This window comes from Streptomyces sp. NPDC057280, from assembly GCF_042668605.1.
Taxonomy (GTDB): Bacteria; Actinomycetota; Actinomycetes; order Streptomycetales; family Streptomycetaceae; genus Streptomyces.
The window spans coordinates 57,549-115,219 of record NZ_JBHUYR010000006.1 but is presented as its reverse complement, the minus strand read 5'-3'; the positions used below and the strand labels follow the sequence as shown (position 1 = coordinate 115,219).

General features: G+C 71.5%; 48 protein-coding genes and 2 pseudogenes (2 of these 50 cut by a window edge). 29 read left to right on the top strand and 21 right to left on the bottom strand.

The features are described 5' to 3' along the window. Positions 1–465: the 3' portion of a hypothetical protein gene (locus ACFUO4_RS30565; protein ID WP_383490926.1), read on the top strand. It extends 171 nt beyond the left edge of the window; only the last 465 of its 636 coding nucleotides appear in the window; its start codon lies off the left edge, out of view; the stop codon is at positions 463–465. Between the two features lie 128 nt (positions 466–593). Then, a complete protein-coding gene (locus tag ACFUO4_RS30560; RefSeq protein ID WP_383491564.1) occupies positions 594–2,105 on the top strand; it encodes an MFS transporter in 1,512 nt (503 codons plus the stop codon). On the opposite strand, the gene ACFUO4_RS30555 is transcribed toward ACFUO4_RS30560, so the two are convergent. The 6 genes from ACFUO4_RS30555 to adhE form a co-directional block, all read right to left on the bottom strand. Further along, a complete protein-coding gene (locus ACFUO4_RS30555) occupies positions 2,096–2,899 on the bottom strand; it encodes an SDR family NAD(P)-dependent oxidoreductase (RefSeq protein WP_383490924.1) in 804 nt (267 codons plus the stop codon). The genes ACFUO4_RS30560 and ACFUO4_RS30555 overlap by 10 nt on opposite strands. Next, positions 2,896–3,702, bottom strand: coding sequence for a GntR family transcriptional regulator (locus tag ACFUO4_RS30550; protein ID WP_383490922.1), 807 nt, complete (start codon positions 3,700–3,702; stop codon positions 2,896–2,898). The genes ACFUO4_RS30555 and ACFUO4_RS30550 overlap by 4 nt, the downstream gene beginning before the upstream one ends. Continuing rightward, a complete protein-coding gene (locus ACFUO4_RS30545) occupies positions 3,692–4,690 on the bottom strand; it encodes a phosphotransferase enzyme family protein (protein ID WP_383490920.1) in 999 nt (332 codons plus the stop codon). Before ACFUO4_RS30545 ends, ACFUO4_RS30550 begins: the two co-directional genes overlap by 11 nt. Further along, positions 4,683–6,008: an aspartate aminotransferase family protein gene (locus ACFUO4_RS30540; protein WP_383490918.1), complete on the bottom strand. Its 1,326-nt coding sequence runs from the start codon at positions 6,006–6,008 to the stop codon at positions 4,683–4,685. The genes ACFUO4_RS30545 and ACFUO4_RS30540 overlap by 8 nt, the downstream gene beginning before the upstream one ends. A 295-nt stretch (positions 6,009–6,303) precedes the next feature. Next, positions 6,304–6,900, bottom strand: a complete 597-nt coding sequence (locus tag ACFUO4_RS30535) for an MBL fold metallo-hydrolase (protein ID WP_383491562.1) — start codon at positions 6,898–6,900, stop codon at positions 6,304–6,306. Between the two features lie 326 nt (positions 6,901–7,226). Beyond that, positions 7,227–9,884 carry a bifunctional acetaldehyde-CoA/alcohol dehydrogenase gene (gene adhE, locus ACFUO4_RS30530; RefSeq protein ID WP_079310334.1) on the bottom strand — a complete coding sequence of 886 codons (2,658 nt, stop codon included), beginning with the start codon at positions 9,882–9,884 and terminating at the stop codon, positions 7,227–7,229. Between the two features lie 394 nt (positions 9,885–10,278). Between adhE and ACFUO4_RS30525 the strand changes: the two genes are divergently transcribed. The 5 genes from ACFUO4_RS30525 to ACFUO4_RS30505 all read left to right on the top strand — a co-directional run bounded on the left by ACFUO4_RS30525 (position 10,279) and on the right by ACFUO4_RS30505 (position 15,360). Further along, entirely contained in the window at positions 10,279–10,797 is a 519-nt protein-coding gene (locus tag ACFUO4_RS30525) for a hypothetical protein (RefSeq protein WP_079310333.1), read from the top strand. A gap of 67 nt (positions 10,798–10,864) precedes the next feature. Further along, positions 10,865–11,533 (top strand): vitamin K epoxide reductase family protein, encoded by a 669-nt coding sequence (locus ACFUO4_RS30520; protein WP_079310332.1) that lies wholly within the window; start codon positions 10,865–10,867, stop codon positions 11,531–11,533. Between the two features lie 208 nt (positions 11,534–11,741). Next, positions 11,742–13,430 (top strand): cytochrome c oxidase subunit I, encoded by a 1,689-nt coding sequence (ctaD, locus tag ACFUO4_RS30515; protein WP_383490916.1) that lies wholly within the window; start codon positions 11,742–11,744, stop codon positions 13,428–13,430. 3 nt (positions 13,431–13,433) lie between these two features. After that, positions 13,434–14,003 (top strand): hypothetical protein, encoded by a 570-nt coding sequence (locus tag ACFUO4_RS30510; RefSeq protein WP_383490914.1) that lies wholly within the window; start codon positions 13,434–13,436, stop codon positions 14,001–14,003. 553 nt (positions 14,004–14,556) lie between these two features. Then, positions 14,557–15,360 (top strand): Acg family FMN-binding oxidoreductase, encoded by an 804-nt coding sequence (locus ACFUO4_RS30505; RefSeq protein WP_383490912.1) that lies wholly within the window; start codon positions 14,557–14,559, stop codon positions 15,358–15,360. Between the two features lie 32 nt (positions 15,361–15,392). Here the strand turns inward: ACFUO4_RS30505 and ACFUO4_RS30500 are convergent, their stop codons facing one another. From ACFUO4_RS30500 to ACFUO4_RS30490, 3 genes and pseudogenes are all read right to left on the bottom strand, one after another. Continuing rightward, positions 15,393–16,064: a DUF4389 domain-containing protein gene (locus ACFUO4_RS30500; RefSeq protein WP_383490910.1), complete on the bottom strand. Its 672-nt coding sequence runs from the start codon at positions 16,062–16,064 to the stop codon at positions 15,393–15,395. Between the two features lie 153 nt (positions 16,065–16,217). Continuing rightward, entirely contained in the window at positions 16,218–16,670 is a 453-nt protein-coding gene (locus ACFUO4_RS30495) for a Crp/Fnr family transcriptional regulator (protein WP_079310354.1), read from the bottom strand. A gap of 177 nt (positions 16,671–16,847) precedes the next feature. Next, positions 16,848–17,962: pseudogene (locus ACFUO4_RS30490) on the bottom strand (ABC transporter ATP-binding protein). 253 nt (positions 17,963–18,215) lie between these two features. Here ACFUO4_RS30490 and ACFUO4_RS30485 point away from each other — a divergent pair. Next, positions 18,216–18,734: a DUF2231 domain-containing protein gene (locus tag ACFUO4_RS30485; RefSeq protein ID WP_079310330.1), complete on the top strand. Its 519-nt coding sequence runs from the start codon at positions 18,216–18,218 to the stop codon at positions 18,732–18,734. Between the two features lie 129 nt (positions 18,735–18,863). On the opposite strand, the gene ACFUO4_RS30480 is transcribed toward ACFUO4_RS30485, so the two are convergent. Continuing rightward, positions 18,864–19,379 (bottom strand): universal stress protein, encoded by a 516-nt coding sequence (locus ACFUO4_RS30480; RefSeq protein ID WP_383490908.1) that lies wholly within the window; start codon positions 19,377–19,379, stop codon positions 18,864–18,866. 1,080 nt (positions 19,380–20,459) lie between these two features. Between ACFUO4_RS30480 and ACFUO4_RS30475 the strand changes: the two are divergent. Next, positions 20,460–21,113 (top strand): annotated as a pseudogene (locus ACFUO4_RS30475) (cation-transporting P-type ATPase); the annotation flags it as partial. 134 nt (positions 21,114–21,247) lie between these two features. On the opposite strand, the gene ACFUO4_RS30470 reads toward ACFUO4_RS30475, so the two are convergent. Continuing rightward, a complete protein-coding gene (locus ACFUO4_RS30470) occupies positions 21,248–22,744 on the bottom strand; it encodes a sensor histidine kinase (RefSeq protein ID WP_383490906.1) in 1,497 nt (498 codons plus the stop codon). Then, a complete protein-coding gene (locus tag ACFUO4_RS30465; RefSeq protein WP_383490904.1) occupies positions 22,731–23,411 on the bottom strand; it encodes a response regulator transcription factor in 681 nt (226 codons plus the stop codon). Before ACFUO4_RS30465 ends, ACFUO4_RS30470 begins: the two co-directional genes overlap by 14 nt. Positions 23,412–23,538: 127 nt before the next feature. On the opposite strand from ACFUO4_RS30465, the gene ACFUO4_RS30460 reads away from it, so the two are divergent. The 3 genes from ACFUO4_RS30460 (at position 23,539) to ACFUO4_RS30450 (ending at position 25,839) form a co-directional block, all read left to right on the top strand. After that, positions 23,539–25,023 carry a hypothetical protein gene (locus ACFUO4_RS30460; protein WP_383490902.1) on the top strand — a complete coding sequence of 495 codons (1,485 nt, stop codon included), beginning with the start codon at positions 23,539–23,541 and terminating at the stop codon, positions 25,021–25,023. Between the two features lie 212 nt (positions 25,024–25,235). After that, positions 25,236–25,391 (top strand): hypothetical protein, encoded by a 156-nt coding sequence (locus ACFUO4_RS30455; RefSeq protein ID WP_383490900.1) that lies wholly within the window; start codon positions 25,236–25,238, stop codon positions 25,389–25,391. Continuing rightward, the gene (locus tag ACFUO4_RS30450) at positions 25,384–25,839 is read left to right on the top strand and encodes a hypothetical protein (RefSeq protein WP_383490898.1); all 456 of its coding nucleotides are present in this window, start codon (positions 25,384–25,386) and stop codon (positions 25,837–25,839) included. The genes ACFUO4_RS30455 and ACFUO4_RS30450 overlap by 8 nt, the downstream gene beginning before the upstream one ends. Positions 25,840–25,893: 54 nt before the next feature. On the opposite strand, the gene ACFUO4_RS30445 is transcribed toward ACFUO4_RS30450, so the two are convergent. The 4 genes from ACFUO4_RS30445 to ACFUO4_RS30430 all read right to left on the bottom strand — a co-directional run bounded on the left by ACFUO4_RS30445 (position 25,894) and on the right by ACFUO4_RS30430 (position 29,484). Next, entirely contained in the window at positions 25,894–26,772 is an 879-nt protein-coding gene (locus ACFUO4_RS30445; RefSeq protein ID WP_383490896.1) for a LysR family transcriptional regulator, read from the bottom strand. A 168-nt stretch (positions 26,773–26,940) separates the two neighbouring features. Next, complete coding sequence (locus ACFUO4_RS30440; protein ID WP_383490894.1) at positions 26,941–27,801, bottom strand: NAD-dependent epimerase/dehydratase family protein; 861 nt, start codon at positions 27,799–27,801, stop codon at positions 26,941–26,943. 472 nt (positions 27,802–28,273) lie between these two features. Next, positions 28,274–29,089, bottom strand: a complete 816-nt coding sequence (locus tag ACFUO4_RS30435; protein WP_383490892.1) for a hypothetical protein — start codon at positions 29,087–29,089, stop codon at positions 28,274–28,276. Between the two features lie 5 nt (positions 29,090–29,094). Further along, the gene (locus tag ACFUO4_RS30430) at positions 29,095–29,484 is read right to left on the bottom strand and encodes a hypothetical protein (protein WP_383490890.1); all 390 of its coding nucleotides are present in this window, start codon (positions 29,482–29,484) and stop codon (positions 29,095–29,097) included. 67 nt (positions 29,485–29,551) lie between these two features. On the opposite strand from ACFUO4_RS30430, the gene ACFUO4_RS30425 reads away from it, so the two are divergent. The 4 genes from ACFUO4_RS30425 to ACFUO4_RS30410 all read left to right on the top strand — a co-directional run bounded on the left by ACFUO4_RS30425 (position 29,552) and on the right by ACFUO4_RS30410 (position 39,835). Further along, entirely contained in the window at positions 29,552–34,003 is a 4,452-nt protein-coding gene (locus ACFUO4_RS30425; protein ID WP_383490888.1) for a CHAT domain-containing protein, read from the top strand. 131 nt (positions 34,004–34,134) lie between these two features. Further along, a complete protein-coding gene (locus ACFUO4_RS30420) occupies positions 34,135–34,797 on the top strand; it encodes a DUF7019 family protein (protein ID WP_383490886.1) in 663 nt (220 codons plus the stop codon). A gap of 5 nt (positions 34,798–34,802) precedes the next feature. Next, complete coding sequence (locus ACFUO4_RS30415) at positions 34,803–39,122, top strand: protein kinase (protein WP_383490884.1); 4,320 nt, start codon at positions 34,803–34,805, stop codon at positions 39,120–39,122. Continuing rightward, the gene (locus ACFUO4_RS30410) at positions 39,119–39,835 is read left to right on the top strand and encodes a hypothetical protein (RefSeq protein ID WP_383490882.1); all 717 of its coding nucleotides are present in this window, start codon (positions 39,119–39,121) and stop codon (positions 39,833–39,835) included. Before ACFUO4_RS30415 ends, ACFUO4_RS30410 begins: the two co-directional genes overlap by 4 nt. Before the next feature lie 73 nt (positions 39,836–39,908). Here ACFUO4_RS30410 and ACFUO4_RS30405 read toward each other — a convergent pair whose 3' ends face one another. After that, positions 39,909–42,149, bottom strand: coding sequence for a hypothetical protein (locus ACFUO4_RS30405; protein ID WP_383490880.1), 2,241 nt, complete (start codon positions 42,147–42,149; stop codon positions 39,909–39,911). Positions 42,150–42,350: 201 nt separating this feature from the next. Beyond that, entirely contained in the window at positions 42,351–43,082 is a 732-nt protein-coding gene (locus ACFUO4_RS30400; protein WP_383490878.1) for a hypothetical protein, read from the bottom strand. A gap of 673 nt (positions 43,083–43,755) precedes the next feature. Here ACFUO4_RS30400 and ACFUO4_RS30395 point away from each other — a divergent pair. Beyond that, positions 43,756–45,000, top strand: coding sequence for a serine/threonine-protein kinase (locus tag ACFUO4_RS30395; protein WP_383490876.1), 1,245 nt, complete (start codon positions 43,756–43,758; stop codon positions 44,998–45,000). Between the two features lie 87 nt (positions 45,001–45,087). Here ACFUO4_RS30395 and ACFUO4_RS30390 read toward each other — a convergent pair whose 3' ends face one another. Continuing rightward, entirely contained in the window at positions 45,088–45,549 is a 462-nt protein-coding gene (locus ACFUO4_RS30390) for a hypothetical protein (RefSeq protein WP_383490874.1), read from the bottom strand. A 221-nt stretch (positions 45,550–45,770) separates the two neighbouring features. Then, positions 45,771–46,145 carry a VOC family protein gene (locus tag ACFUO4_RS30385; protein WP_079307919.1) on the bottom strand — a complete coding sequence of 125 codons (375 nt, stop codon included), beginning with the start codon at positions 46,143–46,145 and terminating at the stop codon, positions 45,771–45,773. A 424-nt stretch (positions 46,146–46,569) separates the two neighbouring features. Between ACFUO4_RS30385 and ACFUO4_RS30380 the strand changes: the two genes are divergently transcribed. Next, positions 46,570–47,328, top strand: coding sequence for a class I SAM-dependent methyltransferase (locus tag ACFUO4_RS30380; protein WP_383490872.1), 759 nt, complete (start codon positions 46,570–46,572; stop codon positions 47,326–47,328). 39 nt (positions 47,329–47,367) lie between these two features. Here ACFUO4_RS30380 and ACFUO4_RS30375 read toward each other — a convergent pair whose 3' ends face one another. Further along, complete coding sequence (locus ACFUO4_RS30375; protein ID WP_079307915.1) at positions 47,368–47,805, bottom strand: Lrp/AsnC family transcriptional regulator; 438 nt, start codon at positions 47,803–47,805, stop codon at positions 47,368–47,370. Between the two features lie 179 nt (positions 47,806–47,984). On the opposite strand from ACFUO4_RS30375, the gene ACFUO4_RS30370 reads away from it, so the two are divergent. The 11 genes from ACFUO4_RS30370 to ACFUO4_RS30320 form a co-directional block, all read left to right on the top strand. After that, positions 47,985–49,259 (top strand): ArgE/DapE family deacylase, encoded by a 1,275-nt coding sequence (locus ACFUO4_RS30370; RefSeq protein WP_383490869.1) that lies wholly within the window; start codon positions 47,985–47,987, stop codon positions 49,257–49,259. Between the two features lie 62 nt (positions 49,260–49,321). After that, positions 49,322–49,852, top strand: coding sequence for a hypothetical protein (locus tag ACFUO4_RS30365; protein WP_383490867.1), 531 nt, complete (start codon positions 49,322–49,324; stop codon positions 49,850–49,852). Positions 49,853–50,118: 266 nt separating this feature from the next. Next, entirely contained in the window at positions 50,119–50,424 is a 306-nt protein-coding gene (locus ACFUO4_RS30360) for an MSMEG_0570 family nitrogen starvation response protein (RefSeq protein ID WP_383490865.1), read from the top strand. A 5-nt stretch (positions 50,425–50,429) separates the two neighbouring features. Continuing rightward, positions 50,430–51,737, top strand: coding sequence for an MSMEG_0569 family flavin-dependent oxidoreductase (locus ACFUO4_RS30355; RefSeq protein ID WP_383490863.1), 1,308 nt, complete (start codon positions 50,430–50,432; stop codon positions 51,735–51,737). A gap of 74 nt (positions 51,738–51,811) precedes the next feature. Then, complete coding sequence (locus ACFUO4_RS30350; protein ID WP_383490861.1) at positions 51,812–52,627, top strand: amidohydrolase family protein; 816 nt, start codon at positions 51,812–51,814, stop codon at positions 52,625–52,627. Between the two features lie 47 nt (positions 52,628–52,674). Then, a complete protein-coding gene (locus ACFUO4_RS30345) occupies positions 52,675–53,205 on the top strand; it encodes an MSMEG_0572/Sll0783 family nitrogen starvation response protein (protein WP_079307909.1) in 531 nt (176 codons plus the stop codon). Positions 53,206–53,215: 10 nt separating this feature from the next. Next, on the top strand, positions 53,216–54,307 hold the full coding sequence (locus ACFUO4_RS30340; RefSeq protein WP_383490859.1) for an MSMEG_0568 family radical SAM protein: 1,092 nt from the start codon (positions 53,216–53,218) through the stop codon (positions 54,305–54,307). Continuing rightward, on the top strand, positions 54,304–55,746 hold the full coding sequence (locus tag ACFUO4_RS30335; RefSeq protein WP_383490857.1) for an MSMEG_0567/sll0787 family protein: 1,443 nt from the start codon (positions 54,304–54,306) through the stop codon (positions 55,744–55,746). The genes ACFUO4_RS30340 and ACFUO4_RS30335 overlap by 4 nt, the downstream gene beginning before the upstream one ends. Further along, positions 55,743–56,594 (top strand): carbon-nitrogen hydrolase family protein, encoded by an 852-nt coding sequence (locus ACFUO4_RS30330; protein ID WP_383490855.1) that lies wholly within the window; start codon positions 55,743–55,745, stop codon positions 56,592–56,594. The genes ACFUO4_RS30335 and ACFUO4_RS30330 overlap by 4 nt, the downstream gene beginning before the upstream one ends. After that, positions 56,591–57,427 carry a carbon-nitrogen hydrolase family protein gene (locus tag ACFUO4_RS30325; RefSeq protein WP_383490853.1) on the top strand — a complete coding sequence of 279 codons (837 nt, stop codon included), beginning with the start codon at positions 56,591–56,593 and terminating at the stop codon, positions 57,425–57,427. The genes ACFUO4_RS30330 and ACFUO4_RS30325 overlap by 4 nt, the downstream gene beginning before the upstream one ends. Further along, a protein-coding gene (locus ACFUO4_RS30320; RefSeq protein ID WP_383490851.1) for an MSMEG_0565 family glycosyltransferase crosses the window boundary here: on the top strand, positions 57,424–57,671 show its beginning. Its footprint extends 865 nt past the window's final position; 248 of the gene's 1,113 nt are visible here — the first part of the coding sequence; it begins with the start codon at positions 57,424–57,426; its stop codon lies beyond the right edge, outside the window. Before ACFUO4_RS30325 ends, ACFUO4_RS30320 begins: the two co-directional genes overlap by 4 nt.

Here is a 57,671-nt window from a genome sequence, read left to right as displayed (position 1 = left end):
GCCCCCTTGAGCCGGACGTCGGACGCGCTCACGCGGCATGAGTACATCGCGACGATTCGTCCGAGCCTCGACTATTCCCCTTACGTGTCCAGTTGGCGCCACACCCGCTACGTCGACCAGGCCCGTTGCTGGCTCCAGGGCATGTCGACGGAACAGCTCTCGTCGCGCCTCTCCAGGTTCCTGCTGGCGCCTGGCCTCGACGGCGGAGACCGCATGGCGACGAAGGAGGAGTTCAAACTCGAATTCGATCGCATCCTGCTGTCCGGCAGCCAACACGAGCGGCGCAGTCTCGGCGTCCTCATCAACCCCCTCTTCGGGTTCACGCCCACCACGCGACCCGTCTATCTGCGGATTCTTGCGATTCAGGCGAAGTGCTACGGCCGACTGACCGGCCGCGATCTCAGCGGGCTCTTCGGTGACGACGTGCGTGCCGCAGCCGAGCGATTCCTCCAGTCCGCTCCGTGATGACGTGACGTCCCCGCACCGCCGGGTTCCCGCTCTGGGCCGAGCGGCGGTCGGGCGGGTGTGCGGGGGAGTGTGAGGGGGAACCCGTTCCCTGATCGTCGAGCGGTGGAAGGGGTCCTGTGGCAGCGGTGTCGGAGTCGGATGCGGACGGGCCGCGCGCAGGCGGTGGCGAGGCCGGAGACGCCCCGGATCCGAACCGGTGGCGTGCGCTGTGGGTGACCCTCGTCGCCGGTTTCATGAGCCTGCTCGACGTGACGATCGTGGCGGTGGCACTGCCCACCATCCAGCGTGGTCTGGGCGCCACACCGGCCCAGGTGCAGTGGGTGGTCTCCGGTTACGCGCTGTCGTTCGCCCTGGCCCTGGTCACCGCGGGACGGCTCGGCGACGCGCTCGATCGACGCCGTATCTTCCTGCTGGCCCTGACCGCGTTCACCCTCTTCAGCGCCGCGTGCGGCGCGGCCCCCGACATCGCCCTGCTGGTGGCGGCCCGACTGGCCCAGGGGCTGGCCGCCGGTTTCATGGCCCCGCAGAACTCCGCTCTGATCCAGCAGATGTTCCGCGGTGCCGAACGGGGCCGTGCCTTCGGCTTCTTCGGCGCCACCGTGGGCATCTCCTCCGCCGCCGGGCCCCTGACGGGCGGGGCCATCCTCGCTCTCGCCGGCTCGGCCGACGGCTGGCGGTGGATCTTCTTCGTCAACGTCCCGATCGGCGTCCTCGCCGTCGTGCTCGGTCTGCGCCTGCTGCCACGCGTCGAACGCTCCGGACGAGGATCGGTGGACGTCCCCGGCATCGTGCTGCTCGGTCTGGGAGTCCTGGCGGTCATGTACCCCCTGGTGCAGGCGGACGCCGGCGGCCTCGGACGCCTGTGGTGGCTCTTTCCCGTGGGCGCGGCACTCCTCGCGCTCTTCATCCGCCGCCAGTTCCGCCTCGTCGCACGCGGCGCCCAGCCCCTCCTGGACCCGCGCCTGTTCTCCACCGTGCGCGGTTACGCCGTCGGCGCGGGGGTCGGCACGCTCTACTTCATCGGCTTCAGCGGGGTGTGGCTCGTCTTCGCCCTCTTCTTCCAGCGGGGACTGGACTTCACCCCGCTGCAGTCCGGGCTGGCGGTCACTCCCTTCGCTCTGGGGTCGGCCGCCGCGGCGGTGACGGCCGGCCGTCTCGTGGACCGCTTCGGGCGCCTGCTCACCGTGTGCGGGCTGAGCGCGGTCATCCTCGGTCTGGGCAGCACCGCGCTGCTGCTGTGGCTGGTGTCGGACGACGCGGCGCGCTGGGCGGCCGCGCCGGCCCTCTTCGCTGCCGGCATCGGCGGAGGCTTCGTGGTCTCCCCGAACATCACCATGACCCTGCGCGAGGTCCCCGTCCGCATGGCCGGGGCGGCGGGCGGCGCCCTCCAGACCGGCCAGCGCCTCGGCGCGGCCGTGGGCACGGCGGCGCTGCCGGGCATCTACTACCTGGTCCTGGGCGACACCGACCACTACCGCACGGCCCTGCTGGCCGCCCTCGGGGTGGCTCTCGTCGGCATGACCGCCTCACTGGCGCTGGCCGTGACCGACTGGCTGCGTGACCGCGGCGCCGAGGCCGCGCACCGCCGCTGCCCGGACGAGGTCGCCAACAGCCCGGTCCACTCCCGTCAGCACTGAGCGGGACCCACGACCGGCAGTACCGCCTCCGGCGACTCGGGCAGGGTCTGGCCGCCGTCCACCGTGACGACCTGCCCCGTGATGAACGAAGCCCGTTCGCCGGCGAGGAACTCGACCGCGTCGGCGATCTCCTGGGGCCGTGCCAGGCGGCCGAGCGGGATCGTCGCCGTCATCTGCGCGAGGTACTCCTCGCCCATGCCGTCCAGCCCCTCGGTCGCCACGTTCCCGGGGGCCACCGCGTTGACGGTGATCCCGAAGGGGGCGAGTTCCAGGGCCGCCGTGCGCATGAAGCCCAGCTGGGCGGCCTTGCTCGCGCCGTAGTGGCTCCAGCCCGGGAACCCGGTGACCGGCCCGGTGATCGACGAGGTGAGTACGACCCGTCCCGCCGCCGACTGCCGCAGCAGCGGCAGACACGCGGCGACCGCCAGCATCTGGCTCTCCACGTTCACCGCGAACACCTCACGGACATCGGCGTACGTCATCTCCGCCAGCGGCTTGTTCGGGAAGATCCCCGCGTTGAGGCACAGCACGTCGAGGCCGCCCAGCAGCGCGGAGGCGGCCTCGGCGAGCCGCTCGGCCGAGTCCGGCGCGGCGGAGTCGAGGGCGAGGCCCTCGACGCGCTGGCCCTCCCGCGCCGCCTCGGCCCGGAACTTCTCCAGGACGACCCGGGGGACGTTGCGGCCGGTCAGCAGGACGTCGTGTCCGGCACGGACGAAGGTGGAGGTGACGGCGGCGCCGATGCCGCGGGTGCCGCCGACGACGGCGACCTTCCTGGTCTGGGGCTGGGAGTTCATGTCGCTTCCTTGATCGGGCGGTTCGTCGAGGAGACGCGGAGTTCGGTGCGGTCGGCCCGGAAGAGGTCGTAGGAGAACTCCAGGGGCTCGCCGTGCTGGTCGTGGGAGGTGCGGGTGATCGCCAGCAGGGGCTGGCCGACGGACACGTCGAGGTGGTGGGTGTGGTGGCTCTCGGCGAGGCGGACGCGGATCCGCTCGGACACCTCGCACGCCGTGACGCCGTAGACGTCGCGGAACACCTGGGAGAGGGAGCCGGTCAGGTCGTGGTCCAGGAGGCGGGGGAAGCGTTCGGCCGACACGAACAGCCGCTCCCATGACAGCGGCACCCCGTCGGCGAGCCGCACCCGTTCGATCGCCACCGTGACGGCGCCCTCCCGCAGTCCGAGCCCGGCGCAGACCTCCGGTTCGCCCCGTCGCAGCCCGGTGGACACCACCCGGGTCGCTTCGGCGAAGTCCTGGTGCCGCAGCAGCGCGGGGACGTTCACGTCGACGCCGGGCTGCCGCGCCACCACCCGGTCGCGGCCGTGGGCGAGCCGACTCCAGCTGTACACAGGCCAGTTGGGGTTGGGACGCAGCGCGAACGTGCCGCCGGCCTTGCCGCGCAGTCTGCACACCTCGCCCTCCGCCTCGAGCCAGGCCAGCGCCCGCCGGACGGACTCCCGGCTGGCGCCGAAGATCTCCGTCAGCCGGCGCTCGGGAGGCAGCCGGCCCCCCATGCGCACCTCACCGTTCCCGATCATCGCCAGCACCCCGGCCGCGACCCGGCCCGCGGCCGGGCCGAGCGGGCTCCGCTCAGTGGTCATGGTGTACGGCGGTGAGGTAGCCGTCGGCCAGGTAGTGGCGGGCGAGTTCGACGGACTGTGCCGCGAACGCCGGCCGGAGCGAGGCGGCGAAGGGCGTGTCGCCGCGCTTGTGCACCCAGGCGACGAGCATCAGCCGGCGCAGCATCACCAGCGCGGGAATGGCCCGGACGTCCTCCTCCCGCAGCGGTCGGCGTGCCTGGTAGCCGCGCAGCCATGCGGTCACCCAGTGCGCGGCCCGCGGATCGTGCTCGACGAACGACAGGGAGCACGCCAGGTCGTACAGGAACCAGCCGTAGCCGCAGTCGTCGAAGTCGATGAGCCGTACGGCGTCGGGGGCGACGAGGAGATTGGCGGCGCGCAGGTCGCCGTGGATGAGACCGAACACGGCCGGACCCCCGCCGTAGGCGTCGAGTTCGCGGGTCAGTTTCTCCTCGGCCCGGGCGAGGACCTCGACACCGCCCGGCGGCACATTGGGGTTGTCCCGCCAGCGGCCCCACAGCGAGGCGGCGCCGATCAGGTGGGCGAGGTCCCAGTCGGGGCGGGTGAAGTCGTCGGGTCGCCGCCATCGTGACGCGTGCTCGTGCAGGGCCGCGGTCTCCCGCCCGACGACCTCCATGACGTTCGTGAAGTCGGTGGTGTCGGGCTCGGCGCCGGGTGCGAACTCGAAGAGCGCCGCGTGCTGGAGCGCCCCGCCCGCACCGCGGAAGCTCGCCGCCGCTTCGCCCGCCGGGGTCGGCACCACCGCGGGGGTGGCGACCGCGCCGTCCGCACGCAGCCGCTCGGTCCACATCAGCTCGCTGCGGATCTGCGGCAGCGTGCGGAAGCCGGGCCGGTGCAGGCGCAGGACGAGCGGGTCGGGGGTGTCGCTGAAGGTGCAGAGGTAGGTGGCGTTCTCGGAGAGGCTCAGCAGCCGGGCGCCGGACAGGGCGGTGGCACGGTCGTACGCGGTGAGCGCCGCGGTGATCTGTCCGTCCCAGGTGTCAGACATGGGAAGCGGCCACCTTCCGTACGGCGTCCCGCAGGCGGGTGAGGATCTCGGCCGTCTCCTGCTCGGTCAGCAGCAGTCCGGGCTTGAACTGGAGGACGGCCGGGTCGAGCGTGGAGAAGATCGCCCACACGCCGTGCCGGTAGAGCTCGGTCATGACCGGCTGGGCACCGACGGCGCCGAACTCCAGACCGATGACCAGGCCCTTCTGGCGGATCCCGGTGAGCGCGTGGGGGAGTTCGGCGCGCAGTTCCGCGAGGCCGTCGGTGACCTGGTCGATGCGCCGGCGGACGTTGGCGCGGGTCTCGGCCCGCTGGGTGATCTCCAGGACCTTCGCGGCCACGGCACAGCCCAGTTCGGCGCCGCCGAAGGTCGCCATGTGGGCGAAGCCGTCGCGCTCCAGCCAGCCGCTCGCCGCCGGGCCGAGGAGGGCGGCGCTGACCGGGTAGAGGCCGCCGCCGAGGCCCTTGCCGGTCACCAGGACGTCGGGGGTGACGTCTTCGCCGTACACGCCCCACAGCTCGCCGGTCCGGCCGAGGCCGGTCTGGACCTCGTCCGCGATGTACAGGGTGCCGGTGTTCTCGCAGGCCTGTTTGACGGCGGCCAGGTAGCCGGGCTCGGGCATCGGGAAGCCGTAGGTCGCCGGGATCGTCTCCATGACGACGGCGGCGGTGTCCTCGCGGGCGAGGGCTGCTGTCATCGCGTCGAGGTCGTTGAACGGGACCTGGACGAACTCGGCGGGGTTGTCGGAGCGGAAGAGCTGCGAGAACCGTGAGTCGCCCGTGGCGACGGCCAGGCCGGTGTGTCCGTGGTAGGCCTTCACGACCGACACGATCTTCCGCCGGCCGGTGGCGTAGCGGGCGCTCTTCAACGCGACGTCCACCGCTTCCCCGCCGCTGGACCCGAAGACGACCTTGTCCGCGCCCGGCGTCGCCTCGACGAGCCGGCGGGCCAGGGCGGCGCGGCCCGGGGTGGGGAAGTGGTGGTTGCCGATGTCGAGATGCCGGAGGGCGTGGGCGAGGGTGTCCACCAACTCGGGGTTGCGATGGCCGAGGTTGTAGGTACCGCCGTTCAGATGGACGTCGATGACCTCGTGCCCGTCGACGTCGGTGAGGCGGTACCCGGACCGGTCCCCGACGACGAGCGGGACGCCCTGGTCCCGCCAGAACGTGGTCTTGTCCGGATTCCAGTACCGCCGCGCGTCGGCGAGCACCTCCGCCTTCGACGCGTACCCGTACATCGACAACTGCTCGACGTCCAACGCGACCTCCTCGCTGCTGCCGCGAGGAGTCCCCGCCGGCGGTTCCGTGAACGCCTTCACGTTCCGCCAGGATGTTTGCGTCTCTGTGTGGTCGCCGGTGCGGGCGCGTAACGCTTGAGGTCCGGTTGTGGTCCGGTCGCGGATGCCGTTTACCGGTGCCGAGGCGCAGGTTGATCAGGGAGTGCGGCCCCGCCCGGCGGTTTTCAGAGCGTTCGTCACGTCGTCGAGGGGCGTGGCTGTTCGGGCGGGACCGAGGTCTCGGCCATGGCCATCCACTGGTCCAGGTCTGCTTGTGTGAACTCTGTCCAGGCCGGAATCCCGGGCAGTTGGCGGAGAAGGTCGAATGCCTCTGCGATCAGTGGTCCGCGGAGCACGGGTGCGTGGCAGCCGGCGACGACCTCGGCGTCCAGTCGCTGGAAGTCGTCCACGACTGCCCGGAACTTCTGGTCGTCCAGCAACGCCACCCAGGGCGAGACGAGCTGTCCGCCGAAGAACTGGCCGTCGCGGAACTAATCCGCGGACAGGTCGGCGGCTTCGGGCAGGGGAGTGGGCACTTCGTGGCGAAGGTGTCCACCGACCACATGACCTTGGTCTTCGTGTCGAAGAGGGCGCGGGTGGTCGGGTTGTCGTACAGAGGTGGGCGCTGGGCCACCAGAGTGCGGTCACCGACATCCACCGTGTCGCCGTCGGTCATGAAACGGTACCGGTTGATGGGCGTCTCCCACTCCGCGGCCATGCGCCCGATCGAGAACCAGGTCGTCAGCAGAGTCGCGTTCGGGCATTCGGCGAGGGCCGCCAGAAGGTTGCCGGCGTGATCACGATCGTCGTGGGTGAGGAAGATCCATCGCACGTCCAACGGATCCACCACGGACCACGCGGCCTCCAGCCACTGGGATCGAACCGCCGGCGCGCCGGTGTCCACCAGCACCGGTTCGGCTCCCCGGATCACCATCGAATTCATCGGGAAATGGCCGACCGGCGGAGCCTCCAAGGCCCATGGGATGACAAACGTCTCTTCGGCGATCCTGTACGGCTGCAGAAGATCGAAGGTTTCCGTAGTGGTCATCGCTGCTCTCCTCGGACTGGAGTGCGGCGCAGCGCCCGTTCTTCCAGTCCAGCCCCATGCGACGCATGCGTCCAACGATGGAGTACACGTTGACAGTGCAAGTCGGTCCTCGGCATCGTTGTCAGCCGGGCGAGGGCGATGGAAACCCCGCACGCGCGGCGACGCGGCGGGGGTGCCCGTACGGACGGGCACCCCCCGCCGCGTCGCCGTCGTCAGGCGTCGGTGGCCTCGGCCCGTCCGTAGTAGGCCGCGCGCATCAGATCCTGCATGTCGTCCAGCATCGGCATGCGCGGGTTCGCCGGCGCGCACTGGTCCTCGTACGCGTTGAGGGCCTGCTGGGGCAGGGCGTCGAGGAACCTCTTCTCGTCGACGCCGAGGGAGCGGAACGACGGCTCGATGCCCACCGCGTCGCGCAGCCGCTCCACGGCCGAGGCGAGGGACGTGACTCCCTCCGCGGGGGTGGCGGCGGGCAGGCCGAGCGCGCGGGCGATGTCCTGGAAGCGTTCGGGAGCGCGGTAGTTCTCGTACTTGGGCCAGCCGGTCAGCTTCGCGGGGACGGTGCCGTTGTAGCGGATGACGTGCGGCAGCAGGACCGCGTTGGTGCGGCCGTGCGCGATACGGAAGGTGGCGCCGAGGGTGTGCGACATGGCGTGGACGATGCCGAGGAAGGCGTTGCCGAAGGCCATGCCCGCGATGGTGCCCGCGTTGTGCATCTTCTCCCGGGCCTCCGGGGCACAGGTGACGACCGAGGCCTCGATGTTGTCGAAGATCAGGCGGATCGCGTGCAGGGCGAGACCGTCGGTGAAGTCGTTGGCGTACACCGACACGTACGCCTCGATGGCGTGGGTGAGGGCGTCGAAGCCGCTGTCGGCCGCCAGCGCGGAGGGCAGTTCGGCGGTGAGGAGCGGGTCGACGATCGCGACGCTCGGGGTGAGCGCGTAGTCGGCCAGCGGGTACTTCTTGCCCGTCGCCGGGTCCGAGATCACCGCGAAGGGTGTGACCTCGGCGCCGGTGCCGGAGGTGGTGGGCACGCAGACCAGGCGGGCACGGGTGCCGAGCACGGGGAAGCGGAAGGCGCGCTTGCGGATGTCGGAGAACTTCTGCCGCATGTCCGCGAAGTCGACGTCAGGGTGCTCGTACAGCAGCCACATCACCTTCGCCGCGTCTATGGGCGAGCCGCCGCCCAGCGCGATGATCGTGTCCGGGGCGAAGTCCCGCATGAGGTCGGCGCCGTGGCGCACGGAATCGATGCTCGGTTCGGGCTGGACGTTGTCGATGATCTGCAGGGTGACCGGTTCGGGCCGGCGCTGCAGGACGCGGCTCACCCGGTCGACGAAGCCGAGGCGGGTCATGGTGGTGTCGGTGACGATCGTGACGCGCCGGACGTCCGGCATCGAGGAGAGATAGCGGATGGCCTGCGGCTCGAAGTAGATCTTCGGCGGGACCTTGAACCACTGGAGGTTGTTGCGGCGGGCGGAGACCCGCTTGATGTTCAGCAACTGGACGGCGGAGACGTTGTTGGACACCGAGGTGCTGCCCCAGGAGCCGCAGCCGAGTGTGAGCGAGGGCAGCAGACCGTTGTAGATTCCGCCGATGGCGCCCTGCGAGGACGGGGCGTTGACGATGATCCGTACCGTCTTCATGTGCCTGCCGTACGCCTCGGCGAGCTCCCGGTCCTCGGTGTGGACGACGGCGCTGTGGCCCTGTCCGTGGAAGGCGACCATGTCGGCGGCCAGGTCGAAGCCCTGCTGCTCGGAGCGGGCACGCAGCACGGCGAGGACGGGGCAGAGCTTCTCGCGGGTCAGCGGCTCGTCCGGGCCGACCCGCTCGGCCTCGACGAGGATGACGGACGTGTCGGCGGGCACGGTGAAGCCGGCCTGCTCGGCGATCCACGCCGGACTCCGCCCGACGGCGGCGGAGTTGACCTTCGGTTCACAGCCGCTGCCCGCCGCCCGGTGTTCGGGGAAGAGGAACGTCTCCAGGCGCGCCTTCTCCTCGGCGGTCGCCAAGTAGGCGTGCAGGGTGCGGAATTCGGCGAGGGCGGCGTCGTAGATCTCGTCGTCGAGGATGACGGCCTGCTCCGAGGCGCAGATCATGCCGTTGTCGAACGACTTGGAGAGCACCAGGTCGTTGACGGCGCGGCGCAGCTTCGCACTCTTGTGCACGTACGCGGGAACGTTGCCGGCTCCGACGCCGAGAGCAGGCTTGCCGGCCGAATACGCGGCCCGGACCATGCCGTTGCCGCCGGTGGCGAGGATGAGCGAGACGCCCGGGTGGCGCATCAGCGCGCTCGTGGCCTCGACCGACGGGGCCTCGATCCACTGGACGCAGTGTTCGGGGGCGCCCGCGGCCACGGCGGCGTCCCGGACGATCCGGGCGGCCTCGGCGCTGCACCGCTGGGCGGAAGGATGGAAGGCGAACACCACCGGGTTGCGGGTCTTGAGCGCCATCAGCGCCTTGAAGACGGTGGTGGAGGTCGGGTTCGTGACCGGGGTGATCGCGGCCACCACACCGACCGGTTCGGCGATCTCGACCATGTCGTCGATGTCGTCGCGGGCGATGACACCGACCGTCTTCATCCGGTCCATGCTGTGCGTGACGTGCTCGCAGGCGAACATGTTCTTGGCCGCCTTGTCCTCAAACACCCCCCGTCCGGTCTCGTCCACCGCCAGCCGCGCCAGTGCGGTGTGCCGGTCCAGGGCGGCGACCGAGGCCTTCTTCACGATGTGGTCGACCCGCTCCTGGTCCAGGCTCTCGTAGTCGGCCAGCGCCTTCAGCCCGTTCGTGACCAGCCGGTCCACGGCGACGTCGGTGTCCGACGGCGCCTCGGTCGGGGCAGCGGTCGCGGGTCGGTCGTGGTGGCGGGTCATGGATGTGCCTCCGTCATCGGGTGGTGGGGCCCTGCAGCCGGCGGGCCTTCGGGTGCGCGGCGCCGCGGGGGACCGGCGCCGCGCACCACGACCCTCTCCTCGGCACCGCCCCGTCGTGCAGGTCCGCCCGGTCCGTGATCGGCGTCCGACAGGCCCCGAGGCCGGGCCGGACGTCCCTGGGGGCGGTGTTGTCCCTCCAGCCGGCCCCTGGGGTGCGAGCCCGTGCCGGGCGACCGCGCCGGGCAGATTGATCAAATTGCCAGGCGTCAACCGGCGGTCGCCGGGGCCGTTCGGCCCTTGTTGCTCCTCGGGCGCGCGGACTTCACTGATCGAACGGCATCGGGGAGAGCGAGGCCGTACGAGAACGCCGTACGACGAGGAGGTGACCGGAGAGATGATCGCGGCGGTGGGCCAGGCCGACCTGAACCCAGGGGCGCTGAAGCTGGTGGAGGTCGAACTCGGGCCGGTACTGGAGCGTATGCCCGGGCGGATGCCGGTGGTGGTGCGAGCGGTCGCCGGGGCGCCGGTCGCCGTGGGACGGGCCGTGCGCGCCGCGGGTCGGGAACTGGTCGTGGTGACGCCCGCGCCGGAGATGTCGCCCAGCATGCCGCCGACGGACGAGCAGGAGGCCGTCGGTGAACTGCTCTGCCTCGCCGGGCAGGTGCGCCCCCTGGAGTACGACGCGGCCGTCCGCGACGCCTGCGTCGGCGCGGACGAGCGGATCATCGCGAAGTGCCGACGCCTGCTGGCCGTCTGGGACGGCTCACCGTCCAACGGCCGTGACGCCACGGCCCACTTGGTGGCGTACGCCAGGGCCCGGGGCATTCCGGTCGAGGTGCTGTGGCCGGAGGGAGCCGTACGGCAAGCGATATCCGGCACGCCGCGCACCCCGTCGCGGCTGCCGATCGCTTGACGTCCCCTGCTCATCGCCCGGCATGGGCCGTTGCCCATCCGGACACCATCGAGGCGGAACCATTCCCATGACCAGCAGCACCTCCTCCACCGTGCACGACTTCGACCCCCGAGCCCGCGAGGGCGGCCGACGGCCGGAGCCCGCACCGGAGGGCAGCATCGGCGCCTCCGGCGTCTTCGCCTGGCTCCTGATCGTCACCGGCGCCCTCGGGATCCTCGCCTCCTTCGTCATCACCGTCGACAAGTTCCAGCTCCTTCAGGACCCGGACTTCGCACCCTCCTGCAACCTCAGCCCGGTGTTGTCCTGCTCGAACGTGATGCGCAGCCACCAGGCCGGCGTGTTCGGGTTCCCCAACCCGCTGCTGGGCCTGCTCTCCTATCCGGTCGTCGCCGCCGTCGGACTCGCCGTGCTGGCCGGGGCGCGGTTCCGGCGCTGGTTCTGGCTCGGACTGAACGCCGGCACCGTGTTCGGCGCGGGCTTCTGCATGTGGCTGATGACGCAGGCGCTGTACGAGATCGGCGCGCTGTGCCTGTGGTGCTGCCTAGTCTGGGCGGTCACCATCGCGATGTTCTGGTACACCACCGTGCACAATCTGCGGCACGGCGTCATCCGGGCCCCGCGCGTTCTGGTCGCCGCAGTGCGGGAGTTCCACTGGGCGGTGCCGACCGCCTGGTACCTGAGCATCGTCATGCTCGTCGCCACCCGCTGGTGGGACTACTGGCGGACACTGCTCTGAACCGGTCCGGCCCACGGCGTCCGGGCGGGCGACGAGGGACCGTTGGGCCCCGAACACGGGCCCCCGCAGGGACTGTTCGGCCCTATCCGCACCCCACGCCCCACCGCAGATCATGAGGCACGGCCGGGGAGGGCCGACTCCGATTCCCGCACCCTCGGCACTTCCCGGCCCGTCGACGACACATGCGCGATGGGGAGGACACCGTCCGGTGGACGAGGAACAGACGCATCAGGTGGAGAGCGTACGGCCGGGAGCCGAGGTCACCACGGCCGCAGTGCCGGCAGGGCGGGCCGCCCGGCCGGCGTGGGTGGAGTGGCTGACGACCACCGACCACAAGAAGATCGGGACGATGTACCTGGTCTCCGCGTTCGCCTTCTTCATCGTCGGCGGCGTCATGGCCCTGATGATGCGCGCCGAACTCGCCCGGCCGGGTCTGCAGATCATGTCGAACGAGCAGTTCAACCAGGCGTTCACCATGCACGGCTCGATCATGCTGCTGATGTTCGCGATGCCGCTGTTCACCGGGTTCGCCAACTGGATCATGCCGCTGCAGATCGGCGCGCCGGACGTGGCCTTCCCTCGGCTGAACATGCTGGCCTACTGGTTCTTCCTGTTCGGTTCGTCGATCGCCGCGTTCGGCTTCCTCACCCCGGGCGGAGCCGCCGACTTCGGCTGGTTCCTGTACGCGCCGCTGTCGGACGCCGTGCATTCGCCGGGCCTCGGCGCCGACCTGTGGATCATGGGGGTGGCGCTCTCCGGTTTCGGCAGCATCCTCGGCGCGGTCAACTTCATCACCACGATCATCTGCATGCGTGCTCCGGGCATGACCATGTTCCGGATGCCGATCTTCGTGTGGAACGTGCTGCTGACCGGCGTCCTGATCCTGATCATCTTCCCGGTCCTGGCGGCGGCGCTGTTCGCGCTGGAGGCGGACCGCAAGTTCGGTTCGCACGTCTTCGACGCGGCCAGCGGCGGCGCCTTGCTCTGGCAGCACCTGTTCTGGTTCTTCGGCCACCCCGAGGTGTACGTCCTGGCCCTGCCGTTCTTCGGGATCGTCTCCGAGGTCGTCCCGGTCTTCTCCCGCAAGCCGATGTTCGGCTACATGGGCCTGGTCGGCGCGACGATCGCCATCGCCGGTCTGTCGGTGACGGTGTGGGCGCACCACATGTACGTCACCGGCGGTGTACTGCTGCCGTTCTTCTCCTTCATGACGTTCCTGATCGCGGTCCCGACCGGTGTGAAGTTCTTCAACTGGATCGGCACGATGTGGAAGGGGTCGCTGTCCTTCGAGACGCCGATGCTGTGGGCCACAGGCTTCCTGATCACCTTCGTCTTCGGCGGTCTGACCGGCGTGATCCTCGCGTCCCCGCCGATGGACTTCCACCTCTCCGACTCGTACTTCGTCGTGGCGCACTTCCACTACACGGTTTTCGGCACCGTCGTGTACGCGATGTTCGCCGGCTTCCACTTCTGGTGGCCGAAGATGACCGGCAAGATGCTCGACGAGCGCCTCGGAAAGATCACCTTCTGGACGCTGACGGTCGGCTTCCACACCACGTTCCTGGTACAGCACTGGCTCGGCGTCGAGGGCATGCCGCGCCGCTACGCCGACTACCTGGCCGCCGACGGCTTCACCGCCCTCAACACGCTGTCCACCATCGGTTCGTTCGTCCTCGGTCTGTCACTCCTGCCGTTCCTCTACAACGTCTGGAAGACCGCCAAGTACGGAAAGAAGATCGAGGTCGAAGACCCGTGGGGCTACGGCCGCTCCCTGGAGTGGGCCACCTCCTGCCCGCCGCCGCGCCACAACTTCCGCGCCCTGCCCCGCATCCGCTCCGAGTCCCCGGCGTTCGACCTGCACCACCCCGAGATCGCCGAACTCGACACGGCGGGCTGAAGCATGACCCGCGTACTGGGGCTGGGCGTCGCACTGGTGACCGTGTCCGGCTGCGCCTGGTACCTGCCCGCCCTCACCGACCTGCGAGCGCGAGACGACCGCCCCGTCTCCCGTCGTACGGCGGCTATCGCGTGTCTGACGGGCTGGAGCACGGCAGGCGCCGTGGCGCTGCTCTTGCTGGTGGGCGTCATGTGGCCGGTGCCGTGCGCAGTGGCCGTGGCGGGCGCCGCCGGTACCTCTGTGCTGCGCGCGCATGCCGGAGCGCAACAGAGGGCCGAGACGCGGGAGGTCGCCCGCCACTGGGCGACGCTGGAACCCACTGCGCCGCGGCACGGCCGGTCGCAGGGCCGCACGGAGCATTATGTGTTCGCCGCCCTCGTCGCCTGCGGCGTGGTGGTCGCGCTGATCGCGGAGACCCTTCTCATGGCCGCCGGGCCCGGGGAGGGGTGGGGCGGGGTGGCGGTCGCCATGGCCCCTGCCGCGATCCTCGGTGCCTTCCTCGTCCTCGCCGCCACGTACGCCCGCATGTCCCGCCACCGCATCACGGCGGAGCGCAGGCGGGGCCCGCGATAGGAAGTGCCGGTGTCCCGAGGGCGACGGCCGGCCCGGCCGGCGGGTGGGGCCTGGTGCGGTTGCGGCCTCATGCGTTCGCCCTCGCGTGATGCTGCGTCGCCACTCCGGTTCCACCCGGCCCCACTCGCTGCCCCACCGACCCCGTCCAGGGGACCTTCGCCCGGACCAGGTCGTCCTTTACGTGCCGACCAGCACGCCGCTCAGCACGAAGACGGCCCACACGGCCGGCACGATCGGGGTGTGCCCGAGCGGACCCCGAAGAGGGACCACCGGTCCCTCGCCATGGAAACCCCGGGCTCTCACTCTCGAAGGAAGGCATCTTGCGACCTCGGGCCTGCGAGGAGGATTCCATGCATTCCGCGACCCTTGACGCCTCGACCTTGGAGGCCTGCCTCGCAGCCGCAGTCGCGGCACCCTCCATCTTCAACACGCAGCCGTGGCGCTACCGCCGGGACTCCGAGACCATCACCCTCCAGGCCCGTGCCGCCCCGGGGCGTGGACTGCGCCACGCCGACCCATGGGCCGTGCCCTGCACGTGTCGGTGGGCGCATCCGTGTTCAACCTCCGTGTCGCCGTCGCCCACTTCGGCTGGTGCCCCGTCACCCGGCTGCTGCCCGTTCCGGACGAGCCGCGTCTGCTCGCCACCGTCCGCCTGACGGGCGCCCCGTCCCGGGCGGCAACAGGGCATCGAGACGGCCTCTACGAGGCGATCCGACGCCGGCACAGCAGCCGGCTGCCCTTCTCCGCGAAGCCGCTGCCCGCACCGCTGCGTGCGGAGCTCGCCGAGGCCGCGCGCCGGGAGGGGGCTCTTCTCACCTTCCCGGCGGCCGATGAGAGGGACCACCTGCTCCGCGTGACCGCCGAGGCCGAACGCCGCAACCGGGCCGACCCGGACCGCGGTGCCGAGAGCCGCCGCTGGGTGCACCGCGACGGGGACGAACCCGCCGACGTCGGACTTCCGCAGGCCGTCCTCGGACCGCAGGACTCCTACGAACGGCTGCCCATGCGGGACTTCACCGCGCAACGGCACACCGACCGGCTGCCGTCCCAGCCGTTCGAGACCGACCCGATGATCGCCCTGCTGACCACCGAGCACGACCGCCGCACGGACTGGCTGCGGGCCGGCCAGGCGCTCGAACACGCCCTCCTGGCCGCCACGGTGCGGGGCCTGCGCACATCCCTGTTGCACCAGCCGCTGGAGTGGCCGGACCTGCGCCAGGCACTGAGCCCGACACCCGGCCGCGACGGGCACGCCCAGATGCTGATCCGCCTCGGGTACGGTCCGGAGGGCCCCGCCACGCCCCGGCACGCACCGCACACGCTGTTCGAGGCGCCGGAGGATCGGCAGGACGACTGAACGGCCTGAGGACACGCTGCCCGCGGCGGTGCTCACGGCTCCTGGGGGTGGTCCGGCCCGGCCGGTTCCGAGCCGCCCATGTCCAGCCGGAACGGCGGATACGTGTCCGTCATCAGTGCGACGTAGGCGGCGACCCGCAGCACCCACCGGTTCAGGCCCAGGATCAGGTCGAACAGGTTCCTCGGGTACTTCTCGGTGGCGGCCAGGATCACGCCGGCGATGACCGTCAGCACGGCGACGAGTCCGCCGGACCACCAGCCGAGGTGCCAGCCGCCGAGGAAGAAGCCGACGACGACGTAGTGCGGGATCGCCAGCAGCCACCACTTCACCAGCACCAGGCCGCGGGACAGGCGCTCGGGGTAGGCGATGTCCAGCCGGGCCGGATACCCCGGCTCCTCGCCCAGGCTGAACGGCGGGTAGCGGTCGGTGCCCAGGGCGCCGTACGAGTAGTAGGCGACCCGCCAACTCCAGCGCAGCACACCCAGATTGAAGTCGAACAGCGAGCGTGGGTAGCGCCCGGTGAACAGGATGGCGAAGAACGCGATCACGCTCACCGCGGCGAAGCCGACCCAGAGGAAGAACAGCACCACGTAGTGCGGAATCACCAGGATCCACTTCACGAGCCACAGCCATCGCGACAGCGATGCGTCGAGCACAGCGGTGACCCGGACCGGACGGTCCGGGACTCCTGCCAGGGTCGTCATGGCGATCAGCTCCTTCACTTCGGGGCCACCGTGCCTCGGGCAGGTCCCGTCACCACCGTGCCGACCGGGCCGAGCAAGCCGCGAGGGCCGACCGGGGGTGGGCGCCGGGCTATCGGTCCCGACGTCCTGATCGGTGTCGGCCTGGGCATCGGCTCATGACCGGTTGCCGTACGGGGCGTACAGGTCGAGCAGCCGGATGCGGGCCGCGTGCAGCCGGTGTGCGACCACCCGGCCGACCCAGACCGCGACCGCCCGGCCGAACTCCGGGTCGGCGGCGCACATCTGCCGTACGTCGACCGCGTCGAACTCCCAGGCCCGCACCGGATGTGTGACCTGGGCCCCGAACTGCCAGACGTGGGGCGGGAAGTGCCAGGACCAGCCGACCAGTTCACCGTGCCCAAGGGATTCGATGACGGGCGAGCGGCGTCCGGGCACATGCAGATCGAGGGCGACGACGCCCGTCCGCACGCTCCAGAACCGGTCGGCTCGCCCGCCCTCCTCGAACAGGCGGGTGTTCACGTCGAAGGAGACTTCGCGGGCGATGCCCATGAGCCGCTCCCGGTGCTCGGCCGGGAGGATCGCGTCCATGAGGCTGATAGACGTCATCATTCCATTTCCCGTCGCTCGTGTCGGCTGCGGCCCGGGTCCGTACTGATCGGCATCGTTTTCCTCCCGAGGCGGGGGAGGGCCGCTCCCAGCGTGGGCGCAGCACCGGTAGGGCAACACGGACCGACCGGTCCCTGCAGGCGGGTCGTTCGGCCCAAGTCGGGGCGGGCATTTTGATCAGACGGACGTCTCGTAGACCGAGAGCCGGTCCCGCGTCTTCGCCGAGAAGAGGTGGACGTCATCCGGGCGGGTGGTCACCCGAAGCGCCTCGCCCTTGCCGAACGCCTGCCGTCCCGGTGCCCGGACGACGACCTGCGCGGCCTCCCTGTCGACCTTGGCGGTCGTGTGGAGGTAGGTGACGGCGCCGGTGTCCTTGACGGCATCCACCACGAGCTCCAGCCCAGGTGTCTCCCTGTCCTCCTGGGACAGGATCTCGAACTGCTCGGGCCGCACGTCCAGGGCGATCTCCGAGGCGCCCTAGGCGCGGGAGGCTCGCAGCGCCGGCCGCGGCAACGGCAGGAACAGCTTGCCCAGTTCGATCTTGTCGGTGGTGAGCGGGAGACGGAAGAAGTTCATCGCGGGGGATCCTATGAAGCCGCCGACGAAGGCGTTGGCGGGTGCCGGAACACCTCGTTGGGCGTACCCACCTGTTGCAGCACGCCGTCCTTGAGGACCGCCACACGATCCCCCATGGTCAGGGCCTCGACCTGGTCGTGGGTGACGTACGCGGCGGTGGTGCCCAGCCGCCGCTGCAGCGAGGCGATCTGCGTACGGGTCTGGACCCGCAGTTTGGCGTCCAGGTTGGACAGCGGCTCGTCCATGAGGACCCTGTGGTTCGCGGACGATGGCCCGCCTCATCGCGACCCGCTGGCGCTGCCCGCCGGGCAGCGACTTCGGCTTGCGCCCGAGATACTCGCCGAGGTCGAGGATGCCGGCTGCCTCGGCGACCCGGCCCCGGACGTCGTCCTTGTGCACCTTCGCGATCTTCAGGGCGAAACCCATGTTCTCCGCCGTCGTCATGTGCGGGTAGCGGGCATAGTTCTGGAACACCATCGCGATGTCGCGGTCCTTGGGTGGCAGATGGGTCACATTCCGGTCGCCGACGCGGATGGTGCCCGAGCCGATGTCCTCCAACCCGGCGAGCATCCGCAGCGTGGTGGACTTGCCGCAGCCGGAGGGACCATGAGGACCATGAACTCGCCGTCGGCGATCTCCAGGTCCAGAGCGTCGACGGCCGGGTGGTCCATCTTCGCGAAGCACCGCGTTGCCTTGTCGAAGGTGACGGACGCCATAATCTTTCCCCTCCCCTGATGCCCCCGACAGCACCCGGTACGGGTGAACGTCACGAGGGGGGTGACTGCGCGCCGCACCTTCAGGCTCGAACAACGCGCGGCGGCACGGCAGGTCCCCTCCGTCCCTGCCAACCGGGCCGGCTGGCCCCGCCGCCACCGTCACGGCCGGCGCTCAGAAGAAGCTGAGAAGTTGCTGTGCCAGGCTGGCGCGCGCCTTGGACACATCGGTCGACCAGCCTGCTGGAGGACTCTCATGAGCCTGATCAACGGACTGCCCGCGCACGTATTGCTCGTGCACTTCGTCGTCGTGCTGGTGCCCCTCACCGCGCTGGCACTCGCCGTCTGCGCGGTCTGGCCGAGCGTGGCACAGCGCATGGGCATCGTGCTGCCCTTGCTGGCACTGGTCACGCTCGTGAGCGTTCCGCTGGCCACACAGGCCGGGGAGTGGCTCGAGGAACACGTCGCCGACGACGCGCTGGTGCGTCGGCACGCCGAGCTCGGCGATGGACTCCTGCCCTGGGCCGGGGGCCTGTTCGTCCTGGCGGTCTTCGTCTGGTGGGCAGCCCGCGGCTCGGCATCGCCGGGGTCGGGCGCCTCGCGCGGCACGCGTCGGTCCGCGGCTCCGGTGCGTATCGCGGTCGTAGTCCTGTCGCTCGTCTTGGCCGTGGGAGCCTCCGTGGACGTGTACCGCATCGGCGATTCGGGGGCGAAGGCCGCGTGGCACGACGGCTTCTCCAAGACCGCGTCGAGCGGCGACGGGGACGCCGACTGACCCACGCTCCGCCGGCCGGGGCGCGGGTACGAGGGAGGAGCGGCCCTTGCGTTTCGAGTGCCGCGGTGTGCAGGGCCACGGGCGACCTGCTCTGGGTGCGCCCCTTGTTGCAGCGGGCATGAGTGCGATTCAGCGTCCCGCCCGGTGTTCCCACGCCGTCAGGGCGCCGTCGGGCGCCAGGACCGCGATCAGGTCAACTATCGCATGACCGGGCTGCTCGGACGCCGAGCGGCTCAGTCGTGCGGGACGACGGCGACCGGGCAGTGTGCGTGGTGCAGCGCGGTGTGCGCCCACCGGCCCGAGTTTCCAGGTCAGATGGGACGGATTATGGCGGCGGCCCACGACCACGAGTCCTCTGCGCGCCGCGGCGTACAGCAACACGGCCGCGGCCGGACCGGTCGAGACCTGTTCGGTGACGGGGACGTCGGGGAACTTGTCGCGCCAGGGTGCCAGCGTGGCCGCCAGCTGTGCCCGTTCCTCCGCCTGGTAGCGGCTGTCGGGGCGCCCGGCGGCCATCGTGTGCGGATAAGGCACCAGGCTGGACAGCGGCAGGGCCCGTGCGGCACGGACCCGCATTCCGCGTGGCTCGGCGGTGGCGAACGCGAATTCCAACAGGGCGTCGGGGGCCGGTCCCGGCTCTTCCACGCCCACCACGACCTCGTCGTTGTCCGTCGCGGAGGGGTGCCCCCGGCCGTCCTCGACGGCGGGGTCGCCCGCTCGGACAGTGACAGCCGGGCATCGCGCGCGGCCCAGGACGTGCAGACTGATGACGCGGTGGTCATGATGCGCTCCCGGTGCCCGGCTCCGGTCGGTCGGGCGGGATGCGGAAGACGGGGACCCGCTCGGCGATCCGGGCGAACTCCTCCAGCGGGGCCCTGCCGGTCCACCCGCAGTTGTGCCCGGGCGCCGGGAGCGAGCGCGAGATAACGCCGCAGGACCGGCGCGCGGTCACCAACCGCGACCTCCACCAGGCGCACGGCCCGGGCACGGGCATGCCGCAACACCACATGGTCCTCGGCCGCACGGACGTTGCGCACCCAGTTCGCGTCGTTGCCGAGCATCGCCACCAAATAGTGGTCGGCGACCACCAGAGGCAGAGAGACGAGCCGGCCCGTGCGACGCCCGGGCACCTTCATCGTGACCAGGCGCTGCGGTGTCAGCCCCGCCGAGGAGGCGAGCACCTTCTGCCGAATCATCACGCGTGCCAGGCGGCCCGGGCGGCCGCCGCGGTACATCCACCGGTCGAACCGGCGCAGCGGACGTGCGGAGTCGTCACGCCCCCTGGCTCACACCCGCCCCGAACAACACCGCACTCCCACACGCGGACGGGGAACCCCGATGTGGCCTGCCTGATCGTGAGCACGATGGTCCCCTCTCTGCTCCTGGCGGGGGCCGGACAGCCGACACCCCTCGTCCGTCAAACTCCGCCCCCTCCCATTCCGTCGGCTAGGGCCGGTCGGTCCCCCCGTCGACGGCATCCGGTCCACGCCGGGCGGCAACCGGCGACGACCCGTCCACGGCTCGGGTCCACCCTGTTCCAGGCGGCGAACGTGCCGGGTTCACCGAGCCGTTCGCGCGGGTTCGCCCACCCTCCGTCCGACGAGTGCACAGGCACCCGCGGGGACCGAACGGCTCTGCCTCGGGGTCTTACGCCCGCGTCCGCGAGGGCGGGCGGCGCGGATTCTTGAGGGATCACCGCTGCCTGTGCGCCGCCTCGGGCACCGCATGCGATCGCCGGTGCCGGGATCGCGACGCGAAAGGACGGACCCACGACGAGGCCACGGCCGCCCGCCACGCCCCCGGTCGCCTCGACGCCGTACGCCTGGCGGCATCATGACGACCGACGGCCTTGGGGTGCAGACCCTGGCCACTCGGGACGTCTACTCGGCCCTGGACACTTCCCCACGCGGCCTCACGCCCCCGGAAGCGGCCGCGCGACGGGAGCGGTACGGCGCCAACGAACTGCCCCGGCCCCGGCGCAGGGCCTGGTGGCGGGACCTCGTCGGCCAGTTAACGGACCTGTTCGCGGTAGTGCTGCTCGTCGCCTCCGCGATCACCTTTCTGGCGTACGGACTGCAGAATCCCCGGGACACGGGCACCTTGCAGCTGGCCCTGGCGATCGCCTGCGTGGTGCTGCTGAACGCGGCGATCGGCTTCTTCCAGGAGTACTCCGCCGAGCGCACCGCCGAGTCGCTCCAGGCGATGGTCCCGCATACCTGCCGGGTGCTGCGCGGCGGGGAACGGCAGGAGTTGCCCGCACGCGATCTCGTCCCCGGGGACGCGGTGTCGGCGGACTGCCGTCTCGTGGAGGCCCACCAGGCCTCGGTGAACAACGCCGCGTTGACGGGGGAGAGCGATGCGCAGCCAGAGCGTCTGCGGAACGTCCTTTTCGGCCGGGACCGCTCATGGCTCGGAGCCGTTCCGGCGGTGCTGCGCCACGATGACCGGCACGGCGGTCGTGCGGGGAAGCGGCCGGTGATCCTGAGCCGCGCAGGCCGGCGCGGGCAAGGACGTTATTTCTCGGCCGGGGTGGGGGATCGGGGGAGGCGTAGTTCGAAGCACGCCCCCAGGGTCCGGGGGGTGAGGGTCAGGGTGCCGTGGTGGCGGTGGGCCAGGTCGCGGGCGATGGCGAGGCCCAGGCCGGTGCCGCCGTGGTCCCGGGAGCGGGCGTCGTCGAGACGGACGAAGCGTTCGAAGATGCGCTCGGTGTGCTCGGCGGGGATGCCGGGGCCGTCGTCGTGCACGGTGAGGATGACCCCCTCAGCTTCAGTTCGGACCGTGATCTGGATGCGGTGCGTGGCGTGGCGGGCGGCGTTGTCGACCAGGTTGCGCAGCAGGCGTTCGTATTCGTCGGGATTTCCGCGCACGTATGCGGGGGCGGTGCTGTCGCAGGTGAGGGTCAACGGCCGTTCGGTGAGGGGGTATTGCTCGGCGAGCCGGCCGGAGAGGGCGGTCAGGTCGACGGTTTCGAGGTCGGTGGTGGTGGGGGTGCGGGTGTCGAGGCGGGCGAGGAGCAGCAGGTCTTCGGCGAGGGCCTGGAGGCGGCGGGTCTGCCGTGCGGCGGTGGTGGCCGCGGCGGGCCAGTCGGTGCGCTCCGGGTAGGCGAGTGCGACTTCCAGGCTGGTGAGCAGCGTGGTGAGGGGGCTGCGCAGTTCGTGGGCGGCGTCCGCGACGAAACGGCGTTGCTGGGCGGCGGCGGTGTCGAGGCGTTGCAGAGTGGCGTTGATGGTGGTGGCCAGGGCGGCGATCTCGTGGCCGGTCGCGGGGACGGTGACGCGTTCGCGAGGGTCGTTCGGGGTGACCGAGGCGGTGAGGACGCGGATGGCCTCGACCGGCCGCAGCGCGATGCGGACGGTGAAGTACGCGGCGGCGGCGATCAGTACGAGCCCGACGAGTCCGGCCCGCAGCAGCAGGCCGTCGGTGGTGCGGGTGATCGCCTCGGCCGTGTCGGGGAGCACGACCACATAGGCCCGTAGCGTGGCATCGGGCCGCACGCCCAGAGCGGCGGCTTTGTGGCCGCTCAGGTCAGTGGCACGGACATCGGCGTACAGGACCGGGTAGGTCCCGCCGGCCAGGTCGAATTCGTTCCCGGGGTCATAGTCGCGGCGCACGGGTATGCGCAGCGGCCGGACCGTGTAGGACCATTCCGCGGTGTCGTCCACGGGGGCAGAGGGCGCGGAAGGGGCCGGCAGCACATGGCGGGTGCCGTCAGTGAAGTTGTCCATGCCGCCTCCGGAGGCGACAGCGGAGCGTCGGCCGGTCGCGACGACCTCGTACGGCACGGCGCTTCTGCGTACGGGAACCACCCCGTCGTTCAACTGGTCGACGAGGGCGAGGAGATGCTTGCGGGCCTGTTCCTCGGCGATCTGCGTGCTCTGGCGGTAGACCTCGTGATGTACCCACCAGCCGATGCCGGTGAGGATCACGGCGGCGGTGACGGCGGCGGCCAGGGCCGCGCGGGCTCGTACCGAACGCGGCCACCAGCGGCGCCGCGGCTCAGTCGCGGTCACGGTCGTCCACCAGCCGGTACCCGATGCCGCGCACGGTCTGCAGGGACTGCCGGTGGAACGCGGCGTCCACCTTCTTGCGCAGGGCGCTGACCCGGGCCTCCACCAGGTTGGGATCCCAGGCTTCGTCGGGCCACGCGTGATACAGCAGATCCGCCTTGGAGACCGCCTGGCCCGCCCGTCGCGCGAGCAGTTCGAGTACGGCGAACTCCCGGGGGGTGAGTTCCACCCGGACCCCGGCCCGGCGACAGATCCGGCCGGCGACGTCCAGTGAGAGGTCGCCCACGGCGAGGACGGTCGGGGCGACCGTGGCGGCCCGTCTGACCAGGGCCCGCAGACGTGCGACGAGCACCACGTAGGAGAAGGGTTTGGCCAGGTAGTCGTCGGCCCCCGTGTCCAGGGCCTCTGCCTGGTCCCAGTCGCCGTCCTTGGCGGTGAGCACCAGGATGGGGGTGGAGTTGCCTTCCCGGCGCAGTTGGGCGCAGACCTTGTAGCCGTTGAGTCCGGGCAGCATCAAGTCCAGGACGACCAGGGCGTATTCGCCGGTACGGGCCATCCACAGCCCCTGCCGGCCGTCGTGGGCGAGGTCGACGCTGTAGCCCTCGGCGCTCAGGCCGGTGTGCAGGGTGTGGGCAAGGTCCATTTCGTCTTCGACCACCAGGATGCGCATGCCGTGCAGCCTCGCACAGCACCGGTCCGCCTTCCTGATCGGCCGGTCAGGTTGGATCAGCATCCGGTCAACGAGGTCCGTGCACGCTGACGGGGCTTTGCGCTCCCGCTGAAAGGACCCGTCGCCGATGTCCGTTGCCACACGTGGCCCCGCCCCGGCCAGAACAGTTTTCCTTCCCCTACGTCGACCAACGCCAAGCCGGGCCACAGCAGTTGTCGTCAGCGCGCCGTTGGCCCTGGCGATGGCGCTGGGGCTGTGGGGCATCCGCAGGCAGAACACCCTGTGGGGGGACGAAGCCGTCACCTATCAGCTCGCGCACCGCGACCTTGCGCAGATCTGGCTCACCGCCCGGCACGTCGACCTGGTCCATGCCGTCTACTACGCCCTCATGCACGAGATCTTCGCTCTTGCAGGCGGCGGGCTGCTGACTCTGCGGCTGCCGTCCGTGCTGGCAACATGCCTCGCGGCGAGCGGGGTCGGGCTCGTGGGACTGCGCCTCGCGGGACCTCGCGTCGGCCTGCTGGCGGGACTGGTGTTCCCGCTCCTTCCCCAGGTGCAGAAGTACGCGCAGGAAGGCCGCTCCTATGCCATGGTGTGCGCCCTGGTCACCTGGGCCACCTATGCGCTGGTGACCGGCGTCCGGCAGCGCACCCGGTGGCGGTGGGCGGTCTATGGCTGCACCATGCTCCTGGCCTGCCTGCTGCACGAGTTCGCGGTCCTCGCCCTGGCCGCACACGGCGTCACGCTCGTCGTCTCCCGTGTCCCACGACCGGTGCTCACGGCTTGGAGTGTCGCGGCCGCGGGCGTGGTGGCCGGCCTGTTGCCGCTGGCGATCCTCAGCGTGGGGCAGTCGGGGCAACTGTCCTGGATGGACGGGCCGGTGCGGCCCGGCTACTTCCTGCTCGCCGCGGTCGTGGGCGTGGCGTGTGCCCGGGCGCCTCTTGCGAGCAGGAGACCGGTGCGGCTTTCCACGCTGGCGGTGCCGATCCTTGTGCTTCCGGGCCTTGTGCTGCTGATCGCCTCGCTGGTGAAGCCGCTTTTCGTCGACCGGTACGTGCTCTACAGCGACATCGGATGCGCCTTGCTGCTCGGCGCGTTGATCGACTACTGCATCCGGCGTCCGCGGTTTCGCCGTACCGCGGGGATCGCGGCCGCTGCCGCACTGGCCGCACTCGTCCCGCTCAGCCTGGCGCTGAGAACACCCCAGGCCCGAAGCAACGACGCCACAGCCATCGCCGCCGCCGTACGCGACGAAGGCCGTCCTGGCGACGGGCTGCTCTACCTCTCCGGCCAACACCGCATCCTCACCGCGGCCAGCCCCGCGGACACCCGTCACCTGACAGATCTGGCCCTCGCCCAGGACCCTGTCTCGTCGAACACGCTGGCCGGTGTCGAGCTACCCGCTCAGGACATAGCGGCCCGCATGCTGGAGTTCGACCGGATCGTCGCCGTCCGCGCGACGGGTGCGCGCTCGCCGGCCGGTCCGCAGGAGGCGGCGAAGACGAGCACCCTGCGGCGCTACTTCCGGGAGTCCGCAACATCGCAGGTCAACGGGGCGCGGGTCACCGTCTATGTACGAGACCACGACGCGTCCGCGGAGACGGTTCCCTGATCTCCTTCCTTGCAGCCGGTCGCGAGGGGGATGACGGCGTCGATCCCGGGCCGTGAACGTGGACATCGTTCTGCGTTTGTCGTTCAAGATCGCCGAGGAGACGTTCGTCATCCCATGGGCCCTCGAGGCACCGCCGGTCGGCCATTTTCCGATGAACTCGATGGTGATCCGGGGAGCCGAGCCGGTTCTGGTGGACACCATGGGCGCCCGCGGTGCGCTCCCAGTGGCTGGAGGCGGCCTGGTCCATCGTGGATCCTCTGGACGTACGGTGGATCTTCCTCACCCGCGACGACCGCGACCACGCCGGCAACCTCTTGGCGGTCCTCGCCCAATGCCCGAACGCGACCCTGCTGACCAGACGTGGGTGACCGCACCCTGGTCGCCAAACGTCCACCTCTGTACGACAACCCCACAACGCGCGCCCTCTTCGATTCGAGGACCAGCGTTTTGTGGGCCGTCGACACCTTCGCCACCAACGTGCCCACCCCGATACCGGACGTAGTGACGTTGTCCACGGACGAATTCCGCGACGGCCAGTTCTTCGGCGGACGGCTGGTCTCACCCTGGGTGGCGCTGCTGGACAGCCAGAAGTTCCGGACGGTCGTGGACGACTTCCAACGCCTGAACGCCGAGGCCGTCGCCGGCTGTCATTGCCCGGTCCTGCGAGGCACCAAGATCTCCGAGGCCTACGACTTCCTTCGCCGGCTCCCCGAGATCCCTCCATGGACGGAGTTCACCCAGGCCGACCTGGACCAGTGGATGTCGGTCGCCGAGAGCTCGGTACCCCCCGAACAGCCGCGGCCGTCGGGGACGTGACGGTGGCCTCGGGGCATGGCCATACGCTGCACGTGGAGGGCGGGGGTACGAACATCAATACGGTCGAGTCCGGCCCAGAGTTCTCGCGGCCGCCTCGGCGAAGTCGTGGATGAGCGGGGAGCGGCGGGCCGCCACCCACGCCAGGGCCACTTCGTTGGGGCCGATGTCCGCCACGGGCACCGCGATCACGTCGGGGCGGGTGTAGAAGCCGGCGGTGGACGAGGGCAGTACGCAGATTCCGGCACCGGAGGCGACCAGCTCCAGCTTCTCCTCCACCTGATGGATCGCCGGGACCTCGGGGCGTCGCCTCTCACGCAGTTCCAGCGCCACGTCCCGCCACTCGGGTACGGCATCGGGGTCTTGGAGCAGGTGCTCGCCGGCGAGGTCGTGGACGGTGACCGACGCCCGGTCCGCCAGACGGTGTCCCGCCGGGAGCATGACGAGCCGGGGCTCGGTGAACAGGGGCCGCACCTGGAGGCCGTACGGGTCGATGGGCAGTCGTACGACGCCGATGTCCGCCCGGCCGTCGAGCAGTACGTCCACCTGGTCGTCCCAACTGGTGCGCAGCAGGCGTACGTTGACGCCGGGCCGGACGGTGGAGAAGGCGGCCGTGGCCGGGGTGAGGGTGATGCCGGGCATGAAGCCGATGGTCAGCGTGGGGGTGTCCCGCGCTGCGGCCTTCGCCCGCCGCAGCAGTGCCTGTGCCGAGGCGAGCAGCGGGACGGCGTCCTGCAGCAACTGCTCGCCGGCCGGGGTCAGCAGCGTGCCGCGCCGGTCACGGTCGAAGACCTCGACGCCCAGCTCGTCCTCCAGGCTGCGGATCTGCCGGGACAGCACCGGCTGCGCGATGTGCAGCCGCTCGGCGGCGCGTCCGAAGTGGAGCTCCTCGGCGACGGCCACGAAGTACCGGAGCTTTCGCAGGTCAAGATCCACCCGGACTCACCGCTCACTTCCTGTTCGTCTCCGGGGCGGCCCGCCGTCCTGGAGCGACTTCTCGTCGCCCCTGCGGGACCGTGAAACGAGTGGGACAGCCGGCTACCAATCTACCGAGAGGCGAGCCGGTGGCCTGCCGCCGCCGACACCGCCCCTTTCCCTGCCCGCTCACGCGCCGCCGGCAAGGACGGCCAGCGGGTCGGTGTGTACGGGGACCCACCCCAGCTCGGCCTCGGCGCGTGCCGGGGTGAGCTGCTGGTCCAGGGCGAAGGCGTCCGCGATCGGGCCCATCTGCTCGCGTGCCCGCTCCAGCGTGATCGAGACCACCTTGCCGTCCAGGCCGACCGAGCGGGCGACGGCCAGCGAGCACTCCTTGGCGGTCGGGTTCACCCCGCCCACGCCCACGTACACCGAACCGGGCTTCGCCTTGAGAGCGGCGACGTACAGCGTCGCGATGTCGTCGACGTGCACCAGCGCCCAGCGGTTCGCGCCGTCGCCGATGTAGGGGACGGCGCCGGCTGCCCGGCCCGGAACGCCGTAGAAGATGTCGATCAGACGGTTCTCGCGGCCGTACAGCAGACCAGGCTGCACCACGACCGGCCGGCCACCCTCGCGGGCGCGTCGCAGGACGGTGTCCTCGACGGACCTGCGCCAGGCGACCACGGACGGGGGGTTCCAGGGGGCGGTCTCGTCCGCGACCCCGTCGGTGTCGCCGTAGACCCAGGTGCCGCCGGTGTGCACATACGGGCCGGTGCCGATGCCGTCCTGCATGGCGGTGGCGGCGGCGAGGTCCTCGTCGCCGGTCTCGGCCTGCGCCAGGTGCACGACCGCTTCGGCGCGGGCCGCGGCCGCGTTGAGCACCCCGAGGTCGGCCAGCCCGCCGCGCACCGGCGTCGCCCCGAGGGAGCGGACGGTGTCGGCGGCGCGGTCGTTGCGGGCCAGCGCCTCCACGGAGTGCCCCGCGCGGACCAGCGCGCTGAGCGTGGCTTTGCCGAGGTATCCGGATCCGCCGGTGAGGAAGATCTTCATGGTGGGGTTCCTGTCATTCGTAGGCTGGTGCGTGCGATGACCAGCCTGATTCCAGGGGTGCCTCCCCGTCCAAGACCTCTTTCGACGCCGCTGATACCTGAAGGGCATCAGCGCCATGGAGTCCTTCGTCCTCAGGACCCGACGTTGTCCCGCAGGTCGGTGAAGCCGGTCTCGGTGTCACCGACGAAGGTGAGGGCCCCTCCACCGCGCCCAGATCCTCCCATCCCCGCTCGATGTCCAATCGCAGTCGTGCGGCCAGGGCTTCCAGGGACGGCGACAGGCCCGCGACCAGCCGGAAGGCTCCCGCCGCGTACTCCCACACGCTGGCTTGCAGGGCCGGGTTGCCCTTTCCGCCCCCATATCCCGCCGCCCGTCCCCAGTCCGGCTCCGGCCCGGGAACCGCAACCTCCGCCATGTGTTCTCCCCGTACCTGGTGTCCTGCCGTGAAACGTCACTCCAGAAGTTCGCCCCCTCAGGGCTGAGCGGGCGGAGGCTGCGTCGCCCTCAAGGTGAACGCCGCCTCCGTCGTCCGGCACAGCGCCTCCACCGCGTGCCGCAGCGCGCGCCATGACGCCAGGCCCAGCAGGACGCCGACCGGTGCCGCGGGCCACCACCACGCGCCGAGGACCGTGAACGCCGCGCTCCACACGAGGGCCTCGCACGCCGCGTCGTAGGCGTCGCGGGCCTCGGCCAGGGCGGCGCGGGGCGGGTCCTGGGCACCCAGGATGAGGGCGGTCCAGCCGGTGACGAGGTCGTCGCCCTGCTGTCTGATCGTCTCCTCGGTGCGATGGAAGCGGTCCCCGGACCAGGTGGGTGACCCGGGCCGGCCGTTCTCGAGGGCGGCGGCCCTGCGCACGTCGAGCCGGGCGGCCCGCAGTGCGTTGCCGTCGGCACTCGCCCGAAGGGACCTCCTGGCCAGCTCGTCCGGCTCCATCCAGCGGCGCCGCCGCCACCTGGTCACGAGATCGCCCACCGGCATCAGCCACCACGGCCAGGCCCCGGCGGCCAACGCCCCTACCCCGGAAGCGGCATAGGGCACCGCGAACGCCGCCGCGACGACCGGCACCGCGAAGAGCACGAGCGAGGCCGCGGTGTCCGCGGACGGACCACCGCCGCTCCGCAGCGCGTCGGCGATCTTCTCCCGTGCCAGGGACACGTCGTCCCAGTGGGCGTGCCCCAGCTCGCCGCCGCCGACGACCGCGACCACGAAGAACAGCACGGCGGGCAGCAGCCGTCGCAGGAACCAGCCGTCGGGTATCCGCTTCTGCAGCTCGATGAGAAGCCCCACCGCCGTCAGCCGCCCACCGGACGCATCTCGGCGCCGCCCAACGCACAGGCCGGGGTGGGGGTGGCGGCCCCGTCGCGCAACTCGATGCGGCCGCAACGGTTCTGCTTCGGACAGACCCAGCCGGACGCCCGTGGTCTCCGGCGGCCGGGCCAGTCGCCCACTCCCATCACGGCGGGCAGCCCCAGCCCGTTGGGGACCCCACCCGCCTTGACGGCTTCGTGCAGCTCGCGTACGGCGTTGCGCCAGGCGTCGCCGGCCGGATCCGCGTCCCGTACGACCGGCAACGCCGCGTCCCAGACGGCGTCGGGGACGAGTGGGCGCAGCTCCTCCGCATGCCGGCACAGGTACTCCACCGCGTCCTCGTACTGTTTGCGCGCGTTCGCCCCGTCCCCCACGGCGGCCTCCCTCAACGTACGGAGAATCACTGCCTTCTGACTTTCAGTCAGACTAATGTAACGATCTATGACCGAGCTTCGCGGCCGAGTGGTCTCCCGTCTCGTCACGGCTCAGAACACCCGCGATCCCGCGCCGTTGAGGGATCCGGAGGCGGTGGCCGACGCGCTGGCCCTGCTGCGGCAGGCCGCGCCCGCGCCGGAGGCGCCGGTCGATCTGGAGTCGGTCGTCCAGGTCTTCTGGACCTTCTGGTTCCGGCACCTGGGCGACGAGGATCCGGAGGCGGAGCAGAATCTGTCCGTCATCGTCGGCACCTTCGTACACCTGTGCCCGCGACTGCCCGCGGAAGCCGGGCTGCCGGAGGTCCTCGTGGAGCGCTTCGATCCCGCCGACCCCTCGAACGAGGCGAGCTTCGCCTACCTGGTGAGCAGGGCGCACGCCGACGCCGCGGCCACCGGTCCGCAGGAGGGGCGGCCCGCCGCGCTCGCCGCCGCGATCGCCTGGTCGGAATCGGCGTCCGAGGCCGTGCCCGACGAAGACCACGCCGGATTCCTGGAGTTGACGGTCCACGCCCTCGAACTCCACGTCGAGCGCTTCAAACTCCTGGCGGACCCGGACGCGCTGCTGGTGGCCGTGCGCTACGCCCGTGCGGTGTGCGCGCGTCTGAGTGCCCTCGCCCCCGCCGCTCTCGACCCCGCTCTCGTGCAGGCCGCCGCCGCGCCCGCCCTGCGCACCCTGACCGACACCTGCCGGCTGCTCGGCACGCCCCCGCTCGGCGTCGTAGAAGAGCTGATCGCGGCGCTCCCGCAGGGCACCCTCCTGCCGGAGACCGCCGAGGGACTGGGCCAGCTGCGCCACCTCCACACCCTGCCGGTCACCTGGCCCGGCGAGTTCGACCTGCGGGTGGGCTCGGTCATCGCCGATGCCGGTGTCTCCGAGAACGACCCGGGCCGCGTCGCCTGCGCCGTACGACGGCTGCGCGCCTCCCTGGCCGCCACACCCGCCCTGCACCCCGCGCGCCCCCAGGTCGTCACCGCCCTCGGCCGGGCCCTCGCGGCCCTCGCGGCGGCCCGCGAGGACGGCGAGACGGCCAGGGAGGCAGCCGAACTCCTCGCCTCCGTCGGCGCCTTGGACGACCGCCAACGGGACCTGCTCGACGCCTACCGGCAGTGGCAGGAGCTGAGCGCCGACACCGCCACCCCCGAAGACCTGGAGCGGCTGCTCCCCCTCCTGGACGATCTTCCCCTGAGTGACGAGCGGCGGGAGATGTTCGCCGCCTTCCGGGAACTGCAGGAGGCGAGCCGCAGCGAGGACCCGGCCGACCTGGAGCGGGCTGCCCCCCTCATCCGGCGCCTGGCCGAACAGGCCCGGCAGCAGGCCCTGCTCGACGGCACCCCCGCCGACATCGACATCGAACTGGCCTTCCTGTCCACCGGGTTCGAGCCCGACGACAGCGGCGACGAGCACATCGCCCGCTACCGCGCCGCCCTCGCCGCCCTCCCCGCCGACCGGCCGCATCGGTACGCCTACGTCGCCGTCCTGGCCGCGCTCACCGGAATGCGGGCCGAGGCACTGCGCACCGGCGCGCCCGCGCGGGCCGGGCTGTTCGAGGCCGAGTGCCGGGAGCTGACCGAGGAAGCGGTGGCCGCCGCCCCGGCCGGGTCCCCCGTGTCGGAGCTGCTGCGGCAGGGCCGGTTCGACGTCGCGCTGCCCGTCGCCGTCGCCTCGACCGAGACCGGGGCCGTACCGGATGCCGAACTGGGCCGCATGCTCCAGGTGTTGACCCGCATGGGCGAGGTCCGGCTGGAGGGCCCCGAGACCCTCGACGCCGACATCGCGGCCATCCGGGAACTGCGCGACCTCACACCCGAGGGCGACGAGATGCGCCCCTACCTCTCCGCCGTGCTCGGCAGCGCCCTGTCCGCCCAGAACACCCAGGCACCCGACTACGCCGCCCTCGAGGAGATCGTGGCGCTGCTGCGCGAGAGCCGTGAACACGGGGTCGACCTGCCGGGCGGCTTCGACCGCATGCTCGCGAACGCCCTCACGGTCCTGTCGTTCCGCGGCTTCGACGCGGAGGGCGCCCGGGAGGCCGCGGCCCTGCTCGCCTCCGCGGGGGCACCCTTCGGGCCGGAGATCCTGGAGGAACTGCGGCCGGGCGACCCGGTGCCCACCCAGACCGACAGCGAAGTGCTGGCGGCCCGCACCGAGTTCCACAACGCCCTGCAGAACTACCTCTTCGGCCATGAACCCGCCCAGCTGGAGCGGGCCCGGCAGATCGCCCGCCGGATGCGTGACGTCATCGAGGCCGCGCCCGCCACCGCCGAGCGGCCCTGGTACGACCTGATGGGCGACGTCTACGTCAACCTCGCCGACACCGTGGGACCGATGGGAGGTCGCCGCCCCGACCTCGACGACACCGTGGTCGAGGAATGCCGGGCGACCTTCGCACGGTGCGGTCCGGGACACCCGATGCGCGTGATGGCCGCGACGACCCTCGCCCGGGCGCTCGCACAGCGCGCCGTCGAGCTCCGGGCGACGGAGCCGGCGCGTGCGCAGGAGCTGTTCGCCGAGGCGGACGAGGTGAGCCGGGCGCTGTCGGCCGAGGAGCTGCCCGAGGGCGCCCCGTTCGACCTGGCCGCCGTGATGCGGTCGGCCCTGGACTTCTTCGCGCGGGGGCGCCTGCCGGACATGACCCCCGGCGCGGACGGCACTCCGCAGGACTTCCTCGCCGCCCGTCTCGCGCCCGTCCTGGGCCGGGTCGACGGCACCGCCGGACCCCAGGCGGGGCGGGACGCAGACGTCCCGGTGTGGCTGCGGGCGCACGGCGAGATCGGCGCCGCGGCCGGCGCGCTGGGCCGGCAGCAGATCGGCCAGGCCCTGGACCACCTCGAAGAGGCCATCGAGGCCATGGCCGCCCTCACCGACCGAGGCGCCGACCAGGCCTCGGCCGAGCACGGCCTGTCGCAGTTCGAGGGCGACATCAGAACGATCGTCGAGTTGATCCTGTGCAACGTCGAACTGCGTGACGTCGCCCCTCGCCTCCCGGAATATCTGAGGGCCGCGCAGGAGTCGGTGCGGGAACTGCAGGCGGGCCGCCTGCCGGGCGAACTCCCCGCCGTCGACCGCAGCCTCGTGGGCCCCGACGTGGACCGCGCCGCCGAACTCCTGGAACGGGGCCGCGGGTTGCTGCTGACCCGGCGGATCGAGGCCCGCGCCGACCTCGGCGAGCTGCGCTCCCAGCATCCCGGACTGGCCGAGGAGTTCGAGCGGCTGACGGCACAGATCGAGGCGCGGCCCCAGACGTCCGCCCCCGGTGACGCCGAGTGGGCCCGGCTCGCGGGCCTGCGCGCCTCCCGCGCGCTCGACGACCTCGTCCGGGACATCCGCACCCGGCCCGGCTTCGAAGGCTTTCTACGGCCGCTGACCGCAGGGGAGTTGAAGGGGCTCGCGGGCGACGGCCCGGTGGTCGTCCTCAACCACGGCGGCAAGCGCTACTGCCACGCCCTGGTCGTCACCGACCGGACGATCACCACCCTGCCCCTCGAAGTCACGGTCGAGGAGGTCACCGACAAGTCCCGGGAACTGCGGGAAGCGGTCGACGCCATCAACACGCAAGGCGGGTCCAGACCGTCCCCGCTCCAGCTCGTCGCCGCCGGGAACACGGTCCGCCGGACGCTGGACTGGACCTGGCACAAGATCGTGCGCCCGGTGCTGGAGGCGGTCGGCTGCGCGGACGCCGTCCCCGCCGATACCGAATGGCCGCGCATCTGGTGGGTGCCGACCGGAGCCTTCGGCGCCCTGCCCCTGCACGCCGCCGAGTGCCGGTCGCCCGACTGCGCGCCCGACGGCTGCGGCGCCGCGCTCGACGCGGTGGTGTCGTCGTACGTGCCAGGGCTGCAGACCCTGGCGTACACCCGGGCCCGCGCGCGGCAGCGCGGCACCGCCGAACACGGCAGGGCCCTGCTGATCGCCGCGGCCGAGGACGAGCTGCCCGGGGTCGTGGGCGCCGCCGACTACGCCTCCGGACTCCTCGGCGCACACCGGACACTGATCGGCCCCGAGGCCACTCGGGACGTCGTGCTCGGGGCGCTGCACGAGGCCTCCTGGGCGCACTTCGGCTGCCACGCGGCGACGGACCCCTCGGAGCCTTCGGGCGCCCTTCTCCACCTGCCCAGCGGCGAGCAGGTCTCGGTCCGGGAGATCTGCCAGGTCCGCCCGCGCGCGGCCCGGCTCGCCTTCCTGGCGGCCTGCGGCACCGCCCGCACCACCGAGCACCTCTCGGACGAGGCCGTCCACATCACGAGCTCCTTCCTGCTCGCCGGGTTCCCCACCGCGGTCGGCACCCTGTGGAAGATCGACAGCACCCACGCGGACCAGGTGACCCGCGCCTTCTACCGCCGTACGACGGCACCCGGCACCCCCGGCCCCGCCCGCGCCCTGCACGACACGATCCGCGAACTGCGCGAGCGCGTCCCCCACCCGCACATCTGGGCCGCGTACGTCCACGCGGGACCGTAGCGGCCCGCCCTCGGTGCGGGTCCGGCCGCCGCCGTCGCCGCACCCTCAACTCCCTTCGCCCGCGCACCCCATGGCCCGTACCCGGTCGTGATCGATAGGCTGGGAAGGTCGATACCTGGGAGGATCCGGCAGTGTCGCCGAGCTACTACGTGTACATCTCCGACAGCAAGGTCGACATGCTGTTGCCGCAGATCGACCCCGGATTCGGGGCCAGGCGGCAGACGGAGGTGGGCGTGAACCTCTCCGTGCTGTCGGCGAAGCGCACCACCGAGGGCCCGCCGAACGACCGGATCACCCGTCTCGAAGCGGTCGTCCGCCACCTCCACGACCATGCCGACCTCGGCACGGTGGACGCACCCGGCCAGTACTTCTGGGGATCGCTGCCGATGCGCTGGGGCGCGTACCGCGACGACCCCGCGTCCTCCCTGGTGTTCTTCGGCGGGCGCACCGAGCACACCGTCCTCGCCCTGGGAGGCTCGTACCGGCACGTGTACGACCACGTGCCGGACGCCGAGGCGCACGGTGTGGGGCGCTCGATGATGTCCTCCATGCTTGACGGCCTCGGGATCACCTCCGACCTGGAGGACGAATACGTCGCCGACGCGGTGGACGGCGACCTCGACCACGTCGATCGCGCGGCGCTGGGCCGCGTTCAGCGAGCCGTCGAGCGACTGCGCTGGCCGGCACAGCACGTCGAGTTCGTGGCGAAGCGGCTGCTGCACGGCGAGAGCCCGGACGGCACCGGCAGGTCGGTGCTGCTCGGAACACCCCTGTACGCCGCCGTGGTGGACTGACGGCGATGGCCACCTGGCGCCGCGGGGACGTCATCCTGGACCTGTACGAGGTCCTGGACGTGGTGCGCAGCGGCGGCCTGGGGCTGGTGCACCGGGTCCACCACCTGGGCTGGGACATCGATCTGGCGGTGAAGACCCCGCGCCCGGCCGTCATCCGCTCCCCGGAGGGGCTCGGGGACTTCGAGCGGGAGGCGGAGGTGTGGGTGGGGCTGGGCCTGCACCCGCACATCGCCAACTGCGTCTACGTGCGCACCCTGGAGGACGTCCCCAGGGTCTTCGCCGAGTGGGCCGACGGCGGCAGCCTCGCGGAAGCCGTCCGCGACCGGACCCTGTACGGCGATGATCCGTTGGCGGCGCTGCTGGACGTCGCGATCCAGGCCGCCTGGGGTCTGGAGCACGCGCACGAGAACGGCGTCGTGCACCAGGACGTCAAGCCCGCCAACGTGATGCTGACCCGGGACGGCACGGTCAAGGTCACCGACTTCGGCCTGGCCCGGGCCCGTGCGGCCGGGAACGCGGAGCCGTTCGTCAGCCGGGGCGGCCTGGACCCCGCCTACTGCTCGCCCGAGCAGGCACGCTCACCTTCCGGGCTCACCCCGGCCACGGACGTCTGGTCCTGGGCGGTCACCGTGTTCGAAATGCTCCTGGGCGGGCCTCCGGTGCGGGACGGGACCACCGCCGGCGACGCCTTCGACGACTTCGCCCGGTCCCAGCCGCCGGGCGCGATCCAGCGGGTGCCGGCCGAGATGCTTGACGTGCTGCGCGAGTGCTTCGCCAAGGACCCCGCCGCACGCCCCTCCCGGCTCGGCCCGCTCGCCGAGCGGCTGGTCGAGGTGTACGGGCGCGAGTTCGGCCCCTATCCCCGCCGCGCCCCGTCCGCCGCCACCCTGCTCGCCGACAGCCTCTCCAACCACGCGCTGTCCATGCTGGACCTCGGCCGCCGCGACAGCGCCGAGGAGCTGTGGACCCGCGCCCTGCGGGCGGACCCCCACCACCCGCACGCCCGCTACAACCGCGGACTGCACCGCTGGCGGACCGGTGTGATCACCGACGCGGAACTGGTGGACGAGCTGGAATCCGTGCGGTTCGGCGACCCCGACGACGGCACCTACCTGCTGGCGCTGGTGCACCGCGAGCGGGGCGAAGCGCCCGCCGCGGCCGAACTGCTGCGGGACGCGTCCAGGCGGATGCCCCACGACCCGCAGATCGCCGCCGCACTCGCCTCGGTGCAGGACGCGCCCGCCCCGACCCAGTGGGTGCTGCCCGGGGAACACGACGACCCGATCACCGCCCTCGCCCTGACCCCGGACGGCACCACGGGAGTCTCGGCGGACGGTGCGGGCGGACTGCGGATCTGGGACCTGCCCGCGGGGGAGTGCCGCCAGGAGCTGCACCTGGACACCTACCGCGCCAAGACACTCGCCGTCCGCGACGACGGACGCGTCCTGGTCGTCGGCGGCGACACCCGGCGCGCGTTGGCGCTCGACTTCGAGACCGCCACCGGCTTCGAACTCCCCGGCCACCCCAGCTGGGTGCTCGCGGTCGCGCTGACGGAGGATCAGCGGCACGCGGTCACCAGCGGGTACGAGGGCGAGGTCGTCACCTGGGACCTGGAGACCGGCGAACCCGTGGAGGTCCGGCAGTTCGGGAGCAGGGTCGACTTCCTGGGCGCCCGGGGCAGACTGTGCTGCCTCGTCGACCACACCCGCCGGACGACCTCCGTGCACGACGTCCGAACCGGCGCACTGGTCCACCGGTTCGACCACGCCTGTCTGAGCGTGCGGTTCACCGACGACGGCCGGCTCGCCGCGGTCACCGGCGGCAGCCCTGACGTCCTTCTGGCCGACGTCGGCTCCGATGCGGCCCCACGGGAGCTCAAGACCCGATACGGCCGGACAGCCCTGAACACGGACGGCACGGTCGGCTTCTCCAGCGGCGGACGCGCCGAGCCGTCACGGGTGTGGGACCTCACCACGGGCCGCTGCCGCCTCTCCCTGGAGTCCACCCCCGACGCCCAAGATGTAGTGCTCAGCGCGGACGGACACCGCGCTCTCACCGCCGAGGGCAGGACGGTGCGCGCTTGGCACCTGCCGCCCGCCGGACCACCGGCCCCCTGGAGCTACGTCCGCCCCCACCAGGCCGGGGACGTCACCGCCGCCGCTGTCCGAGCGGCCGAACTGCTGGACCAGGCGGCGACGCACGGCGCGGCCGGACGGCTGGAGGAGGCGGCCGAACTGATCCGCGCCGCCCGCGCCCTGCCCGGCCACCGGCGCCACACCGACCCCGTACGCCTGTGGCGCCGGCTCGGTGCCCTCGGCCGCCGTAGCGCACTCGTCGACGCCTGGTCCGCGGGCCGGATCACCCCCGACGACGACCGGTCCTGGGCACTGGCACTCAGCGGGCGCAGTCCCACCGCACTCGCCCGCGCGGGCAACTCCGAAGCCTGGGTCTTCGACGTGGAGACCGGGGATCTGCTGCACACGCTCAGCCTGCACACCGGACACCTCAACGCCCTGGCGATGACCGCCGACGGCCGGCTCGCGGTGTCCGGGGGCGAGGACGGCCGGGTCGTCGCCTGGCAGCCCCGCGACCGGCGCATCGTCCAGCTGTTCACCAGCCCCCGCGACCGCGTGTACTACGTCGCGGTCAGCGAGGACGGCCGGGTGGCTCTCTCCGGGACCGCCGACGGCGTCGTCGCCGCCTGGGACATCCCCAGCGGCCGGTCCCTCGGACGCTGGGAGGCCCACCCCGGGGCTGTGCTGGACGTGGCCGTCAGCGCCGACCACCGGTACGGGCTCTCCCGCGGCCAGGACGTCACGGTGAAGATCTGGGACCTGCACGCAGGCGAACTGCGGTGGGTGCTGGGCGGGCACGAGGAGTGGATCGGTGCCGCACGGCTGAGCGAGGACGGCCGCTATGTCGTCACCGGCGGCGCCGACGCGACCGTACGCGTCTGGCGGACCGCCGACGGACAGTGCGCGGCGGTGCTCACCGGACACACCGACGCCGTGGTCGACGTCCTGCCCGGCGCGGACGGCCGGCACCTGCTGTCCTGCTCCGCCGACGGCACCGTCCGGCTGTGGGACGTCGCCGCCACCCGTTGCGTCCATGTGCTCACCGGACACACCGCCGCCGTGCGCAGCCTCGCCGTCACGCCGGACTTCCTCCTCGCGGCGTCGGGCGGAGAGGACCGACAGGCACGCCTGTGGGACCTGACGGCCGGCCGGGAACTGCGGGCGTTCACCGGCTTCTCCGACGCGGTCACCGACGTCGCGCTGGCCCCCGACGGCGCCCTGCTCCTGGCCGGCGACGAAGGCGGCCGCCTGCTGACCTGGGCCCTGGACTGGGAGTACGACTTCGGCTCGGCGACCGGAGTGCTGCGCGCGGAGTCCGAGCCCGTGATCGAGGAGCTGCGGGCCGAGGTCGCCGTCGAGCTGCCGTCCCGTGACGACAGCCGCCCGGCGCTCATCGAGGCGATGGCCCGTATCGGCGAGCGGCAGCGGCGCGCTGTCACCCGGACCCTGGAACTCGCCGCCGAACTGGACAAGGTCCCTTCCCGCGACGACACGGGCTACCGCCTCTACATGCACTCCGTGGCCGAGGACCTGGCGAGCCGGGAACGCGACAAGACGCCGGGCACGGCCGAGGCGTTCACGCTCCTGCTGAGACCGGAGGAAGAACTCAACCGGTCCGAGACCTTCTGGGCCAACCACTTCGCCGCTCAGCTTCAGGACGACCTCGACATGCTCGCCGAGGCCGCGTCCCTCCTGCACCGCGAGGGCGATCCGGTCGCGGCCGAGCGGACCTGGCAGCTCGTCGTCGACGTCCGCTCGCATCTGTGGGACGCCGGGTATGTGGAGACGCAGCGCGCGATGCTCGGCTGGGCGGCCGTACTGGTCGATCTGAACCGGCAGATGGAAGCCCTGGCCCTGATCCGGGCGGTGACCGCGGAACGCGAGCGGGACCTGGGACCGGACCATCCGGCCACCCTGGAGGCGATCGCGGCCCTCGCGTCCCTGCTCACGGACAGGGGCGAACTGGACGAGGCCGAGCGGCTGTACGACCGGCTGGTGCCCTTACTCGTGCGGCGCTACGGCCCCGACGGCCCCCACACCCTGGAGGCCCGGGTGGGACTGGCCCGAGTGCACCGCCGGCTCGGACGGCACGGTGACGCGGCGCAAGCCCTGCGGGAAGTGCTGGCGAAACGGCGGCTGCATCTGGGCGAGCAGCACCCGGACACCCTCGCCGTCCAGGCCGAACTGGACAGCCTGCCCGGCCCGGTGCCGCCCAGGCCGACACGGAGGGGATGGAGGAGAAGGCGATGACTGCGGACCGGCCCAGCATCGGGGCCCTGATCACCGGCAAGGCCTTCATGGCGGAGGTCGGGGCCTACTTCCCCCTCAGCATGGCCCTGCGCGGTGACGCGTTCGAGGCCGTGTTCATGATGCGGGAGAGCGACCTCGGGCACCGCACCAGCGGGCCCTACTCGCCCGAGCGGCTCCCGTCCGACGCGATGAACTGGGCCCAGCTGCGGACGGGGATGGGCATGGCGGGCCACTTCCCCTCCTTCCGGATCGAGGCCGGCGGACACTGGCCACGTATCCACGTCGCCCTGTCGGGCACCGCCGTCCGCGGTCTGATCGTGATGCCGGAAGAGGTGACCGCGGAGGCGGTGAACGCGCCCTACCTCGGCAAGTGGCAGGACCAGGTCTCCTCCGACATCAGGATCGGGCTGGACCACCTGGCCGGTTGGCTGAGTTCCTGTCAGCACGAGGCAGGCGGCCCGCAACCGTCCATCGACCTCGACCTGGTCTACCGGCCGTTCGACTACGAGGCGAGCCTCGCCAGGTACGAACAGCGGCTGCGCGAACTCATCCCGCCGGTGCGCCCGGTCCTCGAACTGCGGTGGCGCTCGGCGACGCCGGCCCAGCGCAGGGCGTTCGTGAAGAACCTGAAGGGCGCCCGCAAGAGCGGCTCCCGGTCCGACCGGCGCTGGAACTACCCGCTCGGCGGCATCGAGGTGGAAGTGCCGCGCTGACACGGCGCGACAGCCACCCGACCCTCGCCACCCGCAGCGAGCGGCGCGCCGGGTGTCGGCTCCTCGGCGGCGGTCACCAGTCGGGGGGCAGGTAGTAGTCCGTTGTCGAGCCCGGGCCTTCGACTGTCTGGCGGGTGCACAGTCCGGCGAGTGGATGGCTGTCCGGCAGCACGGAGAGAAGCCTGGTGAAGATGGCTCGTGCGGTATCGGTGTCTCCGGAGCGGGCGGTCCACAGGCCCAGCTGGTAGTCGGCGCAGTGGGTGAGTTCGTGGTCCTGCCCCACGACGCGAGCGCAGTCGGCGCGGGCGGTGGTGGCTGTGGCCAGGGCCTCTTCGGTGTGGCCGGCGTGTCCCAGCATGGCGGCGAGCTGGACGGTGCGGGTCAGGGTACGCGGGTGGTCGGCGCCGTAGAGGACCGCGGAGCCCTCGATGACTTCCTTCTGCAGGCGAAGTCCGGTCTCGCGGTCACCGTTTCGGGTCACCCGGTCGGCCAGATTCCAGCGGGTGTCGTTGGTGAGGGCGTGGCGGTCACCGAGGAGACGGGAGGCATCGTCGTCGAGTTCGCGCCAGGCGCGCTCGGCGGCCGACGGCCCGTCGGCTTCCGCCCAGCAGGCCACTTCGAAGCGCAGACCCAACACCTGGGGGTGCTCCGGTCCCCAGAGGGTCTGTCCGGCATCGAGGAGTTCCCTGGCCATCGCGAGGGCATCGGCGGCCGATCCGAGGTGGCCCGTCCAGCGAATCAGGTTCCGTCTGGCTCGGATCGTGGCCGGGTGGATCCTTCCGTGGAGTTCCAGGAGGCCTTCGTATCCTTCGGTGGCGAGCGAAACCGCCCGGTCGAGGTCCCCGGACTGCCCGGTCCACCAGGCCAGTTGAAGGGTGAGTTCGAAAACGTCGTCCGCAGCGGCGTCCGGTGGCGCGGACCGCAGCGCCGCTGTGAGGGCCTCGATCGCTTCGGAATGCCGGCCGGCGTTGCCGGATATCTCCGCGAGGCCGATCGCCCCCGTGAGGGCGCCTGCGTCGACCGCCTTGCGGAAGGCGGATGTCGCGGCGTCCCACTGGGTCCGTTGCAGGGCGGCCCAGCCGAGGTCGACGCAGGTCGCTGCGTCGGCGTGAGCGATGAGCGTGTCCCAGACGGGCTGGGGGATCTCAAGCGTTCCGCGTTCGGAGTCGATCACTTCGGGCAGGTAGTCGAAGACGCGGTAGCCGGTGCCGTCGTGGTGGGGGAGCAGGAGGCTGCTGCTGGCGAAGATCGGTTGTGTCGCCCAGGCCAGCGCGGATTCCCAAGGCTCGGGATGAGCACGGGCGCCCCCGAGGGCGAGCAGGTGGTGTTCGTGGAGGTCGCGCAGCACCGGAACGGGGACGTAGGCGGTCCAGCCCGCACAGAAGGCGTCGGCCGCGGCGGCCACCAGAGCTGCACCGCGGGAGTGATCTCCCTCCGGGGAACGGGCGTCCCTCCAGGTCGCGAGAAGCCGCGGCCCGGCCGCCAGGAACTCGGCGATTCCGTAGGTGCCGGATGACTCGATCGCGCGGGCGATGCGCTCGTCCTCCAGATGGCCGGACGCCCGGCGCAGCTCTGCGGCGCTCCACCGCCGGTCGAGCCGTATCTCGTGGGCGAGGCCGAAGACGGCCGCCGCCCCCTCGGGAACGGGGGAGGTCTCGATCCCACGGAAGCGGGCCCGTTCGTGGGCGCGGATCGTGGCCACCACCAGCACCCCCGGCCTTCCGACGATCACGTTCCCGATCAAGTGGGCGAGGGCGCTTCCCGAGGTCAGATAGCGTTCGAGATCGTCCAGCCAGATCACCGAGGGCCGCATGGACTCGGCCGTCTCGAAGGCGGCCGTCAGGTTCGCCCCACTCTCGGGATCCGGGATGAGCAGACGGTGGGTCGGGCATGTCTCACGCAGTGCCTCGAACGCCGCACGCGACTTTCCCGCGGTCGAGTCCCCGACCAGCAGGACGAACCGCCGCGAGGTCAGGGCCGCCTGGATCTCGGCGCTCTTGTCCCTTGGGATGAATGCGGGGAACGCGTCACCGCCCGCGCCATGGACGCGTACGACTGACAGATCGTCGATGTCGCGGACGCGAGGGACCCTGCCGTGCCGGGCGACGACCAGCCCGCGCTCACGCGCCGTCGGTGCCTCCAGCAGCCGGCTGCCCCGCAAGGACGCCACACCGGCCGCGGCCCCCACCCCGGCGACCAGGACCGCGCCCACTCCGGCGGGAAGCTCCGTCTTGGCGAACGCGGCGGCCACCGAAGTCACCACAGCCGCGCCGACGACGAGCCACCAGCCCTTGACACAACCTCTCCGCCCCACCACGACATGAGACCAAACCGCGTCGCCCGGCGATAGGGCCGAAGTGTCGGCGGGCCACCGGCATCCCTGCCCCTGACCGTACCGGCCGGGCGAACGTTGCCGGACGCGGCACCAGGCACGAGCGTGGACGGCGACCACGCGCCCGTGGAAAGTCCAGCGCCCTGGGGAGCAGCGCCACCTTGCTGCTGCCTGCCGGCAGGGTCACCCGATGCAGAGCACGAGCAGGCACAACTCCGGCGGCGACGTCGATGCCGGTGTGGAACCGGTCTGGGAGGTGCCCGGGTCCGTGCTCTCGGTCGGTGCGGGCGCCGAGGGCTGCGCCGCAGTCGTACCGGTGGGGTCCTGAGCGTTGTCGCCGGGAGGGGAGGCGGTGTTGTTCGGCTGCGGAAGCGATGTCGTAGCCGGGGCGGGGGGTGCGGCGGCGTCCGTCCGCGCGCTCGGCGGTGTGCTGCGGGAGGAGGCCGCCAGGGCCTGCCGCCTGGGGGCGTCCGAGGCCGGGGACGCTGTCTCGGAAGTGCCGGACGACCGGTGGGGGGTGGACGACGCGGGTGTCGGGCGGGCGTACGCGGGCGTCTGCTCCTTCACTCCGCCCATGCTCTGCTCGTCCGGTGCGGTGGCCGCCCTTGCCTGGTCGGGGGAGCTCCGGTCCATCGCGGTGAGGGTCAGGCCGCCTCCGACGAGTGCGACGGCGGTGGCGACGGCTGCCCGCCGTTTGTTCTTCTTCCAGCGGGCCAGCTGGCGACGCCGGGCGGCTCGTCCTTCGCGCACTATGGGTACGTCTCCGACATCAGTGGCGGCGCCGTCGGGGGCGTCCCAGGCGGCGCCGTCCTCCTCCTGGCCCGGCAACGCGCCGTCGTGCCATGTGTCGAAGGCCGAGGCGCCGTGGACGGCATGTGCGGGCGGCGCGGCGGTTGTCGCCGACTGCGCACCCATACTTCCTGCTGCCGGCGGCGCGATGTCAGGGGCGTAGGCGCCGCACCCGGGACACACCAGGGCGCCGTTGAGATGGCGTCGACACTTGGAGCAGTAGTCCATCTGCGGTGTTCCGGTCCTTCTGGGTCGGCTGTACCGTCGGCCCGCGTGGCCACGGCCTGTGCGCGTTCGCACGGGAGGTTGGCCAGTCACGCTAACGATGGATTCGATCTCCTGTGTGCAGCCTGTGTGATGCTCCTGCACGGATTCTTCGGGCATCCCCTGCAGGCCGCGCGTCCAAAGCCGCCCGCGCGGCCGTCAGATGCCGCCGGCCGTGCGCGCGGGGGTGCTGAACGCGGCCGAGTGAGGCGGGCATCGCAAAGCCCGGTTCGCTGTCAGGCGTGACTGTGGCGTGCGGCGATGCCATGGCCGATGAGTAGATACACGTCGGCTGGAAGGCCGCAATTGAGGACCACGCGCAGGACCTCTGCAGGCCGTTGAGGTGAGCGGCACCTCGACCGCGGCGGTCACGGTCGAGCACCCTCACTGCCGACCACGTAGGTGATGAGGTGTGACAGACCTGTGCTCCGATGCGCTGTAGCAGGTGGGTCAGGCGCGCCCCCGTCGCCTGAGCAGTAGGCTTGGCCCCGCGTTCCGAATGGCCACAAACCATGCCAATCGGATCGGTAAGGGTATGAACAGCATGGTGATCGGGGTGGGTGTGCAGGAGCTGCTGGCAGGCCGCTATCAACTGCAGGAGCTGCTGGGCCGCGGCGCGATGGGCGAGGTGTGGCGGGCGTCCGACGAAGTCCTCGGGCGCCGCGTGGCGGTCAAACTCCTGCGCGCCGAAGAGGCGGCGGACGCCGAGCGGTTCCGCCTCGAGGCACAGACCGCGGCCCGGCTCAACCACCCCAATGTCGTGGGGATGTACGACTTCGGCTCCCACCGTGACCAGCTCTACCTGGTCATGGAACTCGTCGACGGCTGGAGCCTGGCCCAGGAGCGTTCGCTGCGCGGCGTCCTGCCCCCGGCAGAGGCCGCAGCCATCGCCGCCCAGGCAGCCGCCGGACTCTCGGCGGCACACCAGCAGGGTGTGATCCACCGGGACATCAAACCCGCGAACCTGATGCTCGCCACCGACCGCACGGTGAAGATCGCCGACTTCGGGATCGCGCGCTTCGCCGCCGCCGACAGCACGCTGACCGCGACGGGCAAGATCCTCGGCACCGCCGACTATCTCGCGCCCGAACGGGCCCTGGGCCGCTCCGCCCAGCCCGCCTCCGACGTCTACTCCCTCGGCTGCGTGCTGTACGAACTCCTCACCGGGCGCCCCCCGTTCAGTGGAGCGACCTCGCTGGCCGTGGTACAGCAGCAGGTCAGCACCACCCCAGCGCCGCCCAGCCGACTGCGCGCCGAGATACCGCAGCCGCTTTCCGACCTCGTGTTGCACCTGCTCGCGAAGGACCCGGCCCACCGGCCCACCGCCGAGCAGGCAGCCGACCGGCTCGCCGGCCGACACGGGACACCACGGCCGCCCGGGACGGACGGCACCGCCCTGATGTCCGTCCCGCCCACCCCGTCGGCGCCCGCGCCGCCGACCCACGAGGCCCGCACCACCGTCAGGCACTCCCGTCCCCGCGGCGGACGCAAACTGGCCTCGAAGGCAGCCTTCTACGGCACCGGCCTCGTCCTGTTCAGCGCGGCCGTGGCCGTCGGTGCATCGCTGAACGCGGGCGACGACGACCCGGCCCCGTCCCCGTCTCCCACTCCCATGGCCGCCACTTCAGCACCCCCGGCCGACGTCGCCCCGACGTCGACGCCTCCGGCTGCCGACCCGCCGACGCCGACGCCGTTGCGGGAACGCGATGACGAAGAGCGCCACAAGCGCCCGGGAAAGGACGGCAAAGGAAAGGGCAAGGGCCGTCACTCAGACCACTGACCGCCGGCGAAAGGGGCCTTGTCGCCGAGTCTGAACTCGGGTTGCTGTCTTCGCCGCTGGCAGGGCTTGATCCTCGCCGCACCCCCCTCAGCAGGCGATGACGTACCAGACCGGAGTCCAGTACACGTCGTTCCTGTCGGGGGCGACGCTGGAGAACATCCACGCGCCGTTCACGTCGTAGAAGTTCGCTCTGGTGCCCGGCGTCTGGTTGTTGTGGAGGGAGCCCCAGCCCACGAGATCGGGCAGGGTGTAGGTCGTGTTGCACGTGGTGTAGTCGAATCTGTTGCCGTTCGCCCCCTTCCCGCAGATGTAGTAGTACGCGCAGTTCAGGGAGTCGGCAGCCAAACCGGACCGGGTCGCCTCGGGGGTGACGGCGTTCCTCATCTGGGCTGCCGTGAGCGGCGGTTGCCGGAATCGTTCGGAGGTGAGGATGCCGGTGTGGCCCAGCTCGCTGTCGGTGCGGGCGGCGGCTGTGCCGTCGAGACCGAGTACCGAGGTCGCGATGGCGGCCACGGCGAACAGCGATGCGGCCGACTTGCGCAGTGTCATGAGGAGTCCCCTCCCGTGTCCCGTCAACTCACCTACATGGCAAGGACGTTGGCGGTCCTTCACTTTCGGGCACGGGGGCATGTCAGGCAACCCCCGCAACACCAGGGCAGCGTTCCGGGCGCGGCGAGGGCCGGCTTCCGGGTCCGTCACGCGGTGAAGCCCGGCCGGGCGCGCTGATGGGGCGCCCGGCCAGGTCCTAGCCTGCTTTTCAGATGGGGGCTTTACAGATACGGGCGGGTGATCAACTCGATCGCGTGACCCGAGGGGTCTTTGAAGTACACGCCTCGACCGCCGTGCTCGTTGTTGATCTCGCCGGGGCGGCGCATCTGGGGGTCGGCCCAGTGCTCGATGCCGCGATCACAGAGCCGCCGATAGGCGCGGTCGAACAGTTCGTCGTCGAGGAGGAACGCGTAGTGCTGCATCTGGATCTCCACCGGCGGCTCGGCGAACTGCAGGAGCACGCCGTCGGTGAGCTGGATGTTGGTGAACGGGCCCCAGGACGGTGCTTGTGGGAGTTCCAGCAACTCCCGGAAGAACCGGGCTGATTCGTTGCGGTCCTTGGCGGCGATGATGGTGTGGTTGAAGGTGGCTGGCATGCGGCTGACCTCATTGCTGTCCGGCAGGGAAAACGGGCTCGCGGTGCGCGAGTGCCGGGAGGTCCGCGTGCGGAACTGAGGGGGTGCGTTCGGCGCACCCGCCGTACGATCAGCCCTCCACCGGGTGGCCAATCCGTGTGTGGCGTAGCGCCGGTCCGGTGTTCACGTCGGGTGACTCTAGTTGATCAGAATGACTGCCACAACAGGGAAGCCATCAGCCGCAGTTGACTCATCGGGCGGCCTGGCCGGGCACGAGCGCGAGGCCACGGTTGCCGGTGGTGCGGCGCCGTCGGAACTCGCGGAGAAGAGCAGCCAGGCGTGGGCGTAGGGGAGCGCTTCCTCGTACGGGCGTTGAGCAAGCCGCATGACCTGGCCTCTCGACCCCGGCGCGCCTACGCTCGCATGCGGTCGAGAGGAGAACCGGATGGACCGGACCGTACGCACCGTCGAGGACGTTCTCTCACTCCTGGACGGCTTGTTCGCATCCCCGTCCCGAGGCCACCGTCTGGCGACCGGTGACGGCCGGGATTTCTGGGATCGCTTCTACGCCGACCGGTCAAGACCGGTCCCGTTCTTCGTGGCGAAGCCGGACGAAAACCTGGCCGCCTGTGTCGAGCAGGGCCTGGTCACTCCCGGCCGAGCCCTGGACCTGGGCTGCGGAGCCGGCCGAAATGCTCTCTTCCTCGCCTCACACGGCTTCGCGGTGGACGCGGTCGACCTCTCCCCGGTGGCCGTCGCCTGGGGTGAGGAACGGGCTCGCGAGGCGGGCGTCGAGGTCCGCTTCCACTGCGGCGACGCCTTCACTCTCTGCGCGACCGAGCTGATCGGCCCGTATGACCTGGTCGTCGACTCCGGATGCTTCCACCATCTGCCGCCGCACCGCCGGGTCAGCTACTTGAGCCTCCTCGATCGCGTCCTGGCCCCCGGCGGCCACCTGGCCCTGACCACCTTCGCTGCGGGCGAAGGAGGCGCGGGCTCGGAGCTCGCCGACGCCGACCTCTACCGCGAACGCGAGTTGCACGGCGGCCTGGCCTACACGCCCGACTCACTGCGCTGGATCTTCTCCGACCTGGCAGAGGTCGAGCTGCGCCGCATGCGGCAGGAGCCGCCCGACTCGCCGCTCTTCGGCGTGACGTTCTTGTGGACCGCGCTGTTCCGACGGGAGGCAGCGCCTGAGGCGTGACTACGGTGGCCGGCCTCGCCTGCGGCTTCGCCGTGAGAGTCACACGCGAGGCCGGTTCAAGAGCCGGGAAAGCACGATGGCGCTCTCGGTCCGTTCGACCGGAGCGGTGGCGCGCACGCGTTGGATGGCCTGTTCCAGGTGGGGGATGTCTTCGGCGAGCATGTGGACGACTGCGTCGGCGGCGCCCGAGACGGTACAGGCTTCGACGACCTCGGGGATGGACTCCAGGGCTTGGCGCAGTTCGGCGGGGGTGGGATTGCCGGTGCAGTAGACCTCGACGAAAGCCTCGGTGTGCCAGGCGAGCGCCTGGGGGTCGACGAGCGCGGTGAAACCGCGGATCGCGCCGGTGGCCACGAGGCGGTCGAGACGCCGCTTGGCGGCCGGCGCGGACAGCCCGGCCGCCTTACCGATCTCGGCGTACGTGGCCCGTGCGTCGTGCAGCACGTACCGGATGATCGCTTGATCGATGGCGTCCATGACCTCACTCCTGAACTCCGGGGCGTCGGAAACTGCGGCGCGGCGCAAGAAATAGCCACAGGCCCTCTGACATTGCAAGAAAGCGACAGCAGGCAGCAGTAAACGGCGATTGCTTGCGTTGTCCGCCGAACATAGTCTCCGGCTTGTCCTGATGTCACATACGGGGAGCACGGGTGAAAATGACAGCAGTTCTGAGCGATGTGGAGGCCTCGGCCCTGGCCGCGGTGGACGAGGCGGTCATCGCCCGGTTGCTGCTGGAACTTCTCGCTGTTCCGAGCGTGACGGGGAGCGCCGCGGAGTCAGAGATTCAGCACATCCTTGCCCGGCATCTGGAGCGGATGGACCTCGATGTCGACCTGTGGCCCATGAACCTGCCCGAGCTGCGTGACCATCCCGGCTTTCCCGGCAGTGAGGCCCCGCGCACCGAGGCTTGGGGCCTGGTGGGCGGCACGGTGCCTCAGGGCGGCGGACCGACGCTGATCCTCCAGGGGCACGTCGACGTCGTCCCCTCCGGAGACCTGGCGCGTTGGGAGGGCGACCCCTTCCGCCCCCGGGTGACCGGAAACGTGGTGCACGCACGAGGAGCCTGCGACATGAAGGCGGGAGTGGTGGCGATACTCGCCGCCCTGGCCGCGATACGGGAGGCGGGCACAAGGCTCCGCGGCCAGGTGTCCGCGCATTTCGTGGTCAGCGAGGAGGACGGAGGACTCGGGGCGTTCGGCACCCTCCGACGCGGCCACACCGGCGACGCCTGCATCATCGCCGAACCGACCAGTGGCGCGATCATGACCGCGAACGCCGGCGCCCTGACCTTCCGCATCCACGTACCCGGCCGGGCCACCCACGGCAGCACCAGATACGTGGGAGTGAGCGCCATCGACGCCTACCTGCCCATCCACCGCGCGCTCGCCCGGCTGGAAGCCCGCCGCAACATCGGCGCCGACCCGCTCATGTCCGAATACCCCATCCCGTACCCGCTGTCCGTCGGGACCGTCCATTCCGGCGACTGGGCCAGCAGCGTGCCCGACCTCCTGGTGGCCGAGGGAAGACTGGGCGTCCGGCTGGGCGAGGACCCGGCCCAGGCACGCACCGAACTGGAGGCGTGCGTGGCCGAAGCCTGCGCGGCCGACCCCTGGCTGCGCTCCCACCCCGCCACGGTGACATGGCCCGGCGGACAGTTCGCCAGCGGACGGCTGCCGGGCGGGCATCCGCTCGCGGCCCGGGTAGCCGACGCGCACGCCGACGTCACCGGCGGCCCGCGACCTTCCGAGCGAGGCGCCCCCTACGGCAGCGACCTGCGCCTGTACGCCGGAGCCGGCATCCCCACGCTGCAGTACGGCCCCGGCGACGTACGCCTCGCACACGGTCCACAGGAACAGGTCCACCTGAGCGACATCGTCACCGTCACCCGGGCCCTGGTGCTCGCCACACTGCGCACGGTCGGCAGCGAGTAACTGCCGCGGCGAGCCTGGAAGCGCACGCGCAACGGCACGCCTGTGTGGCGCATGATGAGATCGTGCGCGCTCACCTTTCCTACCAGCCCCAGGACGAGCGGCAGGCCTCGTCCCTCGCCGCCGCCCTGTCGCGGGCCGGCGCCGACATCGTCCGCAGCGCCGACGCAGACAGCGACGCGGCCGGGACGGACGCCGTCGTCCTGCTCTGGTCGTACGCCGCCCAGGCCGCCGGTGCCGCCACCCGCGTGGAAGGCGAACGTGTCGTACCCGTCCGCCTCGACGACTGCCCGCTGCCGCCCCTGCTGAGCCGCCTGCCCCAGGTACGCCTGGCCGTCGGCGTGACGGACACGGCGGCGGCCGCCATCGCGCGCCTCGCCCTGACCGGCACATCCGCCGGCGGTCAGAGGACTGAACCGGAACTCCCCGTGGTCATCAGCGACTTCGGCCCTCTGGGCCAGTACGAGACGTGTCCGCGGTGCGGTGCCGGAAGTGACCGGCTGCGCCCCTACGTCACCGTCGACCACCACCACGACCGGGCCCTGCGCCTCGTCATCTGCGGTTCGTGCGGCTGGCAGGACCACCGAGACCTCTGACCATCCCGCGCCGGGAACTCGGGGAGTAGGGAATTCGGGGAGTCGGGGGACTGGACACTGGCCCGTGGCGCACCAGCGGCCATCGCGGCCCGGGCCGGCGGCCCGCGATGACGAGCTGAGCGCCGCATTTCCGTTCCACCGGCGTGAGGTCTTGGCAACTCCCCTTTATTCCGGATGACTTCGTTCGGAAATTCCCGAGGGCTGGAGTTGGTCTCCATGGACAGCGGCGAGGTGTCGAGACCTCGGCGCCCGGCATGGAGGATGTCATGCCCGAGATGTATTTCCAGGTGCGCTGGCCCGATGGTACGACCCAGCGCTGCTATTCCCCCTCCACGGTGGTCGAGGACTTTTTCGTTCCCGGCGGCCAGTACGGACTCGTGGATTTCGTCGAGCGCAGCCGTGCGGCACTCGGTATCGCCGGGGAGCGCGTGAAGGCGAAGTACGGCTTCTTCTGTACCGGTGCCTCCGACCAGCTCGCGCGGATCGAGCGGACCGCCGCCGGGTACGCCACCGTCAGCGATGCGAAGGTCACGGTCGAATCCCTGACCGGGGCCGACGGGGCCGTACGGTGAGCCCGGTGGCCCCGCTCGCCGGCTCGCACTATCCGGTGGTCGTCGTCGGCGGCGGTCAGGCGGGGCTCTCGATGAGCTACTGCCTCGGCCGACGCGGTGTCGGGCACGTCGTCATCGAGGCGAACCGGGTCGGGCACGAGTGGCGTGCGCGCCGCTGGGACTCCTTCTGCCTGGTGACCCCCAACTGGCAGTGCAGGCTGCCTGGTTATCCGTATCAGGGCGACGACCCGGACGGGTTCATGGGCCGTGACGAGATCGTCCGGTACCTGGAGGGCTACGTCTCCTTCTTCCGGCCGCCGCTGGTGGAGGGTGTGACGGTCACCCGGCTGCGGCGCTCGCCGACGGGGGTGTTCGAACTGTCCAGCACCGCCGGGGACTTCACCGCCGAGCAGGTGGTGGTCGCCACCGGCCCCTACCACACGCCGTCCGTCCCGCCGATGGCCCAGCGCCTGCCCGACGGCATCACCCAGGTCCACTCCTCCCGATACCGCAGCCCCGGCCAACTCCCCGAGGGCGCCGTCCTCGTGGTCGGCACCGGCCAGTCCGGCTGCCAGATCGCCGAGGACCTCCACCTCGCTGGGCGCCAGGTGCACCTGGCCGTCGGCAGCGCCCCCCGCGTGGCCCGCTTCTACCGCGGCCGCGACTGCGTGGCCTGGCTCGACGACATGGGCCACTACGACAAGTCCATCGACGAGTTCGACGACGCCGGCGCCGTACGCATGCGGGTCAACCACTACGTCACCGGACGCGACGGCGGCCGCGACATCGACCTGCGCGCCTTCGCCCGCGACGGCATGCGGCTGTACGGGCGGCTCACCGCGATCACCGGCACCGACCTGGAGTTCGCCGACGACCTCAAGGTGAACCTCGACCACGCGGACGCCGTCGCGGAGGGCATCAAGGACGCCATCGACGCGTACATCGCCGCGCACGGCATGGACGCGCCGACCGAGCCCCGGTACGTCCCGGTGTGGGAGCCGGACGGGCAGCGGCGCGCACTGGACCTGGAGGCCGCCGGTATCACCTCGGTGATCTGGTCGACGGGCTTCAGGCGCGACCACCGGTGGATCGAGGCCCCCGTCTTCGACGGCCGCGGCTACCCGATGCACTGGCGCGGCGCCACCAGCACCCCCGGCCTGCACTTCCTCGGTCTGCCCTGGCAGTACTCGTGGGGCTCGGGCCGCTTCGAGGCGGTGGGCCGGGACGCCGAGTTCCTCGCGGACCACATCGACGCCTCGCGCCGCCTGGCCGACGTGTGCGGCACGCTCACCGGAGCGCCCAGCGACCTCGCCTCCGCCCTCCCGATCGGCTGAGGAACCACACCGTCCGGCGGAGCGACAACCCCATACGGCTGCGGAACCACACCACGCGGTAGAGGAACCACACCATGGTCCACGACGCACACCGCCACATCGGCGTCCTGCCCGCCTATCCCTTCTACGGTGGCCCACCCGTCAACCCGGACACCACCGCCCGCGCCACCGTCAAGCAGCTCATCGCCGACCTGGACGCGGAGGGCACCGAACGGGCCCTGGTCATCCCCAACTACGGCGTCCCGGACCCCGCGATCGCCTTCTCCTTCAACGAGCTCGCGCTGGAAGCCGCGCAGAGCGACGACCGCATCCGGGCCGGACTGTGGGTGTCCCCGCGTCCGGAGGACGCCCAACGCACCGAAGAGGCACTCCAGTTGGCGGGCGAGCCCGGCGTCAAGGCCCTCAAGCTGAGCTTCCTGCTGGGCGGTCGCCCCACCGACCCCGCCTGCCGCCCCCAACTCGACCGCATCTTCGCCGAGGCCGCCCGGCACTGCCTCGTCGTCCACGTCCACACCTCTCCCGGCGCCGCCTCCGACATCGACGAGGTCGGCCACCTCGTCGACTGGTACGCCGACCGAGTGCCCGTCCATCTCGTGCACTTCGGCGGCGGGATGAGCGGCCATATCAAGCTCGTCGGCTCCCGGTTCTTCGACTGGATCAGCGCCGGCAAGCGCGTCTACACCGATCTCTCCTGGGCCATCGGCTTCACTCCCCGCTGGCTGGCCCAGGAGATCGAGCGCCGCGGCATCGGCCACGACCGGGTGCTCTTCGCCAGCGACCAGCCCTGGGGCGACTTCACCGGCGAGTACGCCCGCCTCGCCGAAGCCACCGGCGGCGGCCAACTCGGTGACCTGGTCTTCCGGGACACCTTCGCCACGCTCTACGACTGACCGACCCCGACTCTCCACTCCCTTCCCGTCCGCACAAGGAGACAGCCATGTCCGAATCCGCCGTCACCGCCGAACTCTCCGACGTCGAGCAGAAGTCCCTCGACGAGATCCCGCACCCCTCGCTCCCCGAGGGCACCAGCATCTACGGCTCCACCAAGGTCTTCCCCGACTACCAGGCCGAGAACGGCGAGACCTACTTCACCCTCGTCCACGGCATCGCCCACGAGTCCTCGGTCTCCTTCGTCGCCGTCCTCCAGGCCACCCGCGCCCTGCGCAAGGGCTTCGAGACCGCGATCTACTTCTACGGCCCCGGCTCGCTCAACTGCCTCGCCACCCGCGGCTTCCCGACCACCGGCAACTCCGCCTTCCCCGGCGAGCACAACATCAACAACCAGCTCAAGACGTTCATCGCCGAGGGCGGCAAGGTCTTCTGCTGCCGCTTCGGCCTGTCCCTGCACGGCGCCCGCGAGGAGGACCTCATCGAGGGCGTCATCCCCACCCACCCCCTCGACGTCCAGGACGCGCTGATCCACTACGCGCGCAAGGGCGCCATCATCAACTCCACCTACCAGCTGTAGGGAGCACGACGTGAGCGTTGGCACCGGGAACAGCGGTACGGCGGTGGACGTGCGGATCATGACCCGCGCCGAACTCGCCCTGCGCGGCGTCGCGTCGGACGCGCCCGTGCGGCGGCCGGACGGCGCGGGGCCCAGCGACGACGGACACGTCCTCGTCGACGGTGCCAACGCCGCGCTCCCACGCAACCCCCACAGTCCCTACTCCGTGCGCGACGGCAGGGTGTGGCTCGGCGACGAGGACACCGGAATCTCCCTCACCTCCGTCCAACGACCCAAGTTCTACGACCTGACCACCGCCGACGGCATCCGGTACGAACAGATCGCCCGCCTGCACGGCTCGGACGTCCTCGCCACCACCGTCGTACAGACCTGCATCCGCTACGCCGAGTCCGACCGCTGCCGCTTCTGCACCATCGAGGAGTCCCTGCGCTCCGGCGCCACCGTGGCCGCCAAGACCCCGGCACAGCTCGCCGAGGTCGCCGAAGCCGCCGTACGGCTCGACGGCGTACGGCAGATGGTGATGACCACCGGCACCACCACCGGACCAGACCGCGGCGCCCGCACCCTCGTACGGTCCGTTCGGGCGGTGCTGGCGGCCGTGCCCGGCCTGCCGATCCAGGTGCAGTGCGAACCGCCCGGCGACCTCGCCTGGATCCACGCCCTGCACGACGCCGGGGCCACCGCCATCGGCATCCACGTCGAGTCCCTCGACGACGCGGTGCGCCGACGCTGGATGCCCGGCAAGTCGACGGTCCCGCTGGCCGACTACGAGGCCGCGTGGGACGAGGCGGTGCGCGTCTTCGGACCGAACCGCGTGTCCACCTACCTCCTCGTCGGACTCGGCGAAGACCCCGACGAACTGATCGCGGGGGCAGGCGAGTTGATCGACCGCGGGGTGTATCCCTTCGTCGTCCCGTTCCGCCCGATGAGCGGCACTCTCGCCGCCCGCGACGGCGTCCGTGCACCGAGCACGGAACTCCTGACGTACGTCACCGAGGGCGTCGCCGCGAAGCTGCGTGCCGCCGGGATGAGCGGCGCCGACCAGAAGGCCGGCTGTGCGGCGTGCGGCGCCTGCAGCGTCCTTCGGACAGCGGGCGGGTGAGCGCCGTGAACCTCGACGGTTCCGTGACCGTGGCGGCCGTGGACGATCCGCAGGACATCCTGGCCCTGCTGGGCGACCGCAGCACACTCGCCCGCCGACCCGCCTTCCACATCGAGGAGGCGGACGGCACGGCGGACATGACCGCCTACCGGGAGCTGCGCCGCGCCGCCTTCGTCCAGGAGCAGCAACTCTTCGCCCACCACGACCTGGACGACCACGACACCGACCCACGCACCGTGGTCCTGGTCGCGAAGGACCCCGAGGGCACCGTGGTCGGCGGGGTGCGCCTCGGCCCGGTCGACGACGGCCCCGACCTCGGCTGGTGGCAGGGCGGGCGCTTGGTTGTCGCCCGCCGGGCCCGCGGCCCGCACGGCATCGGCGCGGCTCTCGTCCGGGCCGCCTGCGCCCGTGCCGAGGCGGAGGGCGTGCTGCGCTTCGATGCGACCGTCCAGGCGCGCAACGAGGTGCTGTTCCGGCGGCTCGGCTGGCAGCGGGTGCGGGACACGACGGTCGCGGGCGCTCCGCACGTCCTCATGCGGTGGCGGATCGGCCGCATCGCCGCCCTCGCGGCGGCGACGAAGTCCCCCCTCGGGCCCCTCCTCACCGCGCTGGCCGCGCCCCCGGGCTTCATCGGTGACGACGGCGCCCCCGTACCCGGCACTGACGTGATCGCTGCCTGCGACGCGATCGTGCCGTCCATGGTCGAACGGGACCCCGAGTGGGGGGGCTGGTGCGCGGTCCTCGTGAACGCCAACGACCTCGCCGCGATGGGCGCAGCCCCGCTCGGACTGCTGGACGCGGTCGGCGCCCGCGACGCCGCACACGCCGCCCGCGTACTGACCGGACTGACCAGCGCCGCAAAGGCGTACGACATCCCGGTGCTCGGCGGACACACCCAACTCGGCGTCCCGGCCGCCCTGTCGGTGACCGCGCTCGGCCGCACGGGCCGGCCGGTGCCCGGTGGTGGCGGCCGCCCCGGACACGCCGTACGCCTCACCGCCGACCTCGGCGGGAGCTGGCGCCGGGGCTACCGGGGCCGTCAGTGGGACTCGACCAGCCACCGCCGTACGGACGAACTGCGCACCATGACCGGCGCGGTGGCCGCCGCACAGCCTGCCGCCGCCAAGGACGTGTCGATGGCAGGCATCGCCGGCACCCTCGGCATGCTCGCCGAGGCGAGCGGCTGCCGTGCGGTGCTCGACGTGGCCGCCGTACCCCGGCCGGAGACGGCGACGGTGGGGGACTGGTTCACCTGTTTCCCGGGCTTCGCGATGCTCACGGCCGACGAACCGGGCGCACCGCCCCTGCCCGCCGGACCCGCCACGGGTGCGGTGTGCGGGGAGCTCACCGAAGGAGAAGGCGTCGGGCTGCGCTGGCCCGACGGAGAGATCACCGAAGCGGTCATGTCCACCGTGACCGGGATGGGGACCGCCGCATGAGCACCCTGCGCATGGCCGCCGTCGCCGCCGAGTTCGGCCGCGACCTGGAGGAGGACTTCCAGCTCGCCGAACGGCTGATCAAGGAAGCCCGGGAGGAGGGCGTACGCCTGCTGGCGCTGCCCGAAGCATGCCTCGGCGGGTATCTGCTCAGCCTCGACGACTCCGCCGAACTCGACGAGGGCCCGCCCGCGCTCGCCCTCGACGGCCCCGAGATCCGCCGACTGGCCTCCCTGGCCGGGGAGATGACGGTCGTCGCCGGATACTGCGAAGCGGCCGGGGAAGCCCGCTACAACAGCGTCGTCTGCGTCACCGGCGACGGCGTCCTCGGCAACCACCGCAAGGTCCACCAGCCCCTCAGCGAGGACGCCAGCTATGCCTCCGGGGACCGCTTCGACGCCTTCGACACCCCGGTCGGCCGGATCGGCATGATGATCTGCTACGACAAGGCCTTCCCGGAGTCCGCCCGCGCGCTCGCGCTCGACGGCGCCGAGATCGGGGTCTGTGTCTCCGCCTGGCCCGGATCCCGTACGAACGCGGCCGCGGACCTCGTCAACGACCGCTGGAAACGCCGCTTCGACCTCTTCGACCGGGCCCGCGCGCTGGAGAACCAGATCGTGTGGCTGTCGGCCAACCAGTCGGGCACGTTCGGGTCGCTACGCTTCGTCGGCAGCGCCAAGGTCGTCGACCCCGGTGGCGAGATCCTCGCCGACACGGGCGTCGCCGCCGGCGTCGCCGTCGCCGAACTGGACGTCGCACAGGCACTGGAGACCGCCCGCCGGTCGATGGGGCACCTGCGCGACCGACGGCCCGAGACCTACGACGTACCCACAGGAGCAGTCAGCCCATGAGCACGATCCGGATCGCGGCTGCTGCCGCCCACTTCGGCCGCGACCTGGAGTTCGACCTGGCCCGCATCGCCAAGCTCATCGACGATGCCCGCGCCTCCGGCGCCGGTCTGCTGGTCCTGCCCGACGCCGCGCTCGGCGGCTACCTCGCCGACCTGCGCCACCCGGACCCCGACGCCCTGCCGCCGGCCCTGAAGCCTGACGACCCGCTGATCCTCCAAGTGGCCCGCCTGGCCGCCGAGATGGTGGTCTGCCTCGGTTACTGCGAGGACGGCGGCGACGAGCGTTACAACGCCGCGGTCTGCGTCAGCGGCGACGGGGTCCTCGGCCGCCACCGCAAGGTCCACCTGCCGGCCGGCGAGGTCGCCGCCTACGCACCCGGTGACCGCTTCGACGCCTTCGACACCCCCGTCGGCCGCATCGGCATGCTCATCGACTACGACAAGACGTTCCCCGAGTCGGCCCGTTCTCTGGCGTTGGACGGCGCGGAGATCCTCGCCTGCCTCTCCGCCTGGCCCACGTCGATCACCAACCGCGCCCCGCGCATGGCCCAGGACCGCCAGGCCAAGCTCTTCGACCTGTACGACCAGGCCCGCGCCGCCGAGAACCAGGTCGTCCTCGCCTCCTCCAACCAGACCGGCGCCATGGGCGGAATGCGGTTCCTCGGCCAGTCCAAGGTGGTCGGCCCGGGCGGTGACATCCTCGCCCGCACCTGGTCCAAGGCCGGCCTCGCGGTCGCCGAGATCGACGTCGCCGAGGAGATCGAGCGCGCCCGCCGCATCCTGCGCCACCTCGACGAACGCCGTCCCGACACCTACCGGGAGGACCCGTCGTGAAGATCGCTCTGCTGAGCTACTCCACCAAGCCGCGCGGCGGCGTCGTCCACACCCTCGCCCTCGCCGAGGCGCTCACCGCGGCCGGGCAGGACGTCACGGTGTGGACGCTGGGCCGCGGCGGAGACGCTGGCTTCTTCCGTCCGGTCGACACCGCTGTGCGCCTGCGGATCGTGGCGTTCCCGGACGGCCCGCCCGAGGAAACGGTAGGCGAACGCATCCTGCGTTCCATCGCCGTCCTGGGCAG

Bases quoted from the DNA above. Each gene is read 5' to 3' on its own strand.
- ACFUO4_RS30555 (WP_383490924.1), bottom strand. From the start codon at position 2,899: ATGAACTCCCAGCCCCAGACCAGGAAGGTCGCCGTCGTCGGCGGCACC.
- ACFUO4_RS30550 (WP_383490922.1), bottom strand. From the start codon at position 3,702: ATGACCACTGAGCGGAGCCCGCTCGGCCCGGCCGCGGGCCGGGTCGCG.
- ACFUO4_RS30545 (WP_383490920.1), bottom strand. From the start codon at position 4,690: ATGTCTGACACCTGGGACGGACAGATCACCGCGGCGCTCACCGCGTAC.
- ACFUO4_RS30535 (WP_383491562.1), bottom strand. From the start codon at position 6,900: ATGGTGATCCGGGGAGCCGAACCGGTGCTGGTGGACACCGGCGCGCCG.
- adhE (WP_079310334.1), bottom strand. From the start codon at position 9,884: ATGACCCGCCACCACGACCGACCCGCGACCGCTGCCCCGACCGAGGCG.
- ACFUO4_RS30525 (WP_079310333.1), top strand. From the start codon at position 10,279: ATGATCGCGGCGGTGGGCCAGGCCGACCTGAACCCAGGGGCGCTGAAG.
- ACFUO4_RS30520 (WP_079310332.1), top strand. From the start codon at position 10,865: ATGACCAGCAGCACCTCCTCCACCGTGCACGACTTCGACCCCCGAGCC.
- ACFUO4_RS30510 (WP_383490914.1), top strand. From the start codon at position 13,434: ATGACCCGCGTACTGGGGCTGGGCGTCGCACTGGTGACCGTGTCCGGC.
- ACFUO4_RS30500 (WP_383490910.1), bottom strand. From the start codon at position 16,064: ATGACGACCCTGGCAGGAGTCCCGGACCGTCCGGTCCGGGTCACCGCT.
- ACFUO4_RS30495 (WP_079310354.1), bottom strand. From the start codon at position 16,670: ATGACGTCTATCAGCCTCATGGACGCGATCCTCCCGGCCGAGCACCGG.
- ACFUO4_RS30485 (WP_079310330.1), top strand. From the start codon at position 18,216: ATGAGCCTGATCAACGGACTGCCCGCGCACGTATTGCTCGTGCACTTC.
- ACFUO4_RS30465 (WP_383490904.1), bottom strand. From the start codon at position 23,411: ATGCGCATCCTGGTGGTCGAAGACGAAATGGACCTTGCCCACACCCTG.
- ACFUO4_RS30460 (WP_383490902.1), top strand. From the start codon at position 23,539: ATGTCCGTTGCCACACGTGGCCCCGCCCCGGCCAGAACAGTTTTCCTT.
- ACFUO4_RS30440 (WP_383490894.1), bottom strand. From the start codon at position 27,801: ATGAAGATCTTCCTCACCGGCGGATCCGGATACCTCGGCAAAGCCACG.
- ACFUO4_RS30425 (WP_383490888.1), top strand. From the start codon at position 29,552: ATGACCGAGCTTCGCGGCCGAGTGGTCTCCCGTCTCGTCACGGCTCAG.
- ACFUO4_RS30415 (WP_383490884.1), top strand. From the start codon at position 34,803: ATGGCCACCTGGCGCCGCGGGGACGTCATCCTGGACCTGTACGAGGTC.
- ACFUO4_RS30410 (WP_383490882.1), top strand. From the start codon at position 39,119: ATGACTGCGGACCGGCCCAGCATCGGGGCCCTGATCACCGGCAAGGCC.
- ACFUO4_RS30400 (WP_383490878.1), bottom strand. From the start codon at position 43,082: ATGGGTGCGCAGTCGGCGACAACCGCCGCGCCGCCCGCACATGCCGTC.
- ACFUO4_RS30395 (WP_383490876.1), top strand. From the start codon at position 43,756: ATGAACAGCATGGTGATCGGGGTGGGTGTGCAGGAGCTGCTGGCAGGC.
- ACFUO4_RS30390 (WP_383490874.1), bottom strand. From the start codon at position 45,549: ATGACACTGCGCAAGTCGGCCGCATCGCTGTTCGCCGTGGCCGCCATC.
- ACFUO4_RS30385 (WP_079307919.1), bottom strand. From the start codon at position 46,145: ATGCCAGCCACCTTCAACCACACCATCATCGCCGCCAAGGACCGCAAC.
- ACFUO4_RS30380 (WP_383490872.1), top strand. From the start codon at position 46,570: ATGGACCGGACCGTACGCACCGTCGAGGACGTTCTCTCACTCCTGGAC.
- ACFUO4_RS30375 (WP_079307915.1), bottom strand. From the start codon at position 47,805: ATGGACGCCATCGATCAAGCGATCATCCGGTACGTGCTGCACGACGCA.
- ACFUO4_RS30370 (WP_383490869.1), top strand. From the start codon at position 47,985: ATGACAGCAGTTCTGAGCGATGTGGAGGCCTCGGCCCTGGCCGCGGTG.
- ACFUO4_RS30360 (WP_383490865.1), top strand. From the start codon at position 50,119: ATGCCCGAGATGTATTTCCAGGTGCGCTGGCCCGATGGTACGACCCAG.
- ACFUO4_RS30350 (WP_383490861.1), top strand. From the start codon at position 51,812: ATGGTCCACGACGCACACCGCCACATCGGCGTCCTGCCCGCCTATCCC.
- ACFUO4_RS30345 (WP_079307909.1), top strand. From the start codon at position 52,675: ATGTCCGAATCCGCCGTCACCGCCGAACTCTCCGACGTCGAGCAGAAG.
- ACFUO4_RS30330 (WP_383490855.1), top strand. From the start codon at position 55,743: ATGAGCACCCTGCGCATGGCCGCCGTCGCCGCCGAGTTCGGCCGCGAC.
- ACFUO4_RS30325 (WP_383490853.1), top strand. From the start codon at position 56,591: ATGAGCACGATCCGGATCGCGGCTGCTGCCGCCCACTTCGGCCGCGAC.